Below are 56,283 nucleotides of genomic sequence, written 5' to 3' on the forward strand. Positions count from 1 at the left end.
AGGCCGTTGGGTTCGCCGCGGTAGGTGTCACGGGGGAAGAGGGACACCATGTCGAGGGCGGCCGCGGCGGAGGAGGCCACGGTGAGGCGGGCCACGGAACTGGTGCGGGTGGCGGTGAAGCCGGCCTTGTACCGGGCCCAGCCGCTCTTGCCGACGGTGATCTCGCGGGCGGTGGCGAGGGTGCCGTCGGCGTCCTGCAGCGAGACCGTGAGGGTGGTGCCGGCGGCCGCGCGGGCCCACACCGAGAAGTCGTACTTCTTGCCCTCGTCGACATGGACGCCGGTGTTGTATCCGGCGTTGGTCACGGACGAACCGGCGCCCAGGGAGAGGTAGTTGCGGTTGCGGGCGTTGAGCCGGCCGTCGTCGTTCACGACCTGGGCCGTGCCGTCGACCGTCCAGGAGCTCAGCGGGGTGTACGTCCGGTTGTCGTCGGTGGAGTACTCGAAGGAGCGGTTCTGCACGAGCTCGGCGTACAGACCGCCGTCGGCGGCCCGGTTGATGTCCTCGAAGAAGACGCCGTACATCGTGTCGTCGATCTCGGCGCCCCTGGCGGACGGGTCGACGGTGATCGCGTAGTCGGTGACGTCCTCGGCATGGGCGGGGGCGGGGATCAGGCCGGCGGCCACCAGGAAGGCGGTGGCGCCGAGACCGAGTCTCCAGCGGGTGCGTGACATGGATGCTCCGCGGCTCTCTGTCGAAGGTGACGTTCGAAATATCAAACGCTGATCAGCACTTCGAACGGCAAGATAGGGAGGGTGATCCGGAGCGTCAACGGGTCGCGCGGTTTCGAAAGTGTCGGAAGCGAGGGACTGATGGGCGGGTTCTGGCCAGTGCCGGATGTGCTGGGGTATCTGGCGGGAGGCTGGCGGACCGAGCGAACCGTGCGGGATCTGGCGAGCGGGGACGAGGGGCGGTTCTCCGGTACGACTGCTTTCGGCCGACTGGAGGGTGGCGGACTGCTCTCCAGGGAATCGGGCACTTTCGTCTGGCACGGCGTCCCTCGCCCCGCCGAGCGCACGCTCCGGTTCCTGCCCGGCGGGTCTCCCGGTTCGGCGGATGTGCGCTTCGCCGACGGGCGCCCCTTCCACGACCTGGATCTGACCTCCGGCCACCATGTGGCCGACCACCCGTGCGCGGCGGACCTCTACCGGGGCGAGTTCACGGTCGTGGACGCGGACCACTGGCGCACGGTGTGGCGGGTCGGCGGCCCGGCGAAGGACCTGGTCCTGACCACGGAGTACGCACGTGAGCCGGAGGACGGCCGGGGCGCGGAGCGGAGCGGCCGCTGAGAAGCCACCACGGGGCCGGAACCCGCGCGCAATTCCCCCTAGGCCCGTGCGGGCCGGGTCGGGACGCCCTCGAAGCGGAGGTTCCAGCGACCGGACCTGCCGGTCACCGTGGTCGCCGACAGAGGGCGCACGTCGATGTTCCAGTAGGTCGACGTCGGTGCCTTCAGGGCGTAGACCAGCGCGGCGCGGATCACGGCGGGTTCCGCGACGGCGACGATACGGCCGCCGTCCTCGACGGGCCGGGTGTCGAGCCAGTTGCCGACGCGGGTGATGAAGTCGAGCAGTGACTCACCGCCGTGCGGGGTCGCCCGTGGGTCGGCGAGCCAGGCGTCCACGGATTCCGGCTCGCGGGCCATCGCCTCGCCGAGCGTCAGCCCCCGCCAGCGGCCCATGTCGCAGTCGCGCAGACCGAGTTGCACGAGGGGCGAGTATCCGAGGGCGTCGCCGGTGGCACGGCTGCGGGGTGCGGGCGAGCAGTACCGCAGCTCGGCCGCCGCGAGCGGCAGGAGGTCGTGCGCGACGGCCAGCACCTCGTCCCAGCCGGCCTGGTCGAGCGGACGGTCGTCCTCGAACCGCTCGGCGAGCAGCGAGGAACTGCGCGCGGCGGCGACGAACGTGACCCGAAGTTGCATGCGGCGATCGTGAGCCGCGAGAGTGCGCAGGTCAAGAGGCGTTACCGGGAGGTTACCGAGGGTGCCTCGGAGGTCACTGCGCGAAGACCGGGGCGGGGTGTCGGTCATGCCGGGAGACTTCCACGGATCCACGGGGTGCACGGACCGAGCGGGCCGGCGTACGGACTCCCCGGCGCCCCTAGAGCGCCTCCTCGCAAGCCGCGCGGAGGCGCCGTACGCCCTCCTGGATCTCCTGCGGGCCCGCCACCGCCGCGAAGCTCAACCGCAGGTGTGCCGCCGGGGGTTCGGCGCTGAAGTACGGGCGTCCGGGGGTGATCGCGACGCCCGCGCGGAGGGCCGCGGAGGTCAGGGCGGTCTCGTCCGTGCCGTCGGGGAGGCGCAGCCAGAGGTGGTAGCCGCCCGACGGGATGTGCGGGAGGGCGAGTTCGGGCAGGCCGAGGCGCAGGGCGGTGGTCATGGTGTCGCGGCGGGCCTTCAACTCCGCCGAGACCGTGCGCAGATGGCGGGGCCAGGCCGGCGAGCCGACGAGTTCCAGGGCCGCCTCCTGGAGGGGGCGGGGGACGAAGAAGGTGTCGACGACCTGGATCGCGCGCAGGCGCTCCAGCACCGGACCGCGCGCGGCGAGCGCGCTCACCCGGAAGCTCGGCGAGGTCGCCTTGGTCAGCGAACTCACATGGACGACGACGCCGTCGGGGTCGTCGGCGGCCAGCGGACGTGGCAGCGGGCCCGCGTCCTCGTGCACGAGCCGTCGTACGAAGTCGTCCTCGACGACGAACGCACCGGCCGCGCGGGCGATCCGCAGCACCTCGCCCCGGCGTTCGGGGGCCAGCACCGCGCCGGTCGGGTTCTGGAACAGCGGCTGGCACACGAACACCCGGGCGCCGGTCGCCCGGAACGCGTCGGCCAGCAGGGCGGGCCGCACCCCGTCCGCGTCCACCGGGACCGGGACCGGGCGCAGGCCCGCCGAGCGCGCGATCGCCAGCATGCCGGGGTACGTGGGCGATTCGACGAGCACGGGCGCGCCGGGCGGGGCGAGCGCGCGCAGCGACGTCGTGAGCGCCGACTGGCCGCCCGCGGTGATCAGCACCTCCGCGGCCGTCACCGCGCCGCCGATGGTGCGCGCGAACCACTCGCGCAGTTCCGGCAGCCCCTCCGTCGGCGGTCGCCCCCACGCCCCGGGCCGGCGGCCCGCACGGGCCAGGGCCGCGGACATCGCGCGCTCCGGCTGGAGGGTGGGGTGCAGATAGCCGCCGTTGAACTCGACCACCCCGGGCGGCGGGGCGGCCAGCGAGACCAGGACACCGGACGCGTCCACCGAGCGCGGTACGAGGTCGGCGGCGCCGTCCGCGCTCAGCGCGACCTCCTGCCACGAGGTGTCCCCGGCCGCGATGGCGGCGGTGCGGCTCCGCGCACGGAAGGCACCGGCGCCGGGGCGGGTCACCACCAGGCCCTCCGCGGCCAACTGGGCGAGGGCCCGGGAGACGGTCACCGGACTGACCCGGAACCGGTCGACGAGGGCCCGACTCGACGGGAGCTTTCCACCAGGAGAGTAGCGGTCCAGCTCCTGCCGCAGGCGTTCCGCCAGTTCCGTGACGCTGCTACGCTCTTGCATGAGAGTACAGAGTAGCGCTACCGCGCCGACCGGGATAGCGGTTCCCGCTCCCGCCAGGACGTTCGGCACCGTCCAGGCGGCCCTGGGGGTCGCCGCGTTCTCCCTCACCTTCCCCGCCACCGCGTGGGGTCTGGAGGGCTTCGGGCCCTGGTCCCTGGTCGCCGTGCGCAGCGTCCTCGCGGCGCTCATCGCCGGCGGGTGCCTGCTCGCGCTGCGCGTCCCGCTGCCCAGCCGTCGCGACTGGCCGGGCCTCGCGGTCGTCGCCGCCGGGGTCGTCGTCGGCTTCCCGCTGCTCACCACGCTCGCCCTGCAGACCTCGACCACCGCGCACGCCGCGGTCGTCGTGGGCCTGCTCCCCCTGACGACCGCGCTGCTGTCGGCCCTGCGCATGGGCACCCGCCCCTCGCGCACCTTCTGGACGGCGGCCCTCGCGGGCGCGGCCGCGGTGGTCGCCTTCACCGTGCAGCAGAGCGGCGGCGCCCTCAGCACCGCGGACCTGTATCTCTTCGCCGCCCTGCTGGTGTGCGCGGCCGGCTACACCGAGGGCGGCCGACTGGCCCGGACCATGCCCGGCTGGCAGGTCATCGGCTGGGCGCTGGTGCTCTGCCTGCCGGTCAGCCTGCCCGGGGCGGCGCTGGCACTGTCGTACGAGCCGGTGCACCTCACCGGGCACAGTGTCGCCGGGCTGCTGTGGGTGGCGGCGGGCTCGCAGTTCGTCGGCCTGGTGGTCTGGTACCGGGGGATGGCGGCGATCGGCATCCCCAAGGCCAGCCAGTTGCAGTTGGCCCAGCCCCTGCTCACACTGGTGTGGTCGGTGCTGCTGCTCGGCGAGCACCTGACGGTGGCCGCCCCGCTGACGGCCGCGGCGGTGCTCGTGTGCATCGCCGTCACCCAGCGGGCGCGGGGCTGACCGGCGTGCACGCGCCGGTCCCGACGAGGCCCCCGCGCCGTAGAATCGGGGCCACGGACCGCTGCTCCCGCACATGGTGAGGAGGCCCCAGACGATGCGTGCAACCGTGGGCGACCAGCTTGTCCAGCACGGCAGGGTGGTCGGACAGCAGGACAAGGTCGGTGAGATCGTCGAGGTGATGGGTCAGGAGGGCAACCCCCCGTACCGCGTCCGCTTCGAGGACGGGCACGAGGGAGTGTGCTCACCCGGCCCCGACACCGAGATCAGGCACCGGTTCCAGCAGATGGGCCGGTGATCCGGCGCGGGGGCGCCACCGGCTCCCGGTAGTGGTCGGCGACCACCCGCGCCATCGCCCCGATCCGGTCCGAGGCGAGCTCCTTCGCGGCGAAGAAGACATGCCCGCGCGCCTGCGCGTACTCGCGGGCGAGCGTGAGGTGCCGGGACAGCTCCGCGGGGTCCTGCCAGGCCGCGGGCTGCGCCGGGTCCCCCGCCTTGTAGAGCGCCTCGCCGAGGTACAGCCGGGTCCGGCTCCCCCGCGCCTGCCGCGCCCACCAGGCCAGGAGTTCGGCGTAGTCGGCCGCCGCGAAGCCGATGTTCCAGTAGAGCTGCGGCACCAGGTAGTCGATCCAGCCCTCGCGCACCCACTTGCGGGTGTCCGCGAAGTTGTCGTCGTACGACTGCACACCCGCGCGCGTGTCCGAGCCGAGCGGGTCGGTGGCCGCGTTGCGCCACACCCCGAAGGGGCTGATGCCGAACTGTGCGGTGGGCCGGACCCGCCGGATGCGGGCCGCGGTCTCCAGGACCAGCGTGTCGATGTTGTCCCGCCGCCAGTCGGCCCGGTTGGCGAAGGCGCCGCCGTAGGTGTCGTAGGCCGCGTCGTCGTCGAAGCTCTGGCCGGCCACCGGGTACGGGTAGAAGTAGTCGTCGAAGTGGACCGCGTCCACCGGGTACCTGTGCACCGCGTCGAGGATCGCGTCCTGGACGAAGGCGCGGACCTCGGGCAGTCCGGGGTTGTAGTAGAGCTTGCCGCCGTACGGCACCACCCAGTCCGGGTGCTCGCGGGCGGGGTGGGTGGCGACCAGCCGGGTCGGGTCCGCGTGGTTCGCGACGCGGTACGGGTTGAACCAGGCGTGCAGGTGCAGTCCGCGCCGGTGCGCCTCGGTGACGGCGGTGCCGAGCGGGTCCCAGCCCGGATCCCCGCCCTGGGTCCCGGTGAGGTACTGCGACCAGGGCTCGTACGGCGAGGGCCACAGGGCGTCGGCGGTGGGCCGCACCTGGAACATCACCGCGTTCAGGCGGTCCGCCGCCGCCCGGTCGAGGTGGGCGATCAGCTCGGCGCGCTGCTGTGCGGCGGTCAGCCCCGGCTTCGAGGGCCAGTCCCGGTTGGACACGGTGGCGAGCCACACGCCCCGCATCTCGGTCGCCGTCCGCCGCCGCGGGCGGCCCGGCGCGGCGGCCGCTCCCGAGGCTGTCGTCAGGGTGGACAGCGCGGCCAGCGCGAAGGCCCGGCGCGACAGACGTCCCATGTGCACACTCCCCCTACACCACGGATCCGCTCGGTCACGGATCGTCTCCGCGCCCCAGAATGCACGAACGAGGGCCGCCCCAGACGATCGATCATCGATACTTGGGAGTAACGTGCTCGAACGGAGCAGGATCCGGCCACCGCCGGCCTGCCACCAGGTGAAGACCAGCGAAAGGGACGAAGTGACGGACTTCCCGGCGGGAGACATCGCGCGCGTCGGAGTGGTGGGCTGCGGCCAGATGGGGGCGGGCATCGCCGAGGTGTGCGCCCGCGCCGGCCTGGACGTGAAGGTCGCCGAGACCACCGGCGAGGCCCTGGAGATCGGCCGTACCCGGCTGTTCAACTCCCTCACCAAGGCCGCCGAACGCGGCAAGATCACGCAGGACGAACTGGCGGTCACCCAGGCCCGCCTGAGCTTCACCACCGACCTCGGCGAGTTCGCGGACCGCGACCTCGTCATCGAGGCCGTGGTGGAGAACGAACAGGTGAAGACCGAGATCTTCCAGGTCCTTGACCAGGTGGTGACCCGCCCGGACGCGATCCTGGCCTCCAACACCTCCTCGATCCCGCTGGTGAAGCTGGCGGTCGCCACCTCGCGGCCCGACCAGGTCGTCGGCATCCACTTCTTCAACCCGGCCCCGGTGCAGAAGCTCGTCGAGCTGATCCCGGCGCTCACCACCTCCGAGGGCACCCTGGCCCGCGCCCAGCAGTTCGCCGAGAAGCTGCTCGGCAAGCACGCGATCCGCGCCCAGGACCGCTCCGGCTTCGTGGTCAACGCGCTGCTGATCCCGTATCTGCTGTCCGCGATCCGGATGTTCGAGTCGGGCATCGCGAGCCGCGAGGACATCGACAACGGCATGGAGCTCGGCTGCGCCCACCCGATGGGCCCGCTGAAACTGTCCGACCTGATCGGCCTGGACACCGTCGCCTCGGTCGCCTTCTCGATGTACGAGGAGTACAAGGAGCCTCTCTACGCCGCTCCGCCGCTGCTCCAGCGCATGGTCGACGCGGGCCGGCTGGGCCGCAAGACCGGCTCGGGGTTCTACACCTACGGCTGACCCGCACCCTGTCCGTTCCAGGGTGCTGATTACACAGTGCTACGAACGCGGGCCCGGCACTCTTCGGAGCGCCGGGCCCGTGTCATTCACACACCGTGTGCGCGCCGGGCCCGCATATGCCTGTCGCACACTCTCCCCACGCGCCCACCAGGCGAGTTGACTCTTCATGCGCATGCAAGGGATGTGACGACTACGGAAAGGAGCGGACCTGTGACCGCCGACCCGGAGCATCCCGTGGTCCATGGAGAACTCGCAGAGTTACGGCGTCGTCTCGATGTCGCGTACGCACGCGTCGAGGGAGGCTTCGCTCTGCTCAGTCACCGTACGGAGGAGACGGACAAGGAGATCGACGATCTGAGCGCACGGATCATCGCCCTGGAGCACGCCCGTTGGCCGCTTCCCGCGGTAGCGGCGATCACCGCCGTGGGCGCGCTCGTCGTGGCGATCTGGCAGGCCTTCGGTCACTGAGGCTCCGGGACACCCGGGTGGGGGATCAGGGCGGGTCCGTCCGGCGGACCCTAGGTGTCCTGACCGAGCCTCAGATGATGCAACAGGAGTAACGCGGCCGCCATGTTGGCGGCCGGGACCTCCCCACGGGCGACCATGTCGGGAACGAGCTTCAGGGGGACCCATTCCCGGCGGTCGGACTCGAAGTCGTCCACGGGGTGCCCGATGTACTCGCCCTCGTCGGCCCAGTAGATGTGGTGCCGGGCGTCGGTGAGGCCGTTGGAGGGCTCCACGCTCATCAGGTGCTGGAGCGGCCCCGGCCGCCAGCCGGTCTCCTCCTCGAGTTCCCTGGCGGCCGCGACGGCGATGTCCTCGCCGTCCTCGACCACACCCGCGGCGAGTTCCCAGCCCCAACTGTCGGTGATGAAACGGTGGCGCCACAGCAGCAGGACCTCGTTGGCCTCGTTCACCACCGTGGCGACGGCGACGGGCCGCAGCCGTATCAGGAAGTGGTCGAGATGCCGGCCGTCCGGCAGTTCGACATCGGCGAGATTGACGCTGAACCAGCGGTTTTCATACACAGTTTGTTCGTTCTGTTTCGTCCACTGCACGGTTCTGCCACCTTCCGTCGAGTAAGTGGCAATATCGCAGCAGGGACTGTGGGGTGTCGGCCTCCGTGTGCCGGTCTACAGGGGCACGCGCAGTGCGCCGTCGATCAGTTCGGCTGCCTCGGACGTGCCCGCGCAGCCGCTCCGGACCAGGTGTTCGCGCACCGCTCTGAGTCTGTCGCGCAGGCGCTGTGACTCCATTCCCCGCGCCTGTTCCGCCATCTGCACGGCGGTGGCCACCGCTTTGTCGGCGTTGCCCTGACGCAGCTCGATCGTGCTGAGCATGGCGAGCCGGTGCACCCGGCCCCGGTCGTGGGCCGGGTTGTCGACGGCTGCCGCGGCGTGCGCGGCAGCCGCCGCGAGCTCGCCGAGGCTGAGGAGCGCCTCCGCCACCTGGACGTTGACGAGGCCCGGCTGGACATAGCCGGTCTCGTCGGGCTCGTACCCGCGCCGGATGCGTTCGGCGGCCTGCTCGGCCCGCCGGATGCAGGACAGCGCGGTCGTGCCGTCGCCGAGGTGGGCGTACGCCTTTGCCTGCATCGCGTAGAGGTCGCAGGCGAGCGCCGGGGTGATGTGCTTGCCGGCGGCCCGCAGAGCGGCCTCGGCGAAGGCGACGGCCTGGCGGTGCTCCCGCATGAACAGCGACTGGTTGACGAGGAGCGCGATCACATACGCCCCGAGTCCCCTGTCCCCGCTGGCCTTGGCGAGCCTGAGGGCCTGGTGGAAGTAGCGCTGGGCGAGGCCGTGGGCGTCGGAGTCGTAGGCGCAGATGCCGGCGACGGCGACCAACCCGCCGGTGGCCCGGTGCAGTTGGCGGCCGGTCTCGTCGGTGTAGCTGCCGCGCAGCAGCGGCGCCGCCTCGGCGTTGAGGAAGCCGACGATCCGGGTCCGGGTCGCGATGCCGCCCGCCTTCCGGTACATCTGCTCGTAGTGGGTGCGGGCCGCGCGGAGCATCTCGATGTCGGCGGAGGTGACCCGGTGCCGGCCGCCGCGGGAGACGTCGACGTCCTCGGGCGGGTTCTCCCACTCCCACACCGGCATGACCGCGGGGGTCCCGGTGACCGCGGGGGCGCCCAGGATGTGCGGCCGCTGCTGTTCGTCGGAGCGCCACAGGGCGGTGGCCCGCTCGACGAAACCGGACAGCGAGGTGCCGTGCGGGGTGGACGGCTCCCCGGGCACGCCGAGGCCGATGTCGTCGAGGGTGACGGGGCGTCGGAGGCGGCCCGCGAGCACCTCGCAGATCAGGTCGGGCACCTGGCCGCGCGGGCGCTGGCCCTTCAACCACCGCGCCACGGCGGTGTGTTCGTACCTGAGCGCGAGGCCGCGTGCCCTCCCCGCCTGGTTCACGTGTGCGGCAAGCCCCGCGTGCGAGATCCCGGCTTCGTCGAGGATCGCGTCGAGCAGAGTGTTGGGCTGCATATATGCCCCCCGGGTGACTCGGTGCCGTCAGATTAGTGGGTCCGCCTTCACACGGGGTGTGATCGGAGTGCTCGAATCCGCAGGGTGCGCGCACTGTTGCGGAGAGTTCCCGGCCGGTTGACTGAAATGCCTCGCAAGAGGCCTCGGCCGGGCCGCCGGCTCCCCCTCGTACAGTGCGGTGGCCTGGCCGGCGGCTGAACCGGTCAGAGGTGTGTTGTCGGCTGCGGGCTCGTGGTGGCTGGTCGCGCAGTTCCCCGCACCCCTGGGGTGGGTTGGCCTTGACGGTCGTTTCTCAGTACCAGTACGGCCACGTCGTCCTTCGGGGTGCCGCCCGTGTGGTTCAGAAGTGCCGTGAAGATCCTGCCCAGTACGGTCTGTGGGACCGCCTCGCCGGCACCACCCAACGCTTCACGCAAGGAGAAGAAACGGCCACCGGGGTCCCTGGCGTCCTCCGCGCCGTCCGTGTGCAGGATCAGGGTCTCGCCCGGCAGCAGGTGGCCGCACTGGAGGCCCGACAAGTCGGCGGGCAGGGGAAACGGTCCCAGAGGCGGCATCGGGTCCGCGCAGGAGAGCGGCTCGACGACCGACCCGCTGAGCAGGTACGGCCACGGATGACCGCAGTTGAGGGCGCTCAGCTCGCCGTCCGCACCGATCTCCAGCAGCAGCACGGTCACGAAGTCCTCCGCTGCCGTGCCGTCCCGTTCGGCGCGCTCACGCAGGTGCCGGGCGAGGGCGCGGTCGAGTCGGCGCAGCACTCCCCCGAGGTCGGGCTCGTCGTGGACGGCCTCTCGGAAGCTGCCGAGGACCGCGGCGGCCGTACCGATGGCGGCCAGGCCGTGGCCGCGGACGTCGCCCATGACGACCCGCACGCCGTGGTCCGTGGCGACGGCCTCGTACAGGTCGCCCCCGATGGAGGCGCCCCGGTCCGCGGACATCTGGGCCGCGGCCACGGCGAGCCCGTCGATGCGCGGGGGCAACGGCCGCAGCAGCACGCTCTGGGCGGCGCCCGCGACCTGGCGGGCCTGCCGCAACTCCCGCAGCAGGGCGCGCCGGACATGGAGGATCAGCCCGGTGCCGACCGCGAAGAACACGGCACTGGTGACGACCCGCGCGCCCAGGGCGTGCTGCTGGGCGAGCGGACACGTCAGCTTGTACGTGACCGCGACGGCACCCCACATGGCGGGAAGCCCCAACGAGAGCACTCGGCGCAGCGAACCCGCCCGGGGAACCGCAGCCTTGAAGCACATCATGCCGACGGCCCCCCAACTAGGCCCTGCACACGCGATCGGACCGGCCTGGAAAGGCCGGTCCGATTGTGTCGAGCGTATGGGCCGAAAGGGCCAGATCACCGGCAGAACTCACCCTATCGAGTGAGGTGACCGGATATCGGGGCTATGGGGGCGCAGCCCCCATAGGGGCACGGAGAACTGCGCGACCAGCCACGACGCAGCCGCAGCCGCCGGACTCCCGCAGCCCCCACACCGCCTAGGCCCTCAGCACAGCCCCCGTCCGCTCCCCCGCAAGCGCAACCGCCGCGTCCCGAGCCGCCGACGCCTCGTCGACCGTCAGCGTCCGGTCCCCCGCGCGGAAACGCAACGCGTACGCCAGCGACTTCTTGCCGTCGCCGAGCTGCTCCTCGTTCTCGTACACGTCGAACAGCCGGATGGCCTCCAGGAGTTCACCCGCGCCGGCCCGCAGCGCGGCCTCGACGTCGGCGTGCGGCACGAACTTGTCGACGACCAGGGCGACGTCCTGCGTGGCGACCGGGAACGTGGAGATGGCGGGCGCCTGCGGGGTGTCGTCACCGGCCGCCTCCAGGACGTCCAGGTTCAGCTCCGTCGCACAGGTCCGGGCCGGCAGCCCGAACGCCTTCACGACCCGCGGGTGCAGCTCACCGGCGTGGCCCACCACGGTGTCCCCGACGACGAACTCGGCGCACCGCCCCGGGTGCCACGGCCCGTACTGGCCACCGCGGACGGTCAGTTCGACCCCGGCCTCGCGCGCGACCAGCCGGCCGGCCTCGACCGCGTCGGCCCAGTCGGCCGGACGGCCCCTGCCCCACCAGCCGGCCTGTTCCCGGGCGCCGGCGAGGACCACGGCCACGTGCCGCGGCTGATCGGGCAGCGCGGCGTCCAGCTCGGCGATCTCCGCGTCCGTGGGACGGCGGTCGACCGGCAGCACCGCGGCCGCCTTCTGCTCCGCGCGCGGCAGGAAGACCAGCCCGGTCTCGAAGAGCGCCAGGTCGTGCGAGCCCCGCCCGTCGTTGCGGCGCAGCGCGCCGAGCAGACCGGGCAGCAGCGAGGTGCGCAGCGCGGGCTCCTCGTCGTTGAGCGGGTTGGTGAGCCTGACGACACGGCGGGCCGGGTCGTCGGCCTCCAGCCCGAGCTGGTCGAAGACCTGCTCGGAGACGAAGGGGTAGTTCGGCGCCTCGACGTACCCGGCACCGGCCAGCACCCGCCCGGCCCGGCGGTGCAGCCGCTGGCGGTGGGTCAGGCCGCGCCCCGCCGGGGGCCTGGGCAGCGTGGAGGGCAGGTTCTCGTAGCCCTCCAGCCGGATGACCTCTTCGGCCAGGTCGTTGATCTCCTGGAGGTCGGGACGCCAGGACGGCACGGTGACGATGAGCTCGTCCTGCCCGTACACGTCGCAGCCGACCTCCTGGAGACGCCGTACGACGGTCTCGCGGCCGTAGGAGACACCCGCGACCTTGTCGGGGTGGTCCGCCGGGACGCTGATGGTGTGCGGGGCCGACGGGGCGACGACCTCGGTCACACCGGCCTCGGCGGTGCCGCCCGCGAGCAGCACCAGCAGGTCGACCGTGCGCTGCGCGGCAGCGGCGGCGGCCTGCGGGTCGACACCGCGCTCGAAGCGCCGGGACGCCTCGGAGGACAGCTTGTGGCGACGGGCCGTACGCGCGATGGACACGGCGTCGAAGTGGGCCGCCTCGATGACGACGTCGGTGGTGCCCTCGGACTCCGCGTGGTCGGCGATCTCGGTGTTGGCGCCGCCCATCACACCGGCGAGGCCGATCGGGCCGCGCTCGTCCGTGATGACCAGGTCCTCGGTGTGCAGCTTGCGCGTCACGCCGTCGAGGGTCTCGATCTGCTCACCCTGCTCGGCCCGGCGCACGCCGATGGTGCCCTGGACCAGCGAGCGGTCGTAGGCGTGCAGGGGCTGGCCGAGCTCCATCATCACGTAGTTGGTGACGTCGACGGCGAGCGAGATCGGGCGCATGCCGACCTTCTGGAGCCGGCGCTGGAGCCAGATCGGCGAGCGGGCCTCGGGGCTCAGACCGGTCACGGTGCGCGCGGTGAAGCGGTCGCAGCCGAACGGGTCGGAGACCTGGACCGGGTAGCCGAAGGCGTTCGGGCCCGGCACGTCGAGCAGGGCGGGGTCGCTCAGCGGCAGGCCGTAGGCGATGGCGGCCTCACGGGCCACACCGCGGATGGACAGGCAGTCGCCGCGGTTGGCGGTGACGGCGATGTCGAGGACCTCGTCGACCAGCTCCAGGAGCTCGATGGCGTCCTTGCCGACCTCGGTCTCCGGCGGCAGCACGATGATGCCCTTGGTGCCGTCGTCGCCCATGCCCAGCTCGTCGCTGGAGCAGATCATGCCGTGGGACGTCCTGCCGTACGTCTTGCGGGCGGAGATCGAGAAGCCGCCGGGCAGCGTGGCGCCCGGGAGGACCACGACGACCTTGTCGCCGACGGCGAAGTTGCGGGCGCCGCAGACGATCTCCTGGGGCTCGCCGGTGCCGTTGGCCTGGCCGACGTCGACCGTGCAGAAGCGGATCGGCTTCTTGAACTCGGTCAGCTCCTCGATGGTCAGCACCTGGCCGACGACGAGGGGGCCCTTGAGGTCGGCGCCGAGGTGCTCGACGGTCTCGACCTCAAGCCCTGCGGAAACGAGCTTGGCCTGGACGTCACGGCCGGTTTCGGTCGCCGGCAGGTCGACGTACTCCCGCAGCCAAGAAAGCGGGACCCGCATCAGATCTCCATCCCGAACGGCCGGGTGAACCGGACGTCACCCTCGACCATGTCTCGCATGTCCTCGACGTTGTGGCGGAACATCAGCATCCGCTCGATGCCGAACCCGAAGGCGAAGCCGCTGTACTTCTGCGGGTCGACGCCGCAGGCGGTCAGCACCTTGGGGTTGACCATCCCGCAGCCGCCCAGCTCGATCCAGCCCTCGGAGGAGCAGGTGCGGCAGGGGCGGTCGGGGTTGCCGACGGACTCGCCGCGGCAGACGTAGCACACCATGTCCATCTCGGCGGACGGCTCGGTGAAGGGGAAGAAGTTCGGGCGCAGCCGGGTCTTCATGCCCTCGCCGAACAGGGCCTGGACCATGTGGTCCATGGTGCCCTTGAGGTCGGCCATGGTGAGGCCCTCGTCGACGGCCAGCAGCTCGACCTGGCGGAAGACCGGGGTGTGCGTGGCGTCCAGCTCGTCGGTGCGGTAGACGACACCGGGGCAGATCACGTAGACCGGCAGGTCCCGCGAGAGCAGCGAGCGGATCTGCACGGGCGAGGTGTGGGTGCGCAGCACGACTCCGGACTCGGTGCCGCCCTGCGGGCCCTCGACGAAGAAGGTGTCCTGCTCACCGCGGGCCGGGTGGTCCGGGCCGATGTTGAGCGCGTCGAAGTTGAACCACTCGGCCTCGACCTGCGGACCCTCGGCGACCTCGTAGCCCATGGCCACGAAGGCGTCCTCGATGCGCTCCGAGAGCGTGGTGAGCGGGTGGCGGGCGCCGGCCGGTACGCGGTCGTACGGCAGGGTGACGTCCACGGCCTCCTCGACCAGCACCCGCTGGTCGCGCTCGGCCTCCAGTTCGGCCTGCCGGCCGGCGAGGGCCTTGTTCACCGCGCCCCGGGCCTGGCCGACGAGCTTGCCGGCGGCGGCCTTGGCGTGCGGGGGCAGGGCGCCGATCTCGCGGTTGGCGAGGGCCAGCGGGGAGGTGCCCCCGGTGTGGGCGACCTTGGCCTCCTGGAGCGCGTCGAGGGAATCCGCCGCGGCGAAGGCGGCGAGCGCCTCTTCCCGCATGCGCTCGATCTCTTCCGGTTTCAGGGCCTCGACCTCTACAGGGTCGTACGACTTGTTCGGTGCCGACATCTCTTCCCGTGCTTCCGATTGGCTGGCTGAAGGTCCCCGTCACCGACTCACTCAGAGGTCAGAGGGCCGTCCATGGGACACATGGGTGCCAAAGGCCGAGTCTAACGGGGTGGGGATGTACGGATGCGCCCGCGGGCACTCAGCTCAGATAGGCCGGAGCGCTCACGGGCAACGTAAATCGGAACTCGGCGCCGCCCTGGGGGCCGCGCCCGACCGTGATGGTCCCGCCGTGGGCCTCGACGATGCCCTTGACGATGTACAGCCCGAGGCCGGTGCCACCGCGCTTGCTGCCCCGCCAGAAGCGGGTGAAGACGCGGTTCATGGACTCCTCCGGGATGCCGGGACCCTCGTCGCTCACCGTGACCGACGTGCCGGTGTCCTCCCCCTCGCGGGGGGACGCCGTGGGCGTGATGTCAATCGTGACGGTTCCCTCGCCGTGCCGCACCGCATTTTCCAGCAGGTTGCTGAGCACCTGGTCGATCTTGTCGGGGTCGGCCCAGAGCGCCGGAAGCGGCTGTTCGAGCCGGAGCAGGAAGCGGTCGGCGGCGAGCCCCGCGGCGACGTAGGCCTGGATGTGGCGGCCGACGGCGGCGCCGATGTCGACGGGCTGGCGCCTGACCTCCAGCCGCCCGGAGTCGATCCGCGAGATGTCGAGCAGCTCGGCGATGAGCCGGGTGACCCGGTCGGCGTCCGCGTCGACGGTCTCCAGCATCAGCCGCTTCTGGTCGTCGGTGAACCTCTCCCACTTGGCGAGGAGGGTCGCGGTGAAGCCCTTGACGGAGGTGAGCGGGGACCGGAGCTCGTGGGCGACGGTGGCGATCAGCTCGGCGTGGCTGCGCTCGGTGCGGCGGCGGGCCTCGGTGTCCCGGAGGCCGACGACGACCCGGTGGACGGGGCCGGTGGGCTCGGTGCGCACGTAGGTGGCGGAGACCAGCACCTCACGGCCGCCGGGCAGCAGCAGGTTGCGCTCGGGCTGTCGCCTGCGGATCGCGAGACCGCCGTACGGGTCGGTCACCTGCCACCAGCGCCGCCCCTCCAGGTCCTCTAACGGAAGGGCCTTCTCCAGCCGCCGGCCGAGGGCGTCCTCGGCGGGCAGGGCGGTGATCCGGGCCGCGGCGGTGTTGAAGCAGATCACCCGGCCCTGCTCGTCCGCGACGACGAGGCCGTCGGGCAGCTCGTCGGGGTCGATGCCGAGCTCGGCGAGACCACCGGCACAGGCCTCGGACGCGCCCCGCGCGCTCCTCGTGCCGACACTCATCCCCGTACCCCACCTCTCAGGCGTCTGAGGGGCCCCCGAGCTGGTCACCCTACTGGTTCTCGGTGACGGAGCGGCACCCTCCGGAGGCGCGCTGTGCACGCGCCGACGCATAGAGACATACGGCGGCCGCGGTGGCGAGGTTCAGGCTCTCGGCCTTCCCGTGGATCGGGACGCGCACCACGGCGTCCGCGAGGGCGCGGGTCTCCTCCGGGAGCCCCCAGGCCTCGTTGCCGAACACCCAGGCGGTCGGACCGCCCATGGTGCCCTTGTCGAGCTCGTCGTCGAGGTCGTCGGTGCCGGCCCCGTCGGCGGCCAGGATCCGCACCCCGGCCCGCCTGAGCCCCTCGACGGCCTCCTCCACGGGCACCCCGACGGCCACGGGCAGGTGGAACAGGGAGCCCACGGAGGCCCGTACGGCCTTGGGGTTGTAGAGGTCGACGGAGGCGTCGGTGAGTACGACCGCCTCGGCACCGGCGGCGTCGGCGCAGCGCAGGACGGTGCCGGCGTTGCCCGGGTCGCGCACGTTGGCGAGGACGGCGACGAGCTTGGGGCGGGCGGCGAGGATCTCGTCGAAGGGGGTGTCGAGGAACCGGCAGATCCCGACGAGCCCCTGCGGGGTGACGGTCGTCGAGATGTCGGCGATGACGTCCTCGGAGGCGAGATGCACCCGGGCCCCCACGGCCCGGGCCTCGCCGATGATGTCGGCGTAGCGCTCCGCGGCCTCCACGGTGGCGAACAGCTCCGTCAGCCCGTGCCCGGCGGCCTCCCGCACGGCCTGCGGACCCTCGGCCAGGAACAGCCGCTCCTTGCCCCGGAAGTTCCGCTTGGCGAGCCGCCTGGCGGCGGAGACCCGGGGAGAACGGGAGGAGATCAGCTCGGGGCTGACGGAAGGCATCAAGGTCACCTAACTCTTTTTCCGCCGCAATGGCGATCAACCACGACGGCGGACTCCGGCGGGGCCGAACCCACCTCCGCCGCACAACACGACGGACCCGCAGGCACAAGCCCACGGGTCCGTCCAGTCACGTCGGCCTAAGCCCAGCGCAGCGTCACGCGGCCTTGGGCGCGTTCACGTCCGCCGGCAGGGCCTTCTGCGCGACCTCGACCAGCGCGGCGAACGCGGTCGCGTCGTTGACGGCCAGCTCGGCCAGGATCTTGCGGTCGACCTCGATGTTCGCGGCCTTCAGACCCTGGATGAAGCGGTTGTACGTGATGCCGTTGGCGCGGGCAGCGGCGTTGATGCGCTGGATCCAGAGCTGGCGGAAGTCACCCTTGCGCTTCTTGCGGTCGTTGTAGTTGTAGACCAGCGAGTGGGTGACCTGCTCCTTGGCCTTGCGGTACAGGCGCGAACGCTGACCGCGGTAGCCGGAGGCGGCCTCGAGGATCGCCCGGCGCTTCTTGTGGGCGTTGACTGCCCGCTTGACGCGTGCCACTTGTTAACTCCTTGTAGCGGGGCCGTGGTTGGACTCACACGGCCCGGTATCGATTGGGTCCCGGTCTAGAGGTGCTGCAGGCGCTGGGCGCCCGGCCTCACTTGCCGAGAAGCTTCTTGATCTTCGCGGCGTCGCCCGGGGCCATCTCGGCGTTGCCGGTGAGGCGACGCGTCACGCGGGACGACTTGTGCTCGAGCAGGTGGCGCTTGCCGGCGCGCTCGCGGAGCACCTTGCCGGAGCCGGTGATCTTGAAGCGCTTGCTGGCACCGCTGTGCGACTTGTTCTTCGGCATAGCGCCGTTCTCTCCTCGTCGGTGGCGCTCCGGTGCCCGGTCCTGAAACCGGGCACGGTGAGCGTCGCTCTTGTATCGGTTGTGTCCTGGGGACTCGCGCCCCCGGGGGTCACGCCTCGGCGGAAGCCTCTGCCGGGGCCTCGGCCTCGGCCTCGATGCCGGCCTCGTCCTCGACGAGGTCGGACTCCGCGGCGTTCTGCGACTTGCCGGGGTTGGCCTTCGCGTCTGCCTTGCGGGCTTCCTGCGCCTGGCGGGCCTCGGCCATCGCCTCGGTCTTCTTCTTGTGCGGACCGAGAACCATGATCATGTTTCGGCCGTCCTGCTTCGGGTTCGACTCAACGAAACCGAGGTCGGCCACGTCCTCCGCGAGGCGCTGCAGCAGTCGGTAGCCGAGTTCCGGCCGGGACTGCTCGCGACCACGGAACATGATCGTGATCTTGACCTTGTCGCCCTGCTTGAGGAACCGGACGACGTGACCCTTCTTGGTGTCATAGTCGTGCGGGTCGATCTTCGGCCGGAGCTTCATCTCCTTGATGACCGTGTGCGCCTGGTTCTTGCGCGCCTCACGGGCCTTCATGGCCGACTCGTACTTGAACTTCCCGTAGTCCATGAGCTTGCACACGGGCGGACGGGCGTTCGCCGCGACCTCGACCAGGTCCAGGTCGTACTCCTGCGCAAGCTCCAGTGCCTTGGCCAGCGGGACAATGCCCACCTGCTCGCCACTGGGACCGACAAGTCGCACCTCGGGAACGCGAATCCGGTCGTTGATGCGGGGCTCGGCGCTGATGGATCCTCCTCGGTTAGCACCACACGGCGGTCTGGCGGACAGCCGCGTATGTCTTTTTCGTAGACCTAACCGCGCCGACGCACAAAAAATGCCCCGGACGATCACAGACGGGGCTCCAAACACTGCCGGAGCACCGCCGCGATGCCGCGGGGCGCACTTTCGGGCGACTCCATCGTCCGTACGGAACGATGGTGACCGCCTGACCGGGGTGACCCGCCGTCCCAGGGGGCGGTCGGGTGGGAGATCGGAGCCTCCACTTGTGGGCCGGTCACACTTTCACACACGCGTGTCCGGCCGGTCGTCACACAAGGTTAGCAGCATCGAGGGGGTGGTGCGAACCGATGCGCCCCGGGCCCTATCGTGTGGGGCATGAGTGACACCCCTCCCCCGTCTGCCGACTCCCCCGACTTCGACGAGATGACCCGCGACATCGCCGAGGTCCCGGCCGTCGAGGTGATCGTGACGGTCGCGGTCAACCTGATGAGCGCCGCCGCCGTGAAGCTCGGTCTGGCCCCACAGGAGGGGGACGGCGACAAGTACAAGGACCTGGACGAGGCCCGCAAGCTGATCCACGCCCTCGCCGGTCTGCTGGACGGCAGCGCGACGGAGATCAGCTCCTTCCACGCGGCCCCGCTCCGGGACGGCCTGAAGTCCCTCCAGCTCGCCTTCCGCGAGGCCTCCCTGGTCCCGGACGAGCCGGGCCAGGGCCCCGGTGAGAAGTACACCGGGCCGGTCTACGGCTAGCTCATCCCCGTACGTACAAGGGCTCGCCCGGAGGCGTGGTCCCGGCCGGCAGCAGTGCCAGGTCGAGGCCCCGCACCAGGCGGGCCCTCAGTGTCTCGTCGGCGGCGAGGCGCTCGGCGACGGCCCGCGCGGCCTCGGCGGGCGCGGCGGACGGCTCCAGCACGAGGGCCAGGGTGCCGTCGGCCTGCCCCGGCCCGAGGTGGGCGCGGAGCACGGCGGGCTCGGCGGCCACCGCGTCCCGTACGGCCCCGATCACGGCCGGGTCGGCCAGCGGGTCGGCGCTCACGCGGCCCTCGGCGAGCGCGAGCAGCGCGGGACCGGTCAGCTCGAAGGGCACCGGACCCGCGAGGTCCAGTACGACGGTGTCGGCCTTCTCGTGCGCGGCGGCCTGCAACGCCTGGTGCAGGGGTACGGCGACGGGGCGGGCCTCGGGGTCCCAGCGGGCCAGCGAGTCGGTGGAGGTGAAGGCCGGCAGGGCGGTCCGGGAGCCGGCCTTCAGGGTCGGTACGGCCATGTCGCTGGTCTTCTCGCGGCGCAGCCCGTTCTCGTCCTCCTCGACCTCGCCGAGCACGGCGACCACGGGGACGAGCAGCCGGGCGTCCTTGAGGGCCTCCAGGACGGGGCCGACGGCGGCGCGGTCCTCGGCCCAGGCCGCGAGCGCCGCGCTCAGCCGGGGATCGGCGGAGCCGTCGTCGTCGGAGAAGCCGGGGTCGGGAATGTTCTTGTTCGCCACGGTCACCGACCCTATAGGGGGCTTGCTGCCGCGGTTGTGCGGGCCCGGAAACCCGCTCTTCACGGCTTTCACGGGTTTCTCAGAGTTCGCTGACCCAGCTCTCACGTCCGTCCAACGGCCCGCACAGTCGACGGCCCGAGCATCGGCGCCATGGAGTCCTCCAGAGCCGCCCGGCCCCGCGTGCGCAGATCCCGTCGACGGCCTTTGGTGCACACCGCGCTCGCCGTTGTGGCCGTGGTCGGCGCCACGGCCGGCGGGACCGTGTACGTGAAGGCGCGGGCGCACTCGCCGGTGAGCGCCGTATCGTCGGCCGCGACGCCGTCGGTCTCGCCCTCGTCGGCGACCACGACTCAGGAGGCGGCCGTGGCGGAACCGGTGGTGGATCTCGACGAGCGGCTGGCCGACGCCATGAAGGCGGTGGACGTCACCGGCGAGCAGAAGGTCTCGGTGGCGGTGCTCGACCTGGAGTCGGGCGACAGCGCGGTGCACGGCGACGGCGCCTTCGACACCGCGAGCATCGTGAAGGTCGACATCCTGGCGGCGCTGCTGCTGCGGCACCAGGAGGCGGGGACGTCTCTCAGCGCGCAGGAGAAGGCGTACGCCAGGACGATGATCGAGAACAGCGACAACACCGCGGCGTCCGCGCTGTGGGACGTCATCGGGCGGGCCGCGGGGCTCGACGCCGCCAACGAGGAGTTCGGGCTGACCGGCACCGAGGGCGGCGACGGGGCGCTGTGGGGGCTGACCCGGACCACGGCCGCCGACCAGCTCACCCTGCTCCGGCAGGTGTTCGGGGCGGACTCGAGGCTGAGCGGGTCCTCGCGGTCGTACCTCCAGGGGCTGATGGGGCAGATCGAGGCCGATCAGCAGTGGGGGGTGTCGGCGGCGGCCGACGGCTCCGGGTGGGCGCTGAAGAACGGGTGGCTGCCGCGCAGCACGACCGGGCTGTGGGACGTGAACAGCATCGGGCGGGTGACGGTGGCCGGGCACGACTGTCTGGTGGCCGTGCTGTCCGACGGCAACTCCACGCAGGCGAAGGGGATTTCGCTGGTGGAGGCGGCGGCGAAGGCGGCCGTGTCGGTGGTCACGGGCGAGGAAGCTACGGGCGGGACCACGTCCGCGGCCGCGACCGGCGCGGGTGCGGTGGTCCGCTGAGGCTGGGATGCCGCCTCGGAGGCTCTCAGAAGCCCTCGTGGGACCGGCGGGGACCGCGGCGACCCCGCCACAGCACCACCGCGACGACCAGCAGGGCGACGCCGAAGCCGCCCGCCAGCGGGGCCGCCCAACTGGCCGTGTCGTCCCCCGACTTGGCGGCGTCGGGGCCGGAGCCGAAGTACTTCTCGCCGTAGGAGGCCGATTGCAGGCCCTCCGGCTTCAGGCTGTTCGCCGCCTTGAGCGCGGCCGCCGGGTCGACGAAGCCGAAGCCCCGGGAGTCGTCGCGGCCGCCGGCGGGGGCGTTGCGGGCCGTGTCCTCCAGGAGGCGCTTGATCTGCGCGGGCGTCAGCTCGGGGTGGGCGGCCTTGACGAGGGCGACCGCGCCCGAGACGAACGCGGAGGCCGCGCTGGTCCCCCAGCCCTCGTAGTACTTGTGGTCGGGGTCGGCGATGACCACGTCGTCACCGGGTGCGGCGACCGTGGCGTACCAGCGGCGGGTGGAGAAGGAGGCGCGGGTGCCGAACTTGTCCACGGCGGTGGCGGCGATGACGCCCGGGTAGGCGGCCGGGTAGGAGATGTGGTCGCCCTTCTCCCCGCCGTTGCCCGCCGAGGCGACGACGACGGCGCCCTTCCTGAGCGCGTACTGGACAGCGTCGTCCTCACCGGCCTCGGGGTGCGCGGAGGCCGAGTCGTCGCCGAGGGAGAGGTTGATGACGTCGGCGCCGTGGTCGGCGGCCCAGCGGATGCCCTCGGCGAGGGCGTTGCCGCGGGTGTTGCGGGCCTTGGCGCGGGCCGGGTCGCCGTCCTCCAGGATCACCCGGACGGGCATGATTTTGGCCTCGGGGGCGATGCCCATGACCCCGTCGCCGTTGCCCACGCCGTGTCCGTGACCGGCGATGATGCCGGCCATGGCGGTGCCGTGCCGGGCCCAGGAGCGGTCACCGCGGGTGGCACCGAAGCCGATCATGTCCTTGCCGGTGAGGACGTTGCCGACGAGGTCGGGGTGGTCGTTCTCGACGCCGGTGTCCAGGACGGCGACGGTGACGCCGGCGCCCTTGGTGGTCTGCCAGGCCTGCTGGGTGTGCATGGCGTCCAGGGCCCACTGCTTGGCGCGGATGCCGTCGGCGTGCGCCGCGGTGGGCGGGACGAGGGCGACGGAGGCGGCGAGGAGCACGCTCAGGAGACCTGCCCGGCGGGTGGTGACACTCATGAGTGCTGCTCCGGGGGCGAGGAGACGGTCTTGCGCAGGGCGCGTTCGACCCGGTCGGCCAGGCCCTGGGCCTCGTTGCCCAGGCCGGCCTGGGCGGCGGGGGTGGTGTCGCCGGACTCCATGGCCTTCTCGGCGGGCTCCGGGGCGTCGACCGTACGGCCGTCCGCCCAGCCGGAGACGGCGTAGGCGACGACGGGGGCGTCGGTGAGGACGGAGATCGTCCAGGAGGCCCGCTGCCGGGCACCGAATCCCGCCGCGAGGGTGTTCTTCGCGGCGTACGGGAGGGGCATCAGGTCGGTGCGGGCGTCCAGGTCCTCCCGGGTGAAGCGGGTGTCGAGGTCGCGCATGGCGGTGGCGTCCGCGTCGGTGAACAGGAGACCGACTGTGGTGACGTAGCTCTGGGTGGCGTCCGTGTAGGTGGCGCGCAGGAGGCGTTCGCAGCCGACCGGGGCGAGGGCCTTGCGCAGCAGGGGGTCGAACGCGTTCTGGCAGCCGCTGTCGGGGGCGACGGCGATCCTGGTCCAGGTGCGGTCGGCGCCGCCGGGTCCGGCGCCCTGGCCGTCGACGGTCGGCGGGAAGAGCTGGTCGACGGGCACGCTGTGCCACAACTCGCCGGCCTGGGCGAAGGTGTCGCCGCCGGCCTCGGCACCGGAGTCGCCGATCAGCCAACTCCCGGTCACGGCACCGCCGATGAGCCCGAGCCCGAGCACGACGCACGCGGCCACGGCGGCGATCCGGGGCGGGATCCGCACCGCCCACGACCGCTCCCGGTAACCGACCTCGGGCTCCCCGAACGACACAACAGGCCGCCCGCTGCCGGGAGTTCCGGTGTGCGGGGGCATGCCGGCGCTCCACGAGAGAGCCGGGTCGGGTGTGAGGGGGGCGGTCCGGGGCGGCGTGGCGGGCGGCGGAGGCGTACTCGTGCCACCGGCGCCCGGCGCCTCACGGGGCGGGAAGACGGGACGTGTGTCGGGCCTGGGCGGTACGGCGGTGCCGGTCCCTTCGGCTCGGCCGTCCCCGGTCGTCGGCACGGGCCGCATCCGGAAGGTCGTCTCCGAGGCGGTCTCGGCGGGGGCGCCGGTACGGCGCGGAGGCACGGAGGGCTGGGTCCGCGGCCGGGGCGGCACGGAGGCGCCGGCCTCCGTCGGACGCGGCCCGGTCCCGGAGGCGGACGGCATCGGACCCGCGGCGCCCTGACCCGCGCTCGGCGTGGCACCGCGACCGGCGCTCGGTCCGTACGGCTCGCCCGCCGGACGCGGGTGGGTGTCCTGGCCGCGGTTCGCGGGGCTCGACGCGGGTGGCATCGGGCCCGCGGCGGCCTGACCCGCGCTCGGCGTGGCACCGAGACCGGCGCTCGGCCCGTACGGCTCGCGTGACGCGCCCGCCGGACGCGGGCGGTTGTCCGGACCCCGGTTCGCGGGGCTCGACGCGGGCGGCATCGGACCCGCGGCGCCCTGACCCCCGCTCGACGTGACACCGGCACCAGCGCTCGGCCCGTACGGCTCGCCGGCCGGGCGCGGGCGGATGTTCGAACCCCGGTTCGCGGGGCTCGACGCGGGTGGCATCGGGCCGGGGGTGCGTGTGTCGGGGCGCGGCGGGGAGGTGGGGGCGTCGGGTCTGGGTGACGGCACGGGCTGCGATGTCCTGGCACCCGGCGTGGAACCACCCGGACGTGCGTCCGCGCCGCCGGGGGCCGGCCGGGCGTCGGGGAAGCGGGCCGACGCCGGGGGCGGGGGCGGGACGCTGCCCGGGTACGGGGTTCCCGGCCGCGGGGATTCCTGGGGTGCGGTGCCGGAGCCGTCCGCCTCGTCACCGCCGTTCGTCGTGCGTATCGGCGGCCGGCCCGTGGCGGTCGATCCCTGGGACCGCTCCCCGCCCGGCCGGCCGGACTCCCGCTGCGCGCTCAGGTCACCGTGGGCGCGAGCCGTCGTGGTGTCGCGGTCGTCGGGTGTGCGGCCCTCGCCGTCCCCCGGCCCCTGCCAGTCGAATCCGCCGAACACGGGTCGGGCGGCCGCCGCGGCCGCGGGGCCCCGTCGGGTCCGCTCGCCGAAGGCCTGCCAGTCGGAGTCGTCACCGGTCCGTCCACCGGGCTCGACGATCTCCCGCCCGACCGAGGCACCGGCGTCCCGTCGGCCCGGCTCCTCGGACGACTCGGGGCCCGGCCCGTCCGCGCCCACCGTCGGCGGCTGGGCCGGCAGCGGCGGGGTCGTCGGGCGTGGAGGAATGGAGGCGCGGCGTGCTTCCGTGCTCATGCACCCCCCGTTTCCTCATGTCCGGGCCGTTCGGTCGTGCGCGGGCCGCGTCGGGGTCGTCGGTGTGGAGGACGGCCGTCCGGGCACGCATACCCGCACGGGAGGACCGGCATCCCGGCGCGGCGGCGACGGGGGGCGTACGGCCCTGCGTGCGTGCGCGTCACTCTACGGGTTGTCGCGGGGCGAACGGGAACCAGTCCAGCAGGCCGGGGGCATCTGCCCGGAACGTCCCCCTACCCTGCGGTAATCCTGTCTGGCAGGCTTCGTTCATGACTGCGCGCTCCGCCGACCGGGCCCGTTACGACCGGGCCACCGCCCATCTCGACGCCCCTCTCGCGATCGTGGACCTGGACGCCTTCGACGCCAACGCGGACGATCTCGTCCGCCGGGCGGCGGGCAAACCGATCCGCGTCGCCAGCAAGTCCGTGCGGTGCCGGGCGCTGCTCGAACGGGTCCTGGCGAGGGACGGCTTCGCGGGCATCATGTCGTTCACCCTCGCCGAGTCCCTGTGGCTGGCGAGAAGCGGCTTCGACGACATCCTGCTCGCCTATCCCTCCGCGGACCGTGCCGGGTACGCGGAACTCACCGCCGATCCCAAGCTCGCGGCCGCCGTGACGGTGATGGTCGACGACCCCGCGCAGCTCGCGTTCATCGACGCCTCGCGCGCGGGCGGCACCGAAGTCGTCCGGGTCTGCCTGGAGTTGGACACCTCCCTGAAGCTGCTCGGCGGCAGGGTGCGGGTCGGCGCCCGCCGGTCGCCGCTGCACTCCCCCGCCCAGGTCGCCGACATGGCCCGCGCGGTGGCCCGGCGCCCCGGGTTCGAGGTCGTGGGGATCATGGCCTACGAGGGACACATCGCCGGGGTCGGGGACTCGGTGGCCGGACGGCCGCTGCGGTCCCGGGCCGTCCGACTGATGCAGGCCACCGCCCGCCGGGAACTGGCCGAGCGGCGCGCCGCCGTGGTGCGCGCGGTGCGGGCCGTCGTACCGGGTCTGGAGTTCGTCAACGGCGGCGGCACGGGCAGTGTGCAGCACACCGCCGCGGAGGACGCCGTCACGGAGATCGGCGCGGGTTCGGGGCTGTACGTGCCGCGGCTGTTCGACAACTACACGTCCTTCAGCGGGCGTCCGGCCGCCCTGTTCGCCCAGCCCGTCGTGCGCAGGCCGGGCGTGGGGGTGGTGACCGTCCTCGGCGGCGGCTACCCGGCCTCCGGCGCGGCGGGACCCGACCGGCTGCCGGTGCCGTATCTGCCGGAGGGGCTGAAGTACGACCCGCAGGAGGGGCCCGGCGAGGTGCAGACCCCGCTGCTCGGCGCCCCCGCCGACGACCTGCTGCTCGGCGACAAGGTGTGGTTCCGGCACGCGAAGGCCGGTGAGCTGTGCGAGCGGTTCGAGAGGCTGCACCTGATCGAGGGGGACGAGGTGACGGCGACCGTGCCGACGTACCGCGGGGAGGGCCACACCTTCCTCTGAGTCGGCGGCCGGCCGATCCCGGCGGTGGGGCCGGCGACTGCACGTAACCGGGGCGCTGAATGTCCTGCCCCGCCGTCCGTCCCCCCGGCGCTCCAGCAACAGAGCGTCGGGGTCCGGGTACCGGCCGGGCGGGAGCGTCCTGCTTATCAGGCCACTGCAGGGCGGGACCTACAGCGGGGTGACGTACGCCCCCGAGATGCCGCCGTCCACGAGGAAGTCGCTGGCGTTGACGAAGGAGGAGTCGTCGCTGGCCAGGAAGGCGACGGCGGCGGCGATCTCCTCGGCCTCGGCGAACCGGCCGACCGGGATGTGGACCAGGCGGCGGGCGGCCCGCTCCGGATCCTTGGCGAACAGCTCCCGCAGCAGCGGGGTGTTGACCGGGCCGGGGCACAGGGCGTTCACGCGGATGCCCTCGCGGGCGAACTGCACGCCCAGTTCACGGGACATGGCGAGCACGCCGCCCTTGGATGCGGTGTACGAGATCTGGGACGTGGCCGCGCCCATCCGCGCCACGAAGGACGCCGTGTTGATGATGGACCCCTTGCCCTGCCGGCGCATATAGGGGATGACGGCCTTGCAGCACAGGTAGACGGAGGTGAGGTTGACCTCCTGGACGCGCTTCCAGGCCTCCAGGCCCGTCTCCAGGATGGAGTCGTCGTCGGGCGGGGAGATGCCCGCGTTGTTGAAGGCGACGTCGACGCTGCCGTAGGTGTCGTACGCCGTTTTGAACAGCGCCTCGACCTGTTCCGGGTCGGTGACGTCGACCTTGACGAAGAGCCCGCCGACCTCGTCCGCCGCGGCCTTGCCGCGGGCCTCGTCCACGTCGGCGCAGACGACGTTCGCGCCCTCGGAGGCGAGCCGGCGGGCGGTGGCGAGGCCGATGCCGCTGCCGGCCCCGGTGATGACGGCCGTACGGCCGACGAGGCGGCGGCACACGATCTGGTCGGTCGCCGAGGTCGAAGAGGTCGCAGAGGTCACTGGGCGGGGCCTTCCGTGCTGATGAAGACGTTCTTGGTCTCGGTGAAGGCGGTCAGGGCGTCCGGGCCGAGTTCCCGGCCGAGTCCGGACTGCTTGTAGCCGCCGAAGGGGGTCCAGTAGCGGACGCTGGAGTGGGAGTTGACGGACAGGTTGCCCGCCTTGACGGCCCGGGACACGCGCAGGGCGCGGCCGATGTCCCGGGTCCAGAGGGAGCCGGCGAGGCCGTAGGGGGTGTCGTTGGCGAGCCGGACCGCGTCCTCCTCGTCGGTGAAGGGCAGCAGGACGGCGACCGGGCCGAAGATCTCCTCGCAGGCCGCCGCGGAGTCGGGCGCCTCGCCGGTGAGGACGGTCGGCGCGAACCAGAAGCCGGGCCCGTCGGGCGCGCTGCCGCGCAGACCCGGGGCGTCCGGGGGCACCAACTTCCGTACGCGGTCCAGTTGCTGACGGGAGATCAGCGGGCCCATCTGGGTATTCTCGTCGGCCGGGTCGCCCACCACGACGGCCTTCAGGGCCTCCGCGAGCAGTTCCCGGACCTCGTCGTGGACCGACTCCTGGACGAGGATCCGGGTGCGGGCGCAGCAGTCCTGGCCGGAGTTGTCGAGGAAGGAGAACGGGTCGACGGCCGTGCGCAGATCCGCGTCGGCGAACACGATGTTGGGGCTCTTGCCGCCGAGTTCGAGGGTGACCGGCTTGACCTGGCGGGCGCAGCGCTCCATGACGTCACGGCCGGTGCGGGTGGAGCCGGTGAACACGATCTTCGCGACGCCGGGGTGCTCGACGAGGGCGGTGCCGGCGACCGGGCCGTGGCCCGGCAGCACCTGGAACAGCCCCTCCGGGAGCCCGGCCTCCAAGGCGAGTTCGGCGAGCCGCAGAGCGGTCAGCGGGGTGGTCTCGGCGGGCTTGAGGACGACGGCGTTGCCGGCGGCGAGCGCGGGTGCCGTGCCCCAGGCGGCGATCGGCATGGGGAAGTTCCAGGGCGCGATGACCCCGACCACGCCGAGGGGTTCCAGGATCGTGACGTCGAGGCCGCCGGGGACCGGGATCTGGCGGCCGTTGAGGCGTTCCACCCCGCCCGCCGCGTAGGCGAGCAGGTCCCGGACGTTGCCCGCCTCCCAGCGGGCGTTGCCGAGGAGGTGGCCGGCCTCCCTGACCTCCAGTCGGGCCAGTTCCTCCACGTGCGCGTCCACGACGTCGGCGAACCGGCGCAGCAGCCGGGCCCGGTCGGCGGGGGCGAGGGCGGCCCAGCGGACCTGTGCCCTCGCCGCGCGGGCGACCGCCGCGTCGACGTCGGCCGCGGTGGCGGCGGGGACGGTGGCGACGACCTCCTCGGTGGCCGGGTTGAGGACGGTCAGCTCATGCTCGTACGACAACGAAGCACCTCTCACGGGCGTCGACTTCACAGACGTTCGAAGGAGCGGCGCAGCTCCCAGTCGGTGACCGCCGCGTCGAAGGCATCGAGTTCGACGCGGGCCATGTTGCGGTAGTGCGCGACGACCTCGTCGCCGAAGGCGGCCCGGGCGATCGGGCTGTTCTCCCACAGCTCGGCGGCCTCGCGCAGGGTGGTCGGGACGTGGGCGTAGTCACCGGCGTAGGCGTTGCCGGTGCAGACCTCCGGCAGTTCCAGCTTCTGCTCGACGCCGTGCAGTCCGGCCGCGACCAGTCCGGCGACCGCGAGGTAGGGGTTGACGTCCCCGCCGGGCAGCCGGTTCTCGAAGCGCAGGGAGCGGCCGTGGCCCACGACCCGCAGGGCGCAGGTGCGGTTGTCGTGGCCCCAGGCGACGGCGGTGGGGGCGAAGGAACCGGGCTGGAACCTCTTGTAGGAGTTGATGTTGGGGGCGTAGAGCAGCGAGAAGTCCCGGAGGGCCGCGAGCTGCCCGGCGAGGAAGTACCGCATCACGTCCGACATCCCCTCCGGGGCCGCCATCGCGTTGTTGCCGGCGGCGTCGGCGAGCGAGAGGTGGATGTGGCAGGAGTTGCCCTCGCGTTCGTTGTACTTGGCCATGAACGTGAGCGACACGCCCTCCTGGGCGGCGATCTCCTTGGCGCCGGTCTTGTAGATCGCGTGCTGGTCGCAGGTGGTCAGGGCGTCGTCGTAGCGGAAGGCGATCTCGTGCTGGCCGGGGTTGCACTCACCCTTGGCGGACTCGACGGTGAGCCCGGCGGCCGCCATCTCGTTGCGGATCCGGCGCAGCAGGGGCTCGATGCGGCCGGTGCCGAGCACGGAGTAGTCGATGTTGTACTGGTTCGCCGGCGTCAGCCCCCGGTAGTTCGCGTCCCAGGCCTGCTCGTAGGTGTCCTTGAAGACGATGAACTCCAGCTCGGTGCCGACCTGGGCGGTGTGGCCGAGTGCGGCGAGCCGCTCCAGTTGGCGGCGCAGGATCTGCCGCGGGGCGGCGACCACGGGCGAGCCGTCGTTCCAGGCGAGGTCGGCAATCAGCATGGCGGTACCGGCGTTCCAGGGCACGCGGCGCAGGGTGCCGAGGTCGGGGTGCATGGCGAAGTCGCCGTAGCCGCGGTCCCAGGACGACATCGCGAAGCCGTCGACGGTGTTCATCTCGGTGTCGACGGCCAGGAGGTAGTTGCAGCCCTCGGTGCCGTGGTGGAGTACCTCGTCGAGGAAGAAGCGGGCGGCGAACCTCTTGCCCTGGAGCCGACCCTGCATGTCGGGGAAGGCCAGGACGACAGTGTCGATCTCACCGCTCGCGACCAGGGCGTGCAGCTCCTCGACGCTGAGCGGGGGTGTGCGGTCTGCCACGGGAGAGCTCCTTCGGCTGCTGCGCGTTTTCCGACCGGGCCGGGAGCCATAAGGTATTGCTCTGGACCATTGCTTGGGAAGGGGGCTCGGCCTTATGTCGGTGGACGCTGACGGCGGCCCGGACGACCGGTTGACGCCGGTACTGCGGCCGGTCAGGGCGGGCAACGGCTTCGAGGAGGCGCTGGAGCAGATCCTCCAGGTGGTGCGGCTCGGGCTGGTGCCGGGGGGCGAGCGGCTGCCGGCCGAGCGGGAGCTCGCGGAGCGGCTCGGGATCAGCCGGGTGACGCTGCGCGAGGTGCTGAAGGTGCTCCAGGACCAGGGGCTGGTGGAGTCGCGGCGGGGCCGGTACGGGGGCACGTTCGTGCTGCCGCGGGCCCGGGCCGCGGTGGGCGAGGAGGAGCTGCGGCGGCGGACCGCCGAGGTGGACATCGAGGACGTGCTGCGGTTCCGGGAGGTCCTGGAGGTCGGCGCGGCGGGCCTGTGCGCGGCCCACGGTCTCGCCGACGATTCGGCGCGGAGGCTGCGTGAGGCGCTGGCGGCCACGCGGGACGCTCCGCTGGCGGACTACCGGCGCCTGGACACGCTGCTGCACCTGACCCTCGCGGAGCTGTGCGGCTCCCCGACCCTGACCGCGCAGTACGCGGCGGTACGGGCCTCGGTGAACGACCTGCTGGACTGCATCCCGCTCCTGGTCCGCAACCTGGAGCACTCGCAGCGCCAGCACGTGGCGCTGGTCGAGGCGGTGCTGGACGGTGACGCCGACGGGGCGCGGGAGATGATGCGGGAGCACTGCGCGGGGACGGCGGCGCTGCTGCGGGGATTCCTGGCGTGACCTTGCCAGGGGGCAGCCGGGAGGCAAAGGTATGACTGTGTGCCATTGCAGGACCGGACGGACCAGAAGGACCAGGAGGACCGGGTGGCGACCGTACGACCGCTGATCGGCGTCAGCACCTATCTGGAGGCCGACGCGCGCTGGCGCGTGTGGGCGCTGGAGGCGGTGCTGCTGCCGGCGGGCTATCCGCGGCTGGTGCAGCGCGCGGGCGGTCTGGCCGCGATGCTCCCGCCGGACGCCCCGGAGCACGCGGCGGCGACCGTGGCCCGGCTGGACGGTCTGGTGATCGCGGGCGGCCCGGACGTGGAGCCGGTCCACTACGGCGCCGTCCCCGACCCCCGCACGGGTCCGCCCGCCCGCGCCCGTGACGCCTGGGAACTGGCCCTGATCGAGGCGGCGTTGGCGGCCGGCCTCCCCCTGCTGGGCATCTGCCGGGGCATGCAGCTCCTGAACGTGGCCCTGGGCGGCACGCTCACCCAGCACATCGACGGCCACGCGGTGACCCCGGGCGTCTTCGCCCGCCACCCGGTCAAGCCCGTCCCGGGCACGCTCTACGGCGGCCTCGCCCCGGAGGAGACCTCGGTGCCGACCTACCACCACCAGGCCGTGGACCGCCTCGGGCAGGACCTCCTGCCCTCGGCCCACGCGGCGGACGGCACGGTGGAGGCCGTCGAACTGCCCGCCCCGCACTGGGTACTGGGCGTCCAGTGGCATCCGGAGATGGCCGAGGACCTACGGGTGATGCGGGGGCTGATCACAGCGGCCGTCGGCACGTAGGCACGGGCCGCAAAACAGCAGACCCCAACAGCAGATCACCCGCCCCGGACCTGGCCGCGAGTCATCGACAGCGGGGCCCCTCGCCGGGCGCCTAATCGCGAGTCAGTGACAGCAGGTCCCTCGCCGGGCCCACCGGGCGGTGGCCGGTGGGCCAGACCGCGCGCAGGTCGCGGGCCAGGGAGACGCCGGCCACCGGTACCCGCACCAGGCGGCGCATCGAGAGTTCCTCGCCGACCGCCAGTTCGCTCAGTACGGCCGGGCCCGCGCCGCCGACCGCCGCCGCCTTCACCGCCGTCGTGGAGGAGAGCTCGATCAGGGGGCGGGCCAGACCGCCCAGGGCCGCGTCGAGGACCTGGCGGGTGCCCGAGCCCTTCTCCCGGAGGATCAGCGGTGTCGCGGCCAGCTCGGCGGCTTCCAGGGGGCGTCGGCGGCGCGCCCAGGCGTGCCCGGGTGCCGTCACCACGATCAGGTGGTCGTGGGCTATCACCACCGAGTCGAGCCCGGAGGGGACCGTCAGGCCCTCCACGAACCCCAGGTCCGCCTCGTCGGACAGCAGGCGCTCCGCGACCGTCGCCGAGTTCCCCGCGTGCAGCGACACCGCGGTGTCCGGGCGGCCCGCGCGCAGGGCGAGCAGCCACCCCGGCAGCAGGTACTCCGCGATCGTCATGCTCGCGGCCACCCGCAGCCGGGAGTCCCGGCGGACCCGCAGCGCCTGCGCCCCCGCGTCGAAGGCCTCCGCGGCCTCCACGATCCGTCGCGCCCAGTCGGTCACCAGCGCCCCGGCGTCCGTGAGCCGGGAGCCGCGGGGCGAGCGATCGACGAGGGCGACCCCCAACTGCCGTTCCATCGAGCGGATCCGGCTGCTCGCCGCCGGCTGGGTGATGCCCAGCTCCCGCGCCGCCCCGCCCAGACTTCCCAGTTTCGCCACGGCGAGCAGCAGCTCCAGGGCGCCCAGATCGGGCACCCGATGGGACAGCCCCCCGCTCACCGCCGCCCCCTGCTCCACACCGCTCATAAAGACAGCTTATGTCCTCATAGACCGGTACTCCCTGGTCGCCGCCCGCCCCGGACGACACCGTGGGGGCATGGTCACCGCCGTCCGTCACCTCGGGCCGAACTGGTACGCCGCCGTCATGGGCACCGCGATCGTCGCCACCGCCGGCGTCGCGCTCCCCGTGCATCTCCCCGGCCTGCGCACGATCTGCGCCGCCGTCTGGCTGCTGTCCCTCGCCCTGCTGCTCGTCCTCCTCGGCGCCCGCGCCCTGCACTGGCGCCATCACGCCGACCAGGCCCGCGCCCATCTCCGCGACCCCGCCACGGCCCCCTTCTACGGCTGCCTCGCCATGGCCCTGCTGGCCGTCGGCGGCGGCGCCCTCACCGTCGGCCGGGACTGGATCGGCACGACGGCCGCGGTCTCCCTCGACGCCGTGCTGTTCACCGCCGGCACGGCCGTGGGAGTCGCCGCCGCGCTCGTCGTGCCGTACCTCATGGCCGTACGGCAGAAGGCCGAGCCGGGGCAGGTCACGCCGGTGTGGCTGCTCCCCCTGGTCGCGCCCATGGTGTCGGCCGCCCTCGGGCCGCTCCTCGTGCCGCACCTCCCCGCGGGCCAGCCGCGTGCGACCCTCCTGCTCGGCTGCTTCGCGCTGTTCGGGCTCAGCCTCCTCGCCACCTTGCTGATGCTGCCGCTCGTCTTCACCCGGACCGTCACCGGCGGCCCGCTTCCCCTCGCCCTGACCCCGACCCTGTTCCTGGTGCTCGGCCCGCTCGGCCAGTCCACCACCGCGGTCGGCAAGTTCGCGGACGTGGCCCCCGGGGTCGTCCCGGCTCCCTACAGCGAGGGCTTCGGCGTCCTCGCGGTGCTGTACGGCGTCCCCGTCATGGGGTTCGCCCTGCTGTGGCTGGGGCTCGCCACCGCGCACGTGGTCCGCGCCCACCGGCACGGGATGCGGTTCGCGATGACCTGGTGGGCGTTCACCTTCCCGGTCGGCACCTGCGTCACGGGCGCCGAGGCGCTGGCCCGGCACACGGGGCTCGTCGTCTACGACTGGCTCGCCACGGCTCTCTTCGCCGCGCTCGTCGCCGCCTGGGCCACGGCCGCCGTGCACACCGCCCGCGGGCTGGTCAGCGGAGCGCTGCTCGCAGGGCCTCGCCCAGTGCCCGTGGTGCTTCGGCCAGCGACGGCCCGTACCACGTCAGGTGCCGTCCGCTGACGAGTGCGCAGGGCAGCCCGGGGAACGCCTCGGGGCCGTCGTCGGGGGTGAAGCGGTACGGCTCGTCGGGGAGGACGACCACGTCCGGGGCCGCCGCCCGCAGCTCCTCCAGCGGGATGCGCGGGTAGCGGTCCGCGTGGCCGGCGTACACGTGGTCCACGCCGAGGCGGGAGAGGACGTCGCCCGCGAAGGTGTCCCGGCCCAGCACCATCCACGGCCGCCGCCAGATCGGCACGACCGCGGTCGCACGGGGCGCGGGGGGTTCGAGCGCCGACCACGCCTCCTCGGCCTCGTCCAGCCAGCGCGGCCGTACGGCACCGCACGCGCCGATGACCCGGTCCAGTTCGCGGAAGGCCTGCGGGACGTCACGGACCTCGGTGACCAGGACCTCCAGGCCCGCCTCACGCAGGGCCGCGAGATCCGGCTCCCGGTTCTCCTCCTCGTTCGCGATCACCAGGTCGGGGGCGAGGGCGGTGATCCTGTCGATCTTGGGGTTCTTGGTGCCGCCGATGCGGGTGACGTCGAGGTCGGCCGGGTGGGTGCACCAGTCGGTGGCGCCGACCAGGGCGCCGGGTGCGGAGCGGGCGATCGCCTCGGTCAGCGAGGGGACCAGGGAGACGACCCTCACTGCCGGGGCCGGTCCTGGAGCGCCTCGACGTGTTCGGCCACGGCCACGACGATCACGCGGGTGTCGGCCACGGTCGCCCGCCAGCGGTGCCGCACCCCACCGGTGAGGTACAGGGTGTCGCCGCGGCCCAGCCGGTACGCGCGGCCCTCGGCCTCGACGTCCACCGCGCCGTCCGCGACGTACATCAACTGGTCGTTGCGGTACTGGAATTCGCGGCCGGCGTCATGGTCGCCGGTGAACTCCTGGGCGTGCATCTGGTGATGCCCGCGCACCAGGGAGCGCATCCGGGGTTCGCAGCCCGGCTCCGGGCCCTCGGCGTGCACGACGTCGACGCTGCACGCCGGGTCTGCGGCGGCGAGCAGTTCCACGGCCGTGGTGCGCAGGGCGTCGGCGACCTTCTCCAGGGAGCTGCGGCTGGGGCGGGCGCGTTCGTTCTCGATCTGGCTCAGGAAGGGGACCGAGAGGCCGCTGCGCTCGGCGACGACGGCGAGGGTGAGCTCCAGCGCGCGGCGCCTGCGGCGCACGGCCGCGCCGACCCGAAGGGGCTGTTCTTTGTGGTCGCCCATGGCTCCGGCTCCCTCCTTCGCTCGTCGGTCCTCGGACACGTCCCCTGATGAGTTGTCTGCACCCTACGCATGTTCGGCAAACCGTTTCATGCGGCCGTCACATCGATGTCATACGGCGTGCGACCGTACCTCACCTTTCGCGCCAGCCGAACGGCCCCCTGGAGACAGCCAGGGGGCCGGGTTTCGGTCACCCGTCCGTCGCGGGCCGCCCAAGTCCCCTCGTCGGCATCGGAGTTCGGGCGATGACGTAGCTCTATGTGGTTGGCCGGATCCTTACCGTGCTTCCGGAGCGGTTATGACGGTGTCATCCGCCCGACCATCTCCGGGTGCTCCTTCAGCCAGGCGGCGACCGCCCGCTCCTCGTGCCCCTGGCCGTACTTGTTGATCTCGCTCTCCAGGGTACCGAGCTCGTCCTCACTCATATGGAATCCCTTGATCCACTTGGTGAGCTGCGGGTACCGGCCGGGGAACTCCTCGTTGGCGATGGTGCGGATCGTGTTGCCCTCGCCGAAGAGCTTCCTGTCGTCCTTGAGCTTGGTCAGGTCGTACTGGCTGTACGCCCAGTGCGGGGACCACAGCACGACGGCGACGGGCTGCTTCTTGGCGTAGGCCCGCTTCAGCTCGGCCAGCATGGCGGGCGTGGAGCCGTCGACGACCTCGTACTCCTTGTCGAGGCCGTATCCCGGCAGGACCTTGTTCTTGAGGAGGTTCATCTCGCCGGTGCCCGGCTCGATGCCGATGATCCTCCCGTCGAAGAGGTCCGCCTTGCCCTTGAGGTCCTCGTAGGACTTCACACCCTTGACGTACGAGGGCACGGCGACCTCCAGCGAGGTGGGCCGGTACCAGGTGCCCAGGTCCTTGAGTCTGTCCTTGCTCTGGTCCCAGTAGTTCTTCTGCGCGTACGGCAGCCAGGCGTCGAAGTTGACGTCCAGGTCGCCCGAGGCGAGGCCGGTGTAGACCGGGCCGACGTCCATCTGCTTGAGGTTCAGCTTGTAGCCGCGCTGCTCCAGCACGTTCTTCCAGAGATACGTGACGGCGATGTCCTCGTCCCAGGGGAACCAGGCCACGTTCACCGGGCGCTCGGTCTCGGCCGCCGTCTTCTGGACGGGGGCCAGTTCGTCGACCAGGCCGGGGTGCCGCTTGAGCCAGGTGCGGACGGCGTCCTGCTGCCGGCCCTTGCCGGCCTTGGTGATCTCGGCCTCCAGGCTGGTGAGCTGCTTCTCGTCCAGCTTGAAGTCCTTCAGCCACTGCCCGACGACCGGGTTCTCGTCGGCGAAGCCCTTGCGGGCCACGGTGTGGATGCCGTCGCCCGAGCCCCAGGCGCCCTTGGGGTCCTTGAGCTTCTTCAGGTCGTAGTCGTTGTACGCCCAGTGCGGCGACCAGAGCGTGACGACGATCGGGTCCTTCTGGGCGTACGCCCGCTTCAGCTCGGCCAGCATGGCGGGGGTGGAGCTGTCGACGACCTCGTACTCCTTGTCGAGGCCGTAGGCCTTGAGGACCTTGCTCTTGAGCAGGGCCGTCTCGCCGGCGCTGGACTCGATGCCGGTGATCTTCCCGCCGAACCGCGCGGCCTTGCCCTTGAGGTCGGCCAGGGAGTCGACGTCCTTCATGTACGACGGGACGCTCAGCTCCAGGGACGTCCTGTCGTACCAGGCGCCGAGGTCGTCGAGCTGCTTGCCGTACTTCTTCCAGTACTGCTCGTGGGTGGTGGGCAGCCAGGCGCCGGTCATGAAGTCGGCGTTGCCGGAGGCCACGGAGGTGTAGAGGGGGCCCGCGTCGAACTGCTTGGCGTCCACCTGGTAGCCGCGCTCCTCCAGGATCTCCTTCCACAGGAAGGTGGAGGCGACCCCGTCGTCCCAGGGGACGTACCCGATGCTGATCTTCTTGCCCTGGCCGACGTCCTTGCCGGAGACGGCCGTGGCCTCGCCCGAGGTGCCGCCGAAGATGCCCATGCCGCCCGCGACGAGGGCGAGGACGACCACGCCGATCACGGCGATCTGGGGGCGGGGACGGTAGGACCAGATTTTGAGTCCCTGGCTCGCGCGGGCCTTGGCGGCGGCGCGGCGGCCCAGCGGGGAGACCTGGGCGCCGAGCGCGCTGGTCATGCGGTCGAGGTAGATCGCCAGGATGACGATGGCGACACCGGCCTCGGAGCCGAGGCCGACGTTGAGCTGTCCGATGGCCTCGTTGACGTCGCCGCCGAGGCCGCCGGTGCCGACCATGCCGGCGATCGCCGCCATGGACAGGCCGAGCATGATGACCTGGTTGACGCCGGCCATCACGGTGGGCAGCGCCAAGGGGAGCTGGACGCGCAGGAGGGTGTCGCGGGGGGTGGTGCCGAACGCCTCGGCCGCCTCCACGAGCTCCTTGTCGACCTGGCGGATGCCGAGCTCGGTCATGCGGACGCCGGGGGCGAGCGCGAAGATCAGGGTGGCGACGATGCCGGCGGAGGCGCCGGTACCGAAGAACAGGATCGCCGGGATGAGGTAGATCATCGCGGGCAGCGTCTGCATGAAGTCGAGGACGGGGCGGACGATGCCGCTGACCCGGTTCGAGCGGGCGGCCCAGATGCCCACGGGCACGGCCACCACCAGCGCGATGATCGTGGCGACGAGGACCAGCGAGAGGGTCGTCATCGCGTCCTCCCACAGTTCGAGGGAGTCGATGAAGGCGAATCCCGCGAAGGTGAGGACGCCGGCCAGGGTGCCGCGCAGCCAGAACGCGATCACGGCGAGGATGCCGGCGAGCAGCAGGGGCTGGGGCGCCTGGAGGACGGCGTCGATGCCGTCGTAGGTGCCGGTGAAGACGGTCTTGAGGAAGTCGAAGAGCCAGGACACGTGGTCAAGCAGCCAGTCGACGGTGTCGTTGACCCAGTCGCCGAGCGGGATCCTAGGCATGGGCCACCTCCGCGTCGGCGAGGAAGCCGACCAGGCGGTCCTGCGGGACCACGCCGACGAGCCGGTGCTTGTCGTCGAGGACGGCCACCGGGTGGGTCGACCGGGCGCTCATCGCGCAGAGCTCGGTGAAGGGCGTGTCGGGCGTCGCGGTCTCGCAGTCGCCCGGGCAGCCGCAGGCGGCCTCGTCGCCGCTCACCTCGGTGTCCATGACGGCGGACGCGGTCAGGACGCGGGAGCGGTCGACGTCCTTGGTGAAGGAGGCCACGTAGTCGTCGGCGGGCCGCACGAGGATGTCCTCGGCGCTGCCGGTCTGGACGATCCGGCCGTCGCGCATGACGGCGATCCGGTCACCGAGCCGCATGGCCTCGTTGAGGTCGTGGGTGATGAAGACGATGGTCTTCTTCAGGGTCTTCTGGAGGCTGAGGAGCTGGTCCTGCATGTCCCGGCGGATCAGCGGGTCGAGCGCGCTGAAGGACTCGTCCATGAGGAGCAGGTCGGCGTCGGTGGCGAGGGCGCGGGCCAGGCCCACGCGCTGCTGCATGCCGCCGGAGAGCTCGTCCGGCCAGGACTTCTCCCAGCCCTTGAGGCCGCACAGCTCCAGGGCCTCGGTCGCCCGCTCGACGCGCTCGGCCTTCGGGACGCCCTGGACGGCGAGGCCGTAGGCGGCGTTCTCCAGGACGCTGCGGTGCGGGAAGAGCGCGAAGTGCTGGAAGACCATGCTGATCTTCCGGGCGCGGACGGCGCGCAGTTCGCGGTCGGTGAGCGCGGTCAGGTCCTGGCCGTCGAAGCGGACCCGGCCCGCGGTCGGCTCCAGGAGGCCGTTGAGCATGCGCAGCAGGGTGGACTTGCCGGAGCCGGACAGGCCCATCACGACGAAGATCTGGCCCGGGTCCACGGTGAAGGAGGCGTCGATCACCGCCGCGGTGGTGCCCTCCGCGCGGAGTCCCTCCCGGTCGGCGCCTTCGCGGAGCCTCTCGACCGCCTCGCCCGGCCGTCTTCCGAAGACCTTGTAGAGCTGATCTGCCTCAAGCCGTGATGACACGCGTACCTCTCGTCTCTTCGACCACTGGGGGGAGACGAAGGGCCGCGAACAGTTGAAGATGCAACCTGCCTCGCTCCGAGGCCGCGCCTGCCCATAAGCCTTTGGGTCAAACACACCGGTGTCCCGGTTCACAGGACGCTCACACCGCCGAACGAGTCAAGCGGCGACGGCCGGTGTCGGTGCCGTACGGCATGATGCGAGGCGTGACCGGACGACTGATGCTCCTCGACACCGCCTCCCTCTACTTCCGTGCCTACTTCGGCGTGCCGGAGTCGGTGAAGGCCCCGGACGGCACGCCGGTGAACGCCGTGCGCGGTCTCCTCGAATTCATCGACCGCCTGGTCAAGGACCACCGTCCGGACGCGCTGGTGGCCTGCATGGACGCCGACTGGCGGCCCCAGTGGCGGGTCGACCTCATCCCCTCCTACAAGGCGCACCGTGTCGCCGAGGAGCGCGAGAGCGGACCGGACGAGGAGGAGGTGCCGGACACGCTGTCGCCGCAGGTCCCGGTCATCGAGGCGGTCCTGGACGCGCTCGGCATCGCGCGCGTGGGGGTGGCCGGGTACGAGGCGGACGACGTGATCGGCACGTTCACCGCGCGGGCGACGGGCCCGGTCGACATCGTCACCGGCGACCGCGACCTCTACCAGCTCGTGGACGACGAGCGCGGGGTGCGGGTGCTGTATCCCCTCAAGGGTGTGGGCACGCTCCAGCTCACCGACGAGGCGTGGCTGCGCGAGAAGTATGGCGTCGACGGCCGTGGGTACGCGGACCTGGCGCTGCTGCGCGGCGACCCGAGCGACGGCCTTCCGGGGGTGCCCGGGATCGGCGAGAAGACGGCGGCCAAGCTGCTGGCCGAGTTCGGCGACCTGGCCGGGATCATGGCCGCGGTCGACGACCCGAAGGCGCGGCTCACGCCGTCGCAGCGCAAACGGCTGGACGAGTCGCGGCCCTACCTGGCCGTGGCCCCGAAGGTCGTGCGGGTGGCCGGTGACGTTCCGCTGCCGCGGGTGGAGACCGCGGTGCCGCGGGCGCCGCGCGACCCGGCGACGCTGGAGCAACTGGCTGAGCGATGGGGACTGGGTGGATCATTGCAGCGACTGGTGACGACGCTCGGCGCGTAAATATTGCCCTCGCTTTCCACGAGTGGCATGCCATCGCCAGGGGGGCGGATGCTAACTTAGGTAAGCCTAAGCACAGGGACTGGGAGGCCGCCATGGCAGAAGGACCGGGACGCAAGCCGCGGAAGCCTCATTCCGCCCAGGTGGTCCGCACCGAACGCCTCACGCCGCACATGCAGCGCGTGGTCCTCGGCGGCGACGGACTCGCCGAGTTCGCGGCGGACACCTGCACCGACCACTACGTCAAGATCCTGTTCCCGGCCGAGGGCGTGACCTACCCCGAGCCCTTCGACATGCAGCGCATCCGCGAGGAGTTCCCGCGCGAGCAGTGGCCCGTGACGCGTACCTACACCGTGCGCCACTGGGACCCCGAGCACCGCGAGCTCACCGTGGACTTCGTGATCCACGGCGACGAGGGGCTGGCGGGCCCCTGGGCGATGCGGGTCCAGCCCGGTGAGACCGTGCGCTTCATGGGCCCGGGCGGCGCCTACGCCCCGGCCGCCGACGCCGACTGGCATCTGCTCGTCGGCGACGAGAGCGCGCTGCCGGCGATCGCCCGCTCCCTGGAGTCGCTCCCCGACGGCGCCCGGGCGCACGCCTTCATCGAGGTCTCCGGGCCCGAGGAGGAGCAGAAGATCGACTCCGACGTGGAGGTCGTCTGGCTGCATCGCGGCTCCCGTCCGGTCGGCGAGGCCCTGGTGGAGGCCGTTCGCGCACTGGAGTTCCCGGAGGGCCGGCTGTGCGCGTTCGTGCACGGCGAGGCGCACTTCGTGAAGCAGCTCCGCCATCTGCTGCGGGTCGAACGCGCCGTCCCGCGCGAGGACCTGTCCATCTCCGGCTACTGGCGCCTGGGCCACAACGAGGACGGCTGGCAGGCCTCCAAGCGGGACTGGAACGCGCGCATCGAGGCGGAGCAGGAAGGCGCGGCGCCCGCCGCCTAGGCACACGGCCACGGCACCGAGGCACCCGTCCACGGCGCCTGAGCACACGTCCACAGGAGGGGCGGCACCTTCGCAGGTGCCGCCCCTCCCGTCGTGTCCGGCAGGCGTCACACCGAGCGCCGGCACGACCGGGACGTCCGGATCGACAGCCACACCGTGACGACCGCGAGCCCGGGCAGCGCTCCGCCGCGGCTCAGCACGTGCCGCTGGTCGATGCCGGGCAGCCCGTCCTTTCTGAGCTCGTCGAGGGCGTGAGGACTTGGGCCCAGCCTCGACATGACCCCGTCACGCACCGGAAACAGCACCTCCCTAATTTCTGTCGCCCGACAGGAATTCACCGCCCGAGGCAGGTGCCGCGTGACGACGACCAGTCCCTCCGACGTCCGTCCCGATCCCCCGCACTCCCCCGCCCCCGACGACCGGACCCTCGCCGAGTTCGGCTACCGCCAGGAGCTGCACCGCAGCCTGGGCCGGTACGCGTCCTTCGCGGCCGGGTTCTCCTTCATCTCGGTCCTGACGACCGTCTTCCAGTTCTTCGCCTTCGGGTACGCGTTCGGCGGCCCCGTCTTCTTCTGGGCCTGGCCGGCGGTCCTGGTCGGCCAACTGATGGTCGCGGCCTGTTTCGCCGAACTGGCGGCGCGCTACCCGCTCTCCGGCGCGATCTACCAGTGGTCGACCCGGCTCTCCACCCCGGCCTTCGGCTGGTTCGCGGGCTGGATCATGGTGATCGGGCAGATCGTCGTGGTCGCCGCGGCGGCACTGGCCCTGCAGATGGTGCTCCCCGCGATCTGGTCGGGCTTCCAGCTCGTCGGCACCGACCCCTCGCCGGCCTCGGCGGACGGCGCGGCCAACGCGGCGGTCCTCGGCGTGCTCCTGCTCGTCCTGACGACCCTCGTGAACGTCGTCGACAACCGCGTCCTGTCGGTGATCAACCGGGTCGGCGTGACCGCCGAGATCATCGGCGCGGTGCTGATCGTCGTACTGCTGCTGACGCACGCCGAGCGCACGCCCAGCATCACCTTCCACACCACCGGCGCCGCACAGAACGGCCTGTTCGGAGCACTGCTGGTGGGGTCGTTCACGGCGGCGTACGTGATGATCGGCTTCGACAGCGCGGGCGAGATGAGCGAGGAGACCCGCAACCCCCGGCGCACCGCGCCCCGCACGATCCTCACGGCGCTCGGCGCGGCCGGCGCGCTCGGCGGCCTGATCGTCCTGGGCGGCCTGCTCGCCGCCCCCAGCCTCACCGACGGCCGCCTGTCGGTCGACGGTCTCAGCTACGTCCTCACCAGCAGCCTCGGGGACGGCGTCGGCAAGGCCCTGCTGGCCGACGTCGTGGTCGCGATCACTGTGGCCACGCTCGCCATCCAGACGGCGGCCTGCCGCATGCTCTTCTCCATGGCCCGCGACGGACAACTGCCCTTCGCGGGCCGCCTCGCGCGCGTGAACCCCCGCACGGGGATGCCCACCGCCCCCGCCCTGGTCGTGGGCGTCCTGGCCGCCGCCCTGCTCCTCCTCGACTTCGCCTCCCCCGAGGCGTTCCTGGCCATCGGCACGACCTGCATCGTGATGCTGTACCTGGCGTACGCGATGGTCACGGGCCCCCTGCTGATCCGACGCCTGCGCGACGGGTTCGGCTCCGCGGGCACCGACGAGGAGGGCGCCCCCCTCTTCTCACTGGGCCGCTGGGGCATCCCGGTCAACGCCCTGGCCCTCCTCTACGGCCTCCTCATGACCGTCAACCTCGCCTGGCCCCGGTCCGCGGTGTACGACCCGGCGGGCGGGCACTGGTACTTCCAGTGGTTCACGGTGCTGTTCCTGGCGGCGACGGTGGGGGTGGGGACGGTGTGGCGGGGGGTGCGGAGGCGGACGCGGGGAGCGTCGGGAGGGTAAAGGGGGCGGCGGGGTGCGGAAGTTGCCCACTCAGCGCTGGTGGTCGCTGGCCGGCCGCCCGTCAGTCGCCTCGCACGCGCACATGCAGAAGTTGCCCTCTCAGCGCCCGTCGGCCCCCTTGCCGGCCGCCCGTCAGTCGCCCCTCACGCGCGCGTGCAGGTGCATGTCGTGCCAGCCGTCCGGATGCAGGACCGCGCTCCGCTTGGTCCCTTCCAGGGCGAAGCCCGTCTTGGTCGCGACCCGACAGGAGGCCTCGTTGCGGACCGCGTGCATGAGCTCAAGCCGATGGAACCCGACGTCGTCGAGGGCCCAGCGGGACAGGGCGACGGTGGCGCGTGCCGCGACACCCCGGCCCCGGGCCGCCGGAGTCGTCCAGTACGCCATCTCGGCCTGTCCGTCGTCGAGATGGATCTCCCGCAGCGCGACCCGGCCGAGCAGCAGGTCGGTGTCCCCGTCCACCACGGCCCACTGAGCGGTGCCCTCCCGCGCCCAGGCCGCCCGCCACTCCTCGATCCAGCCGCCGGCCTCGGCCACGGAGTCGGCGGCACGGGCGTGCCACTGCTGCATCACCGGGTCCTGGAAGGCGGCGTGCACCGCGGGGGCGTCCCCGGCGCGCCAGGGGCGCAGGAACAGTCCGTCACCGGTGGGGAGGGTGGGCTGGGCGGTGCTGGAGAGGGTGCCGGGTGCGAGCACCGGGGCGGTGAGGTACGGCATGACCCGCATCCTGCCAACCGTACGGCGGCCGCCCCAACGGGTTTTACTCTTGCCGCGACGGGACGCGGACGCCCGGAACCCGCCCCGGACGATCGCCGTCCGTACCTTTGGCCGGGCAGCTCGAACGGGCCGTACCCGCGCCCAACTTGCTCCCCAACTGCCGCAAACGGGGGTGGTACCCGTGGCGCGCCGACCGGCTGGAATGCGCGGCCGTGCATCCGGCGGCCAGGGGGTCCGCTCCGTGCGCCGGGGCTGCGCCCCCTTTTCCGCGGCCGGAATTCGTCGCATGGTGCGAAGTGGTGGGCTGTCAGGGCGAATTGCGAGCATGAGCGGTGTCGCACCCGGGCCCGTGAGGGTGGTGGCCGAATGCCTGCGACGGTCGGCTGGGGGCATCGGGTACGTGGTGCGCGTGGGGCATGGATGCGATCGGTTGAGTCGTGTACCAGTGCGAATCCACTTAGGTCGAAAGCCTGCTTCTTACCGGCCGGCGCGTCCGGAACGGCGCCGAGAACAGCCGACCGGAAGCCCTCCGCGGGGCCCTCTCCGAGGGTCCGTCGCGGTGCCTCGCACCAGCGCCAACTCGCCCCGCACAGTTGACGAAACCCACGGTGGCACTGGAAGGTAGGGATGATCCACGACCTCGCCTCCGACAACGCTGTCGCGGCGGTGGTGGCCACCGATCCTCCGCACCGTCCGGCTGCCGCCGCGAGGACAGCGACCGCCGGGCGCGCAGTTGACGAGGCCGGGTTCGTGCACGAGTTCAGCCACGCTGCGGTCGCAGTGTATGGAACACAACGCGTAGTTCATGGACTTCGTCGGCTCCGCCACCCGGAGGGCATCATGAATGGCTCTGCTCCAGGCGAGCCGCCCGAGCCGTTCCACTGATCGGGCACGCACACCTCGCTCGGCGCACGTCACCCTGGCCGTGACCCGCGCCCCCTCGCGTCCCGTATACCCCCGGAACGCCTTTCGATTCCGTGTTCTACCCAAGCCGAAGGACCTGAGAAGGACTGGCCATTCCAGGTCTTGAATACGCGACGGGAGATCAGCACGATGAGTATTACCTCGTCCTCGGTATCTTACGCGTGGACGTACAACAGGGGGCCTTTTTCCGGCCTTTCGTCGGACAAGACGATTCACAAACACGTGCGTACCAGGGGAGGCGGGCTCCGCGCAGAGGGAGCGTCAGGTGAGTGACCTGGCGGGCCTGGCGGGCGCCCTGAGCCCCGGAACTCACGGTCAGGTCATACCGAGTCTGGAACCCGCGCTGTGGCGGAATTCGGTTGACTCCCTTCTTTCCGATCCCCATGCCACGGCACTGTCCGGAATGCTGTGCCATGCGATAGAGGCGGACACCGCCAACGGCAGCCGATCGGTGCTGCGGTCGCCCAGCTCGTATGTCGACGCGGTCCGGTCCCCCGGGTTGCGGGCCGTGCGCACCCTGCTGCGCCGTGAGCAGCGGCCGGTGAACTGGCAGGCCCTGCTCGGCAGGGACACGGGCGGACTGCTGACCGCCGCCTGCGACCGGCTGATGCGCAGTGCGGAGGGCCCGCCACTGGTCGGTGTGCGGGGGGAGCTGTCCGTCGACCGGGCCCAGCAGTGGTGCCAACGCGCAGTGGGCCACACGGCGCAGTACTCCTTCGCGATGGAGATGGCGGGTCTCTTCACCGCTCTGTGCACCGCACCCGACTCGAGCAGTGCTCTGGAAGCCAGGACCACCTTCCTGTGGGGCGTTCTGGCGGGCATAAGCGAGTACTACGCGGGAACCACGCCCCAGGTGCCGGAGATCGGCCGACTCGCGCGGGAGGCGGTGGCCGCCTCCCGGCAGTGCGTGCGGATGCACGGGCGCGAGGGCGAACTGGTGGTCGCCGCCCAAGTGGAGTGCGGGGCCGTCCAACTCGTCGACAACCTGACCGGAATCCTCCAACTGCCCGATCTCTTCGGGCCGGAGGAGTACGTCCGGATCAGGGGCGCGGACATCGGGGTGCACATCTACACCGTGCAGGACGACCGCTCGGAGCGTTATCGGGACATCGTCGACGAGACCACGATGGTGGCCGTGCTCGCGCACGACCTGATCGACCACGGTCGTGACACCGAGAACGGCAACCGCAACAACCTGGCTCTGCGACGGCCCGACGGCAACCAGCTCTGGGACATCCTGGAGGTCTGCCTGAGCCACTCCTGTGCTGTCGGAGGGGCGCAGTGGCAGCGGGTCGTCGCGGGATTCGTGGTCGGCACGTGCCTGTACGCCCGGGGCGGCCGGGAACGGATGCACGACGGCACCATGACGGCAGTGCGCAAGAAACTGCGTCCGAGCACGGAGTGGACGTACGCGCCCAAGCTGGCCGAGTACTTCTCCCGCGGCGAGTGCACCTGCACGGACCGGGCCGAGCCCGTCGATGTCGGGCCGGAGCTCGACCGGCTGTACGCGGACAGCTCGACGATCGTGCGGGGCTGGCTGAGCGACCGCTGGGACGCGCACTTCGACGTGACGCATCTCCAGCGGCTGGCCCTCGCCTGCGCGGCGGCCGTACGCACCAGGAACCCGCTGTTCTCCGGCCGGAACGGAGCAGAAGTGATTCCTTGAGGCCGGTCCGCCGGCCCTGCCGGAGGGTGGGCCGCGCGGCTCACCCGCGCGGCACCCCCCTCGGCGCCCGGCCGTAGGCTTGATCGTGATGAGACGCCGTACGCCGCCCCCGCCCCCTCCCCTGCCGCAGCGCGACGGGGTCGATCCGGTGCGGGTGCGGCTGCCGCCCGGCGACGCCTGGGCGACCGTACGGGATCATCTCGTGGCACGGCTCGCGGCCGGGGCCGACGTGATCGACGGGATGCTGGAGACGGGGCAGATCGTGGACGCCACCGGACGTCCGGTGACACATGACTCGGCTTACGTGCCCGGGACGTCCGTGTGGTTCCACCGCGAGCTGCCCGACGAGGAACGGGTGCCGTTCCCGATCGACATCGTGCACCGCGACGAACACCTGGTGGTGGCCGACAAGCCGCACTTCCTCGCCACCACCCCGCGCGGCAGCCATGTCGCCGAGACGGCCCTGGCACGGCTGCGCCGGGACCTGGCCATCCCGACGCTGGGCGCCGCGCACCGGCTGGACCGGCTGACGGCCGGCCTGGTGATGTTCACCGTACGGCCCGAGGAGCGCGGCGCCTACCAGTCGCTGTTCCGGGACAGGCGGGTGACCAAGGAGTACGAGGCCGTGGCCCCCTACGATCCTGCTCTGCCCCTGCCCCGTACCGTGCGCAGCCGCATCGTCAAGGAGCGCGGCATCCTGGCGGCCCGGGAGGTCGAGGGCGAGCCCAATGCCGTCAGCCGGGTCGAACTGCTGGAGCACCGGGGCGGGTTGGCCCGGTACCGGCTGACACCGAGTACCGGGCAGACGCACCAACTGAGGGTGCACATGAGCGCTCTTGGCGTGCCCATCCTCGGTGACCCCCTCTATCCGGTGGTCACCGCCCCCGTGACGGCCGGCGACTTCCGGCGCCCGCTGCAACTGCTGGCGCGTGTACTGGAGTTCACCGATCCGATCACGGGACGCGAGCACCGGTTCGTGAGCCCGCGCGTGCTGCGGGCCTGGTCCTCCTACGAGGAGTGGGCGACCGGATAGCCCCGGTGTGCCCGGCTCACTCGCCACGCCACCAGCGCAGGAGACGCTGCAGGACCCCGGGACGTCCGGTCGGTTCGGGCGTCGGTACGGGAGCCGGCATGCTCGTCTCCGGTGTGGCTGCCTGCGGCAGCGGGGTGCTGATCTGCCAGTCCGCGGCGCGCTGGGACGGCATCCGGTGCGCCGGTCGCGCCATGACGTCCTGCTGGGGCTTGGGGACGAACTTCACCGGCAGGTCGATCAGATGCCGGTTGGAGATGGTCTCCTCCCACTCCAGTTCGTCCTCGTCGCAGGCGAGTTCCGCGTCCGGAAGCCGGGTCAGCAGCGCGTCGACGCCCACGTCGGCGATGGCACGGCCGATGTCCTGACCCGGGCACTCGTGGGGGCCTCCGCTGAAGGCCAGGTGGGAGCGGTTGCCCTGCATGTTGGCCTTGGTGTCGGGACGGACGCGCGGATCGACGTTGCCCGGCGCGATGCCCAGGACGAGACCGTCGCCCCTGCGGATGCGCTGGCCGCCCAACTCGGTGTCCTGCTTGGCGAAGTAGCCCAGGATGGCGCTGAACGGCGGTTCGTCCCACATGGACTGCTCGACCGCCTGGGGCACCGTCATCTGGCCGCCGTTGAGCTGGGCGCGGAACCGCGGGTCGGTGAGCACCACCCGCAGGACGTTGGCGAGGAGGTTGGCGGTGCTCTCGTACGCCACGATGAGGATCAGCCGGAGGTGCTGGCTGACCTCCTCGTCGGTGAGGCGCGCCGGGTGGTTGATGAGGTGGCTCGTGAAGTCGTCCTCGGGTGCGGCCCGGCGGCGGACGGTGAGCCGCGTGAGGACGTCCATGATGTACGCGTTGCTCTCGATGGCCGTCTCGGTGCCCCTGGGAAGGTCGCGGGCGGCCGCCACGAGCCGGTCGTTGTACGCGTCGGGCATGCCGAAGATCTCGCACATCACCATCATCGGCAGGCGTTCGGCGAACTGGCTGACCAGGTCGGCCTTGCCCTGCTCGCAGAACCTGTTGACGAGATGCTGGGTCGCGCGGTTGATGTGACGGCGGATGCCCCGGTGGTCGATGGTCGAGATGGCCCCGGTGACCGCGCCGCGCAGGCGCAGGTGCTCGTCGCCCTCGGCGTGGGAGCACAGGGGCTGCCAGGCGAGGTGCGGCATGAGGGGGTGGTCCGGCTTGACGGTGCCGTCCTGCATGGGGCCCCACAGCCGGGTGTCACGGCTGAAGTGCGAGGGGGTGCGCACCATGTGCATGTTCTCGCTGTGTCCGAGCACCACCCAGATCGGCACGTCGTCGTGGAGCAGCGCGGGGGCCACGGTTCCGTGCTCGGTGCGCAGTTCCTCGTACAGGGCCTCCAGGTCCTCCGCCCCGGCGCCGTACAGCCGACGCAGTCCGCCGGGTCCGATGCCGTGCGCGGGGCAGCCGGGCGGGGGTCCCGCGGGGTCGTACGTACCGGCCGGGGTAAAGGGTTCAGGCGTCACGATGGTCGCTCCGGAGCTGAAATCGATCTGGTCTGAGGGAAGTCACGGGTCGCCCCGGCACGAGTGCTGCGAACGGGACGGGGGGTATGGCAGTGGGGTCCCGCCTCACACAGGCGCCTTCTCCACCGCCAGTGAATGAAGGAACCGCATCAAGGTCATCAGCACGTCCCGGCTGGACGCCCGTCGGCGGGCGTCGCACTCGACGATGGGGATGTCCTCGCTGAGGTCGAGCGCGGCGCGCAGGTCGTCGATGGCGTGGCGGGGGCCGTCCGGGAAGGTGTTGACGGCCACGACGAAGGGAACGCCCCGTTCCTCCAGGCGGTCCATGACGTCGAAGCTGACTTCGAGGCGTCGGGTGTCCACCAGGACCACCGCGCCGAGTGCGCCTTCGAACAGGCCGTTCCACAGGAACCAGAAGCGTTCCTGGCCGGGGGTGCCGAAGAGGTACAGCACCAGTTGCTCGGTGATGCTGATGCGGCCGAAGTCCATGGCCACGGTGGTGGCCGTCTTGGTCTCGGAGCCGTAGTTGTCGTCGACCCCGATGCCGGCCTGGGTCATGGTCTCCTCGGTGGTCAGCGGTTTGATCTCGCTGACCGAGCCGACCATGGTCGTCTTGCCGACGCCGAAGCCGCCGACGATGACGATCTTGACCGCGGCCTCGGCGGTTTGGGGGAGGTGGTCCTCTGTTCGCGGACCGGGGATGGTGTCAGAGCCTTTGAAGTCCATGCATCACCGCTTCGAGGAGGGAACGGTCGGCCAGCGCCTGCCGGATCACAGGGGCGCGCGCCGTCACCAGTTCGGCCGTCAGCAGCTCGGTGAGCAGGACGGTCACCACGCTGAACGGCAGGCTGAGATAGGCGGACAGCTCGGCCACGGACAGCGGGGCCGTGCAGAGCCTGAGCAGCGCCGCCTGTTCGGGCGTGGCGGAGGGCGGTGGGTCGGCGTGCGCCACGATTAAGGTGACCAGGTCGAGCTCCGAGCGCTCGGCTCCGTCGGGGCCGGTGATGACGTACAGCCGCTCGGGGTTCTTCTTCGGTCCCTCGGGTGGGTTCTGGCCCTCCTGTGGGGGTGGCGGGGTGGTCGGTTCCGGACTGGCCTTGGGGAATCGCCGTCGGCGTTGTGGAGGAGTCATACGGTCTGCCCGTTGCGACGGGGCGGACTCGTCAGGTGCGCGCCGATGCGGACGACCAGGTCGCTCATGCGGGCGCTCATGTGTCCGGGTTCGGTGATGATGTCGGAGAGCACCGCGAGGTAGGCGTTGGGGCCGGCGGCCATCAGGTAGAAGTAGCCCCCGTGGATCTCGATGAGGACCATCTTCATCTTGCCGTCGCTGCCCGGGATCTCCCCGGCCACGGCGCCCGCCAGGCTCTGCAGGCCCGCGCAGGCGGCGGCGACGCGGTCGGCGGTGTCCGGGTCCCCGCCGTGCCGGGCGATGCGCAGGCCGTCGGCGGAGAGCACCACGATCATCTGGATGCCCGGTACGCCTTTGGCGAGGTCCTGGAGCATCCAGTCGAAGTTGCCTCGCTGCTGGATCACTTGAGGTTCCCCTCGTCTTCGGCCTCGGTACGGGCCGGTTCGTCGGTCGGCTGGGTGACTGCGGAAGAGGTGGGGCGCTTGAGGCCGTCCATGAACGCCTGGACCCACAGGCCCGGCGGGGTGTCGTCCGGCTTCGGCTCCGGCTCGGGCTCGCGCTGGGCCGTCGACCAGATGGTGGGGCGGCCTTCCCGCTCGGCGCGTTCGATCTCGGCCTGCTCGGCGTAGCGCTGGGTGAGCGAGGTCTTGACCCGGCTGCGGCGCTGGGGCAGCCCGTTGGCCGTCCACTCGGTGACCTCGGGGACGTCGTCCTCCATGGACACCGGCGTCGTGAACTTGGGGCTGGTCGGGCGGCGCTTCTTGATGGTGCGCTTGGGACCGGGCAGGGCGCCGAGTTCGGCCTTGGGCACGGCGGTGGCGCCGATGCCGTGGGCGAGTCCGACACCGGGCTCGTCGGTGAGCATGTCGCTGGGCACGACGAGGATCGCGCGGACCCCGCCGTACGCGGAGGCACGCAGCGAGACCTGCATGTCGTACGCCTGGCAGAGCCGACCCACGACGGCGAGGCCGAGGCGCGGCGACTCGCCGAGGTCCTGGAAGTCCACGCCGGCCTTGGCCCGTTCCAGCATGCCCTCGGCCCGCAGCCGGGCCTCCTCGCTGAGGCTGACGCCCGCGTCCTCGATCTCGATGCAGACGCCGGTCTGCACCTCGGTGGCGGTGACGTGCACCTTGCTCTGGGGCGGCGAGTAGCGCGTGGCGTTGTCGAGGAGCTCGGCCGCGGCGTGGATGACCGGCTCGACGGCGGTGCCCTTGACGTTGACCTTGGCGATCGAGGACAGGTCGATGCGCCGGTACTCCAGGATCCGCGACATGGCACCGCGCAGCACGCTGTAGAGCGCGACGGGTTCGGGCCACTGGCGGCCGGGGCGGCCGCCGCCGAGGACGGAGATGGAGTCGGCGAGCCGGCCGATCAGCGCGGTGCCGTGGTCGATGCGCAGGAGGTCGTCGAAGACCTCGGGGTTGCGGCCGTGGTCCTCCTCCATCTCCCGCAGTTCGTTGGCCTGCTGGTGGACGATGGCCTGCACGCGCCGGGCGATGTTCACGAAGGAGCGCTGCGCGGCGTCGCGCATGATCTCCTCGGTGTCGACGATGGTGAGCACCGTCTTGAGCAACCGGATCTGCGGCTCGGGCAGGTTCGCCCACGCGGGGTCGAACTCGCCCAGGCGGCGAATCACCTCTCCGGGGGAACTTCCGCGGCGCAGCCAGTCCAGCGCGGCCGGCGCGATCTCCTTGGCGAACCGGATCATGTCCTGCTCGTGCTCGGCGATGCGCTGCTGCAGATGCGCCGTGTGACGGATGTGCTCCTGCCGCTGCTCACGCAGTTCACGACCGCGCCGGACGGCCTCGGCCGCCACCGCGATCACCAGCAGCGTGGCGACGGCACCGCACCAGCCGACTGCGGCCCTGGCCGGCTGCTGCACCAGCGCGACACCGGTCCCGGTCACCGCGGCCATGACTATGGCGGGGAGCAACAGCACGCGCGCATACGGCAGTTCACGGCGTCCTGGGGGGGATTGAACACTCACCATGTGGGCCCTCTGAGACGTATCGACGGGGAGTCGCACATATAGGGAACAAGCGCACGAATACACATCAACTCGGTGCGCTGCGGGCGAGCTTAGTCCGACCGGATCATCGCCGTGTCATATTCAGCAAGCGCCTGAAACGGGCATTGTGACTGGAGTACTCTCGGGTCATTTACACGCTCCGACATCACTCGAACACGGCGCGTCATGGCGTGCGGGTGTGCGAATCCCCTCACCGTGGGGAGTGAAGGTCAGGTGCCGGCGGGGCGCTGGTCCTGGATGCCGGCGATGCGCAGCGCAGCGTCCGCGGTGGCCTCGGCGAAGACCGAGACGGGCCGCTCGGGGTCGGAGCGGCGGACCAGGATCACGCCCTCGATCAGACCGAACAGCAGGTCCGTACGGAGCTCCAGCTCGCTCTTGGCGAGCGCGCCGCCCTCGGCCGTCGCGGCGAGCAACTGCCGGTAGGCGTCCTTGAGTTCGGCCCGTACGGCATGGAAGCCGGCGAACCGCTCGGCGCGTACCTCGGGCAGCAGGTAGAGGCCGCCGAGGTTGTACGGCCCACCGCACAGCACCTCGACGTCGGCGCGGCACAGTTCCCGGAGCCGGTCCGCCGCCGGGACCGCGTCGTCCGCCAGCAGCTCACGGGCGTACGTCAGCGAGGGCGTGACGGTGGACTCCAGGAGCTCGGCGAGGAGTTCCTCCTTGCCGGAGACGTAGTGGTACATGGACGCCTGGCGCATACCGGCCCGCTCGGCGACGGCCCGCGTGCTGGTGGCGGCGTACCCGAGGGTGGTGAACAACTCGGCGGCGGCTACGAGGAGTTCCTCCCGCGGCGCGAGCCCGCTCTCCGGCCGCCGCGCCACCCGCGGCCGCCCGACCCGCCGCCCGGCCGCCGCGGACCCACCTGACACACCCATGCGTTCGATCCTCGCACACCGCCCCCGAGCACCGGACACCCACGGAGACGGGACCGGGAGATGCAGGGCCGCGAAGCCCCCCGGAGCAACCACCACACCCCGACCCACCCCAACCCCCAGGGGCGCGGGGAACTGCGCGACCAGCCCCCACCATCCCGCACCCGACAACGCACCGCCCTTCCCCCCACCGCCCCGCACCCGACAACGCACCCCACCCCCCCCCAGCGCAGCAACCGGTGAGCCCCCAGTAACCCCACCGCAACACCCGAGCAATCCCCCCGACCAACCCCACCCCTAATTTCTGTCAAGCGACAGAAACACCCCCCGGAGCCGGAGGTCCGCCATGGCCACAGAGACCACGTACGGAGCCCGAGACCACGCCCGCGCCCGCGCCCAGGAGGGCACCAGGGCCGAGGCCATGCCCGTCGTCCCGGCCGGCGACTGGCCGGAGCCACCCCCCGCGCCCGGCCCCCTCGTATGGGCGGAGACCGTCGCGGGCGGCAACTACACCCACCGCGCCCTCGCCCGCGGCACCGAACTCCGCCTCACCGACCTGCACGGAGACGCCTGCGCCCACCTCCTGCTGTACGCGGAGGGCCGCCCCTGGGAGCGTCTGAACGTCGCCGACACGGTCAAGGTGCAGTGGAACGCCTACCTCGGCGAGGGCCAACTCCTCCTCTCCGACCAGGGCCGCGTCCTCGCAAGCCTCGTCGCCGACACCTCCGGCCGGCACGACGCCCTGTGCGGCACCTCCACCCTGGCCCGCAACACCGCCCGCTACGGCGACGGCACCCCCCAGAGCCCCTCCCCCGCCGGCCGCGAGCTCTTCAAGCTGGCGGCCGCGAAGAACGGCCTCGCACCCCGCGATCTCCCGCCCTCCCTCTCCTTCTTCCAGGGCGTACGCATCCACGAGGACGGCACCCTCGGCTTCACCGGCTCCGCGGGCCCCGGCGCCGCCGTCACCCTCCGCGCCGAACAGGACGTGACGGTGCTGATCGCGAACGTCCCGCACCCCGCCGACCCCCGCGCCGACTACGTCAGCACCCCGCTGGAGGTCCTCGCCTGGCGCGCCGCCCCCACCCGCGCCGACGATCCCCTCTGGGACGCCACCCCCGAAGGCCGCCGCGCCTTCCTCAACACCGCCGACTTCCTCGCTTCGAAGGGACGCGCATGAAGACCGTCGTTCCGGCCCGCGCCGCCTGGTCGTCCGTCGTCCGCGCGGGCGAGACGCTCACCGTCACCGACCTGCACGGCAACCAGGCCGTCGACTTCCTCGTCTACGACGCCCACGACACGGCCGTCCGCTACAGCGCCCCCGACACCGTGCAGGCGCAGGGCGGCATCTTCCTCACCACGGGCAGCGTGCTGATGTCCAACGAGCACACCCCGCTGATGACGGTCACCGCCGACGACGTGGGCCGCCACGACACGGTCGGCGGCGCCTGCTCCAAGGAGTCGAACACCCTGCGCTACGGCCACCACACCTGGTCGCAGCACGCGTGCGTGGACAACTTCCTCGCCGAGGGCGCGAGGTACGGGCTCGGCAAGCGCGACCTCGTCTCCAACATCAACTGGTACATGAACGTCCCCGTCGAGAAGGACGGCACCCTCGGCATCGTCGACGGCATCTCCGCCCCGGGTCTCTCCCTGACCCTGCGCGCCGAACGCGACGTCCTCGTCCTCGTCTCCAACTGCCCCCAGATCAACAACCCCTGCAACGGCTTCGACCCCACCCCCGTCGCCATGACGATCAGCTCCACGCAGACCCCGGCCACCCCCACGGAGACCCGGACCACTCCCACGGCCACCGCGACCGCCACCGCCACCACCGGCCTTGCCCCCGCCCCCCGGCCCACGGCCCCCACCCCCGGAGCCGACGCATGACCTTCGACACCCTCCTCGTCGCCAACCGGGGCGAGATAGCGGTCCGCATCCTCCGCACCGCCCGCGACCTGGGCCTGCGCACCGTAGCCGTGTACTCCGACGCCGACCGGGCCGCACCCCACGTCCGCCTCGCCGACACGGCCGTACGCCTCGGCCCGGCGCCAGCGAAGGAGTCGTACCTCGACGCCGACCTCGTCCTCAAGGCGGCCAAGGACACCGGCGCGGGCGCGATCCACCCCGGTTACGGCTTCCTGTCCGAGGACGCCGCCTTCGCCCGCCGCTGCGAGGACGCGGGGATCGTGTTCGTCGGCCCGACCCCCGCCCAACTGGAGCTGTTCGGCGCGAAGCACACGGCCCGGGCCGCGGCGCAGGCGGCCGGGGTGCCGCTGGCGCCGGGGACGGACCTGCTGCCCTCGCTCGACGAGGCCCTCGCCGCCGCCGGAGCCATCGGCTACCCGGTCATGCTCAAGGCCACCGGCGGTGGCGGCGGCATCGGCATGTCGGCCTGCCGCTCCGCCGGCGAACTGACCGACGCCTGGGACCGGGTGCAGCGCGTCGCCGCCGCCTCCTTCTCCTCCGCGGGTGTCTTCCTCGAACGGCTCGTCGAGGACGCCCGCCATGTCGAGGTGCAGGTCTTCGGCGACGGCGAGGGCACGGTCGTCACCTTCGGCGACCGCGACTGCTCCCTCCAGCGCCGCAACCAGAAGGTCGTGGAGGAGGCCCCGGCACCGGACCTCCCCGCACACGTCCGCGCACAACTCAGCGCGAGTGCACGCGACTTGTGCGCCTCCGTCGGTTACCGCTCCGCGGGCACCGTCGAGTTCGTGTACGACGCCGCCCGCGAGGAGGCCTGCTTCCTGGAGGTCAACACCCGTCTCCAGGTGGAGCATCCGGTCACCGAGGAGATCTACGGCGTCGACCTGGTCGCCTGGATGCTCCGCCTGGCCCGGGGCGAGCGGGACGTCGTCCGCGAACCGGGCCCCCCGCGCGGCCACGCCGTCGAGGCCCGCCTCTACGCCGAGGACCCCTCCCGCGAACACCGGCCCAGCGCCGGCCTGTTGACCCGGGTCGACTTCCCCACCGGGGTCCGCGTCGACAGTTGGGTGGAGACCGGCACCGAGGTGACGACGTCGTACGACCCGATGCTCGCGAAGGTCATCGCGTACGGCCCGGACCGCGCCCACGCGCTGCGACGGCTGGACGAGGCCCTGGCGCGCACCCGTGTCGACGGCATCGAGACCAACCTGGGCCTGGTCCGGGCGGCGCTCGCCGACCCCGCCTTCAGGGAGGCCGCCCACTCCACGGCGACCCTCTCCGGGGTGCGGGACCCCACCCCGCGCATCGAGGTGGTGGCCGCGGGCACCCTCACCACGGTCCAGGACTGGCCGGGCCGCACCGGCTACTGGCAGGTCGGCGTGCCCCCGAGCGGCCCGATGGACGACCGCTCCTTCCGGCTCGGCAACCGGGCACTGGGCAACCCGGAAGGCGCTCCCGGCCTCGAATGCACCCTGCGAGGACCGTCGTTGATGTTCACCCACCCCACGACCGTCTGCGTGACGGGCGCTGGGGCACCGGTCACCGTCGACGGCACGCCGGTGCCGCAGTGGGAGCCGGTGACCGTGCCCGCGGGCGGTGTCCTGGCGGTCGGCACACCCGCCGAGCACGGCCTGCGGACGTACGTCCTGTTCGCGGGCGGCCTCGACGTCCCGGCCTTCCTCGGGAGCGCGAGCACCTTCACGCTGGGCCGCTTCGGTGGACACGGCGGACGGGCGCTGCGGACGGGCGACGTGCTGCACGGAGGCGGTCGCGCCGAGGGAACGCCCGTCGCGGAGCGCCCCTCCTTCACCTCCGCCTGGCACCTGGCCGCCGTCGAAGGCCCGCACGCCGCACCGGAGTTCTTCACCGAGGAGGACGTTCACGACTTCTACGCCGCCGAGTGGAAGGTCCACTTCAACTCGGCCCGCACCG

General features: G+C 72.0%; 51 protein-coding genes and 1 pseudogene (2 of these 52 cut by a window edge). 19 read left to right on the plus strand and 33 right to left on the minus strand.

The features are described 5' to 3' along the window. A protein-coding gene (locus tag ACZ66S_RS24545; RefSeq protein ID WP_469903661.1) for an alpha-L-arabinofuranosidase C-terminal domain-containing protein crosses the window boundary here: on the minus strand, positions 1-674 show its 5' portion. Its footprint begins 1,804 nt before the window's first position; the window shows 674 of its 2,478 coding nt (coding positions 1-674); the start codon lies at positions 672-674; its stop codon lies beyond the left edge, outside the window. A gap of 138 nt (positions 675-812) precedes the next feature. Here ACZ66S_RS24545 and ACZ66S_RS24550 point away from each other — a divergent pair, with 138 nt between their 5' ends. After that, entirely contained in the window at positions 813-1,289 is a 477-nt protein-coding gene (locus tag ACZ66S_RS24550) for a DUF6314 family protein (RefSeq protein ID WP_469903662.1), read from the plus strand. Positions 1,290-1,327: 38 nt separating this feature from the next. Here the strand turns inward: ACZ66S_RS24550 and ACZ66S_RS24555 are convergent, their stop codons facing one another. Beyond that, the gene (locus ACZ66S_RS24555; protein WP_469903663.1) at positions 1,328-1,921 is read right to left on the minus strand and encodes a histidine phosphatase family protein; all 594 of its coding nucleotides are present in this window, start codon (positions 1,919-1,921) and stop codon (positions 1,328-1,330) included. A gap of 178 nt (positions 1,922-2,099) precedes the next feature. After that, positions 2,100-3,533, minus strand: coding sequence for an aminotransferase-like domain-containing protein (locus tag ACZ66S_RS24560; RefSeq protein ID WP_469903664.1), 1,434 nt, complete (start codon positions 3,531-3,533; stop codon positions 2,100-2,102). On the opposite strand from ACZ66S_RS24560, the gene ACZ66S_RS24565 reads away from it, so the two are divergent. Next, the gene (locus tag ACZ66S_RS24565) at positions 3,532-4,443 is read left to right on the plus strand and encodes a DMT family transporter (protein WP_469903665.1); all 912 of its coding nucleotides are present in this window, start codon (positions 3,532-3,534) and stop codon (positions 4,441-4,443) included. The two genes, ACZ66S_RS24560 and ACZ66S_RS24565, sit on opposite strands and share 2 nt — an antisense overlap. Before the next feature lie 94 nt (positions 4,444-4,537). Next, the gene (locus tag ACZ66S_RS24570; protein WP_037715145.1) at positions 4,538-4,738 is read left to right on the plus strand and encodes a DUF1918 domain-containing protein; all 201 of its coding nucleotides are present in this window, start codon (positions 4,538-4,540) and stop codon (positions 4,736-4,738) included. On the opposite strand, the gene ACZ66S_RS24575 is transcribed toward ACZ66S_RS24570, so the two are convergent. After that, complete coding sequence (locus ACZ66S_RS24575) at positions 4,707-5,969, minus strand: glycoside hydrolase family 10-like protein (RefSeq protein WP_469903666.1); 1,263 nt, start codon at positions 5,967-5,969, stop codon at positions 4,707-4,709. The genes ACZ66S_RS24570 and ACZ66S_RS24575 overlap by 32 nt on opposite strands. Before the next feature lie 181 nt (positions 5,970-6,150). Here ACZ66S_RS24575 and ACZ66S_RS24580 point away from each other — a divergent pair, with 181 nt between their 5' ends. Both ACZ66S_RS24580 and ACZ66S_RS24585 read left to right on the plus strand, forming a co-directional pair. Next, a complete protein-coding gene (locus ACZ66S_RS24580) occupies positions 6,151-7,026 on the plus strand; it encodes a 3-hydroxybutyryl-CoA dehydrogenase (protein WP_469903667.1) in 876 nt (291 codons plus the stop codon). Positions 7,027-7,236: 210 nt separating this feature from the next. Further along, entirely contained in the window at positions 7,237-7,494 is a 258-nt protein-coding gene (locus ACZ66S_RS24585) for a hypothetical protein (RefSeq protein ID WP_469903668.1), read from the plus strand. Positions 7,495-7,544: 50 nt separating this feature from the next. Here the strand turns inward: ACZ66S_RS24585 and ACZ66S_RS24590 are convergent, their stop codons facing one another. The 10 genes and pseudogenes from ACZ66S_RS24590 to infC form a co-directional block, all read right to left on the minus strand. Continuing rightward, complete coding sequence (locus tag ACZ66S_RS24590; protein ID WP_037715720.1) at positions 7,545-8,084, minus strand: NUDIX hydrolase; 540 nt, start codon at positions 8,082-8,084, stop codon at positions 7,545-7,547. A gap of 75 nt (positions 8,085-8,159) precedes the next feature. Further along, complete coding sequence (locus ACZ66S_RS24595) at positions 8,160-9,500, minus strand: transcriptional regulator (protein ID WP_469903669.1); 1,341 nt, start codon at positions 9,498-9,500, stop codon at positions 8,160-8,162. A gap of 203 nt (positions 9,501-9,703) precedes the next feature. Then, the gene (locus ACZ66S_RS24600; RefSeq protein WP_469903670.1) at positions 9,704-10,750 is read right to left on the minus strand and encodes a PP2C family protein-serine/threonine phosphatase; all 1,047 of its coding nucleotides are present in this window, start codon (positions 10,748-10,750) and stop codon (positions 9,704-9,706) included. Between the two features lie 235 nt (positions 10,751-10,985). Continuing rightward, the gene (gene pheT, locus ACZ66S_RS24605) at positions 10,986-13,484 is read right to left on the minus strand and encodes a phenylalanine--tRNA ligase subunit beta (protein ID WP_469903671.1); all 2,499 of its coding nucleotides are present in this window, start codon (positions 13,482-13,484) and stop codon (positions 10,986-10,988) included. Continuing rightward, positions 13,484-14,605 carry a phenylalanine--tRNA ligase subunit alpha gene (gene pheS / locus ACZ66S_RS24610; RefSeq protein WP_469903672.1) on the minus strand — a complete coding sequence of 374 codons (1,122 nt, stop codon included), beginning with the start codon at positions 14,603-14,605 and terminating at the stop codon, positions 13,484-13,486. Before pheS ends, pheT begins: the two co-directional genes overlap by 1 nt. A gap of 139 nt (positions 14,606-14,744) precedes the next feature. Further along, positions 14,745-15,863: a sensor histidine kinase gene (locus tag ACZ66S_RS24615; protein WP_469903673.1), complete on the minus strand. Its 1,119-nt coding sequence runs from the start codon at positions 15,861-15,863 to the stop codon at positions 14,745-14,747. Positions 15,864-15,912: 49 nt separating this feature from the next. Further along, positions 15,913-16,758: a TrmH family RNA methyltransferase gene (locus tag ACZ66S_RS24620; protein ID WP_469903674.1), complete on the minus strand. Its 846-nt coding sequence runs from the start codon at positions 16,756-16,758 to the stop codon at positions 15,913-15,915. A 154-nt stretch (positions 16,759-16,912) separates the two neighbouring features. Then, a complete protein-coding gene (gene rplT, locus ACZ66S_RS24625) occupies positions 16,913-17,296 on the minus strand; it encodes a 50S ribosomal protein L20 (RefSeq protein WP_007380809.1) in 384 nt (127 codons plus the stop codon). A gap of 97 nt (positions 17,297-17,393) precedes the next feature. Further along, positions 17,394-17,588, minus strand: a complete 195-nt coding sequence (gene rpmI, locus ACZ66S_RS24630) for a 50S ribosomal protein L35 (RefSeq protein ID WP_003977225.1) — start codon at positions 17,586-17,588, stop codon at positions 17,394-17,396. A 109-nt stretch (positions 17,589-17,697) separates the two neighbouring features. Beyond that, positions 17,698-18,400: pseudogene (infC, locus tag ACZ66S_RS24635) on the minus strand (translation initiation factor IF-3). A 344-nt stretch (positions 18,401-18,744) separates the two neighbouring features. Here infC and ACZ66S_RS24640 point away from each other — a divergent pair. After that, positions 18,745-19,119, plus strand: coding sequence for a DUF1844 domain-containing protein (locus tag ACZ66S_RS24640; protein ID WP_469903675.1), 375 nt, complete (start codon positions 18,745-18,747; stop codon positions 19,117-19,119). A 1-nt stretch (position 19,120) separates the two neighbouring features. Here ACZ66S_RS24640 and ACZ66S_RS24645 read toward each other — a convergent pair whose 3' ends face one another. Further along, a complete protein-coding gene (locus ACZ66S_RS24645; RefSeq protein ID WP_469903676.1) occupies positions 19,121-19,852 on the minus strand; it encodes an SseB family protein in 732 nt (243 codons plus the stop codon). Positions 19,853-20,002: 150 nt separating this feature from the next. Between ACZ66S_RS24645 and ACZ66S_RS24650 the strand changes: the two genes are divergently transcribed. Beyond that, on the plus strand, positions 20,003-21,007 hold the full coding sequence (locus tag ACZ66S_RS24650) for a serine hydrolase (protein ID WP_469903677.1): 1,005 nt from the start codon (positions 20,003-20,005) through the stop codon (positions 21,005-21,007). A gap of 25 nt (positions 21,008-21,032) precedes the next feature. Here the strand turns inward: ACZ66S_RS24650 and mycP are convergent, their stop codons facing one another. Beyond that, positions 21,033-22,217 (minus strand): type VII secretion-associated serine protease mycosin, encoded by a 1,185-nt coding sequence (mycP, locus tag ACZ66S_RS24655; protein WP_469903678.1) that lies wholly within the window; start codon positions 22,215-22,217, stop codon positions 21,033-21,035. Then, positions 22,214-23,017: a hypothetical protein gene (locus ACZ66S_RS24660; protein ID WP_469903895.1), complete on the minus strand. Its 804-nt coding sequence runs from the start codon at positions 23,015-23,017 to the stop codon at positions 22,214-22,216. Before ACZ66S_RS24660 ends, mycP begins: the two co-directional genes overlap by 4 nt. Before the next feature lie 1,721 nt (positions 23,018-24,738). On the opposite strand from ACZ66S_RS24660, the gene ACZ66S_RS24665 reads away from it, so the two are divergent. Further along, positions 24,739-25,941 carry an amino acid deaminase/aldolase gene (locus ACZ66S_RS24665; protein ID WP_469903679.1) on the plus strand — a complete coding sequence of 401 codons (1,203 nt, stop codon included), beginning with the start codon at positions 24,739-24,741 and terminating at the stop codon, positions 25,939-25,941. Positions 25,942-26,109: 168 nt separating this feature from the next. Here ACZ66S_RS24665 and ACZ66S_RS24670 read toward each other — a convergent pair whose 3' ends face one another. The 3 genes from ACZ66S_RS24670 to ACZ66S_RS24680 are packed head-to-tail and all read right to left on the minus strand — an operon-like array spanning position 26,110 to position 29,674. Further along, positions 26,110-26,919 carry a 3-oxoacyl-ACP reductase gene (locus tag ACZ66S_RS24670; protein ID WP_469903680.1) on the minus strand — a complete coding sequence of 270 codons (810 nt, stop codon included), beginning with the start codon at positions 26,917-26,919 and terminating at the stop codon, positions 26,110-26,112. Beyond that, positions 26,916-28,289, minus strand: a complete 1,374-nt coding sequence (locus tag ACZ66S_RS24675) for an aldehyde dehydrogenase family protein (RefSeq protein WP_469903681.1) — start codon at positions 28,287-28,289, stop codon at positions 26,916-26,918. The genes ACZ66S_RS24670 and ACZ66S_RS24675 overlap by 4 nt, the downstream gene beginning before the upstream one ends. A gap of 26 nt (positions 28,290-28,315) precedes the next feature. Continuing rightward, the gene (locus ACZ66S_RS24680; protein WP_469903682.1) at positions 28,316-29,674 is read right to left on the minus strand and encodes a glutamine synthetase family protein; all 1,359 of its coding nucleotides are present in this window, start codon (positions 29,672-29,674) and stop codon (positions 28,316-28,318) included. A gap of 94 nt (positions 29,675-29,768) precedes the next feature. Between ACZ66S_RS24680 and ACZ66S_RS24685 the strand changes: the two genes are divergently transcribed. Next, on the plus strand, positions 29,769-30,506 hold the full coding sequence (locus ACZ66S_RS24685; RefSeq protein ID WP_469903683.1) for a FadR/GntR family transcriptional regulator: 738 nt from the start codon (positions 29,769-29,771) through the stop codon (positions 30,504-30,506). A 39-nt stretch (positions 30,507-30,545) separates the two neighbouring features. Beyond that, positions 30,546-31,283 (plus strand): gamma-glutamyl-gamma-aminobutyrate hydrolase family protein, encoded by a 738-nt coding sequence (locus ACZ66S_RS24690; protein WP_469903684.1) that lies wholly within the window; start codon positions 30,546-30,548, stop codon positions 31,281-31,283. Positions 31,284-31,374: 91 nt separating this feature from the next. Here ACZ66S_RS24690 and ACZ66S_RS24695 read toward each other — a convergent pair whose 3' ends face one another. Next, positions 31,375-32,298: a LysR family transcriptional regulator gene (locus ACZ66S_RS24695; RefSeq protein ID WP_469903685.1), complete on the minus strand. Its 924-nt coding sequence runs from the start codon at positions 32,296-32,298 to the stop codon at positions 31,375-31,377. A gap of 70 nt (positions 32,299-32,368) precedes the next feature. Between ACZ66S_RS24695 and ACZ66S_RS24700 the strand changes: the two genes are divergently transcribed. Then, entirely contained in the window at positions 32,369-33,493 is a 1,125-nt protein-coding gene (locus ACZ66S_RS24700) for a TDT family transporter (RefSeq protein WP_469903686.1), read from the plus strand. On the opposite strand, the gene ACZ66S_RS24705 is transcribed toward ACZ66S_RS24700, so the two are convergent. From ACZ66S_RS24705 to ACZ66S_RS24720, 4 genes are all read right to left on the minus strand, one after another. Then, on the minus strand, positions 33,405-34,121 hold the full coding sequence (locus ACZ66S_RS24705) for a helical backbone metal receptor (RefSeq protein ID WP_469903687.1): 717 nt from the start codon (positions 34,119-34,121) through the stop codon (positions 33,405-33,407). The genes ACZ66S_RS24700 and ACZ66S_RS24705 overlap by 89 nt on opposite strands. Then, complete coding sequence (locus tag ACZ66S_RS24710) at positions 34,118-34,687, minus strand: helix-turn-helix domain-containing protein (protein WP_053853121.1); 570 nt, start codon at positions 34,685-34,687, stop codon at positions 34,118-34,120. The genes ACZ66S_RS24705 and ACZ66S_RS24710 overlap by 4 nt, the downstream gene beginning before the upstream one ends. Positions 34,688-34,980: 293 nt before the next feature. Further along, positions 34,981-37,584, minus strand: coding sequence for an ABC transporter permease/substrate binding protein (locus tag ACZ66S_RS24715; RefSeq protein ID WP_469903688.1), 2,604 nt, complete (start codon positions 37,582-37,584; stop codon positions 34,981-34,983). Beyond that, positions 37,577-38,626 carry a quaternary amine ABC transporter ATP-binding protein gene (locus tag ACZ66S_RS24720; RefSeq protein WP_469903689.1) on the minus strand — a complete coding sequence of 350 codons (1,050 nt, stop codon included), beginning with the start codon at positions 38,624-38,626 and terminating at the stop codon, positions 37,577-37,579. Before ACZ66S_RS24720 ends, ACZ66S_RS24715 begins: the two co-directional genes overlap by 8 nt. 194 nt (positions 38,627-38,820) lie before the next feature. On the opposite strand from ACZ66S_RS24720, the gene ACZ66S_RS24725 reads away from it, so the two are divergent. Together ACZ66S_RS24725 and ACZ66S_RS24730 are read left to right on the plus strand one after the other, a co-directional pair. Then, entirely contained in the window at positions 38,821-39,750 is a 930-nt protein-coding gene (locus tag ACZ66S_RS24725) for a 5'-3' exonuclease (RefSeq protein ID WP_469903896.1), read from the plus strand. 92 nt (positions 39,751-39,842) lie between these two features. Continuing rightward, the gene (locus tag ACZ66S_RS24730) at positions 39,843-40,688 is read left to right on the plus strand and encodes a siderophore-interacting protein (RefSeq protein WP_469903690.1); all 846 of its coding nucleotides are present in this window, start codon (positions 39,843-39,845) and stop codon (positions 40,686-40,688) included. Between the two features lie 107 nt (positions 40,689-40,795). Here ACZ66S_RS24730 and ACZ66S_RS24735 read toward each other — a convergent pair whose 3' ends face one another. Beyond that, entirely contained in the window at positions 40,796-40,981 is a 186-nt protein-coding gene (locus ACZ66S_RS24735) for a hypothetical protein (protein ID WP_469903691.1), read from the minus strand. Positions 40,982-41,045: 64 nt separating this feature from the next. Here ACZ66S_RS24735 and ACZ66S_RS24740 point away from each other — a divergent pair, with 64 nt between their 5' ends. Further along, positions 41,046-42,581 (plus strand): amino acid permease, encoded by a 1,536-nt coding sequence (locus ACZ66S_RS24740; RefSeq protein WP_469903692.1) that lies wholly within the window; start codon positions 41,046-41,048, stop codon positions 42,579-42,581. 132 nt (positions 42,582-42,713) lie between these two features. On the opposite strand, the gene ACZ66S_RS24745 is transcribed toward ACZ66S_RS24740, so the two are convergent. Further along, positions 42,714-43,295: a GNAT family N-acetyltransferase gene (locus tag ACZ66S_RS24745; protein ID WP_469903693.1), complete on the minus strand. Its 582-nt coding sequence runs from the start codon at positions 43,293-43,295 to the stop codon at positions 42,714-42,716. 1,327 nt (positions 43,296-44,622) lie between these two features. Here ACZ66S_RS24745 and ACZ66S_RS24750 point away from each other — a divergent pair. Continuing rightward, positions 44,623-45,885 (plus strand): hypothetical protein, encoded by a 1,263-nt coding sequence (locus tag ACZ66S_RS24750; protein ID WP_469903694.1) that lies wholly within the window; start codon positions 44,623-44,625, stop codon positions 45,883-45,885. 88 nt (positions 45,886-45,973) lie between these two features. Next, positions 45,974-46,918 carry an RluA family pseudouridine synthase gene (locus ACZ66S_RS24755; RefSeq protein WP_469903695.1) on the plus strand — a complete coding sequence of 315 codons (945 nt, stop codon included), beginning with the start codon at positions 45,974-45,976 and terminating at the stop codon, positions 46,916-46,918. Positions 46,919-46,934: 16 nt separating this feature from the next. Here ACZ66S_RS24755 and ACZ66S_RS24760 read toward each other — a convergent pair whose 3' ends face one another. From ACZ66S_RS24760 to ACZ66S_RS24785, 6 genes are all read right to left on the minus strand, one after another. Then, entirely contained in the window at positions 46,935-48,395 is a 1,461-nt protein-coding gene (locus tag ACZ66S_RS24760) for a cytochrome P450 (RefSeq protein WP_469903696.1), read from the minus strand. 105 nt (positions 48,396-48,500) lie between these two features. Then, complete coding sequence (locus tag ACZ66S_RS24765) at positions 48,501-49,121, minus strand: GTP-binding protein (protein ID WP_469903697.1); 621 nt, start codon at positions 49,119-49,121, stop codon at positions 48,501-48,503. After that, complete coding sequence (locus ACZ66S_RS24770; protein WP_469903698.1) at positions 49,102-49,527, minus strand: DUF742 domain-containing protein; 426 nt, start codon at positions 49,525-49,527, stop codon at positions 49,102-49,104. Before ACZ66S_RS24770 ends, ACZ66S_RS24765 begins: the two co-directional genes overlap by 20 nt. Then, positions 49,524-49,931 (minus strand): roadblock/LC7 domain-containing protein, encoded by a 408-nt coding sequence (locus ACZ66S_RS24775; RefSeq protein WP_007380839.1) that lies wholly within the window; start codon positions 49,929-49,931, stop codon positions 49,524-49,526. The genes ACZ66S_RS24770 and ACZ66S_RS24775 overlap by 4 nt, the downstream gene beginning before the upstream one ends. After that, positions 49,928-51,517, minus strand: coding sequence for a sensor histidine kinase (locus ACZ66S_RS24780; RefSeq protein WP_469903699.1), 1,590 nt, complete (start codon positions 51,515-51,517; stop codon positions 49,928-49,930). The genes ACZ66S_RS24775 and ACZ66S_RS24780 overlap by 4 nt, the downstream gene beginning before the upstream one ends. Positions 51,518-51,765: 248 nt before the next feature. Next, positions 51,766-52,431, minus strand: a complete 666-nt coding sequence (locus tag ACZ66S_RS24785; RefSeq protein ID WP_469903700.1) for a TetR/AcrR family transcriptional regulator — start codon at positions 52,429-52,431, stop codon at positions 51,766-51,768. Positions 52,432-52,774: 343 nt separating this feature from the next. Here ACZ66S_RS24785 and ACZ66S_RS24790 point away from each other — a divergent pair, with 343 nt between their 5' ends. The 3 genes in view from ACZ66S_RS24790 to ACZ66S_RS24800 are tightly spaced (each overlapping or abutting the next) and all read left to right on the plus strand, a layout consistent with a single transcriptional unit that may run on beyond the window. After that, the gene (locus tag ACZ66S_RS24790) at positions 52,775-53,605 is read left to right on the plus strand and encodes an urea amidolyase associated protein UAAP1 (protein ID WP_469903701.1); all 831 of its coding nucleotides are present in this window, start codon (positions 52,775-52,777) and stop codon (positions 53,603-53,605) included. Continuing rightward, positions 53,602-54,315, plus strand: a complete 714-nt coding sequence (locus ACZ66S_RS24795) for an urea amidolyase associated protein UAAP2 (RefSeq protein ID WP_469903702.1) — start codon at positions 53,602-53,604, stop codon at positions 54,313-54,315. Before ACZ66S_RS24790 ends, ACZ66S_RS24795 begins: the two co-directional genes overlap by 4 nt. Next, a protein-coding gene (locus ACZ66S_RS24800; protein WP_469903703.1) for a 5-oxoprolinase/urea amidolyase family protein crosses the window boundary here: on the plus strand, positions 54,312-56,283 show its 5' portion. 1,535 nt of this gene lie beyond the right edge of the window; only the first 1,972 of its 3,507 coding nucleotides appear in the window; the start codon lies at positions 54,312-54,314; its stop codon lies beyond the right edge, outside the window. Before ACZ66S_RS24795 ends, ACZ66S_RS24800 begins: the two co-directional genes overlap by 4 nt.

This window comes from Streptomyces sp. NPDC107471, from assembly GCF_055582845.1.

Bases quoted from the DNA above. Each gene is read 5' to 3' on its own strand.
- ACZ66S_RS24550 (WP_469903662.1), top strand. From the start codon at position 813: ATGGGCGGGTTCTGGCCAGTGCCGGATGTGCTGGGGTATCTGGCGGGA.
- ACZ66S_RS24555 (WP_469903663.1), bottom strand. From the start codon at position 1,921: ATGCAACTTCGGGTCACGTTCGTCGCCGCCGCGCGCAGTTCCTCGCTG.
- ACZ66S_RS24565 (WP_469903665.1), top strand. From the start codon at position 3,532: ATGAGAGTACAGAGTAGCGCTACCGCGCCGACCGGGATAGCGGTTCCC.
- ACZ66S_RS24560 (WP_469903664.1), bottom strand. From the start codon at position 3,533: ATGCAAGAGCGTAGCAGCGTCACGGAACTGGCGGAACGCCTGCGGCAG.
- ACZ66S_RS24570 (WP_037715145.1), top strand. From the start codon at position 4,538: ATGCGTGCAACCGTGGGCGACCAGCTTGTCCAGCACGGCAGGGTGGTC.
- ACZ66S_RS24575 (WP_469903666.1), bottom strand. From the start codon at position 5,969: ATGGGACGTCTGTCGCGCCGGGCCTTCGCGCTGGCCGCGCTGTCCACC.
- ACZ66S_RS24595 (WP_469903669.1), bottom strand. From the start codon at position 9,500: ATGCAGCCCAACACTCTGCTCGACGCGATCCTCGACGAAGCCGGGATC.
- ACZ66S_RS24600 (WP_469903670.1), bottom strand. From the start codon at position 10,750: ATGATGTGCTTCAAGGCTGCGGTTCCCCGGGCGGGTTCGCTGCGCCGA.
- pheT (WP_469903671.1), bottom strand. From the start codon at position 13,484: ATGCGGGTCCCGCTTTCTTGGCTGCGGGAGTACGTCGACCTGCCGGCG.
- pheS (WP_469903672.1), bottom strand. From the start codon at position 14,605: ATGTCGGCACCGAACAAGTCGTACGACCCTGTAGAGGTCGAGGCCCTG.
- ACZ66S_RS24615 (WP_469903673.1), bottom strand. From the start codon at position 15,863: ATGAGTGTCGGCACGAGGAGCGCGCGGGGCGCGTCCGAGGCCTGTGCC.
- ACZ66S_RS24620 (WP_469903674.1), bottom strand. From the start codon at position 16,758: ATGCCTTCCGTCAGCCCCGAGCTGATCTCCTCCCGTTCTCCCCGGGTC.
- rpmI (WP_003977225.1), bottom strand. From the start codon at position 17,588: ATGCCGAAGAACAAGTCGCACAGCGGTGCCAGCAAGCGCTTCAAGATC.
- ACZ66S_RS24640 (WP_469903675.1), top strand. From the start codon at position 18,745: ATGAGTGACACCCCTCCCCCGTCTGCCGACTCCCCCGACTTCGACGAG.
- ACZ66S_RS24650 (WP_469903677.1), top strand. From the start codon at position 20,003: ATGGAGTCCTCCAGAGCCGCCCGGCCCCGCGTGCGCAGATCCCGTCGA.
- mycP (WP_469903678.1), bottom strand. From the start codon at position 22,217: ATGAGTGTCACCACCCGCCGGGCAGGTCTCCTGAGCGTGCTCCTCGCC.
- ACZ66S_RS24665 (WP_469903679.1), top strand. From the start codon at position 24,739: ATGACTGCGCGCTCCGCCGACCGGGCCCGTTACGACCGGGCCACCGCC.
- ACZ66S_RS24685 (WP_469903683.1), top strand. From the start codon at position 29,769: ATGTCGGTGGACGCTGACGGCGGCCCGGACGACCGGTTGACGCCGGTA.
- ACZ66S_RS24695 (WP_469903685.1), bottom strand. From the start codon at position 32,298: ATGAGCGGTGTGGAGCAGGGGGCGGCGGTGAGCGGGGGGCTGTCCCAT.
- ACZ66S_RS24700 (WP_469903686.1), top strand. From the start codon at position 32,369: ATGGTCACCGCCGTCCGTCACCTCGGGCCGAACTGGTACGCCGCCGTC.
- ACZ66S_RS24710 (WP_053853121.1), bottom strand. From the start codon at position 34,687: ATGGGCGACCACAAAGAACAGCCCCTTCGGGTCGGCGCGGCCGTGCGC.
- ACZ66S_RS24715 (WP_469903688.1), bottom strand. From the start codon at position 37,584: ATGCCTAGGATCCCGCTCGGCGACTGGGTCAACGACACCGTCGACTGG.
- ACZ66S_RS24725 (WP_469903896.1), top strand. From the start codon at position 38,821: ATGCGAGGCGTGACCGGACGACTGATGCTCCTCGACACCGCCTCCCTC.
- ACZ66S_RS24730 (WP_469903690.1), top strand. From the start codon at position 39,843: ATGGCAGAAGGACCGGGACGCAAGCCGCGGAAGCCTCATTCCGCCCAG.
- ACZ66S_RS24745 (WP_469903693.1), bottom strand. From the start codon at position 43,295: ATGCCGTACCTCACCGCCCCGGTGCTCGCACCCGGCACCCTCTCCAGC.
- ACZ66S_RS24750 (WP_469903694.1), top strand. From the start codon at position 44,623: ATGCTGTGCCATGCGATAGAGGCGGACACCGCCAACGGCAGCCGATCG.
- ACZ66S_RS24755 (WP_469903695.1), top strand. From the start codon at position 45,974: ATGAGACGCCGTACGCCGCCCCCGCCCCCTCCCCTGCCGCAGCGCGAC.
- ACZ66S_RS24765 (WP_469903697.1), bottom strand. From the start codon at position 49,121: ATGGACTTCAAAGGCTCTGACACCATCCCCGGTCCGCGAACAGAGGAC.
- ACZ66S_RS24770 (WP_469903698.1), bottom strand. From the start codon at position 49,527: ATGACTCCTCCACAACGCCGACGGCGATTCCCCAAGGCCAGTCCGGAA.
- ACZ66S_RS24780 (WP_469903699.1), bottom strand. From the start codon at position 51,517: ATGGTGAGTGTTCAATCCCCCCCAGGACGCCGTGAACTGCCGTATGCG.
- ACZ66S_RS24785 (WP_469903700.1), bottom strand. From the start codon at position 52,431: ATGGGTGTGTCAGGTGGGTCCGCGGCGGCCGGGCGGCGGGTCGGGCGG.
- ACZ66S_RS24790 (WP_469903701.1), top strand. From the start codon at position 52,775: ATGGCCACAGAGACCACGTACGGAGCCCGAGACCACGCCCGCGCCCGC.
- ACZ66S_RS24795 (WP_469903702.1), top strand. From the start codon at position 53,602: ATGAAGACCGTCGTTCCGGCCCGCGCCGCCTGGTCGTCCGTCGTCCGC.